The 57,671-nt window shown below is 40.6% G+C and carries 49 protein-coding genes and 2 pseudogenes (2 of these 51 cut by a window edge); 17 read left to right on the top strand and 34 right to left on the bottom strand.

Translation table 11 applies throughout. From position 1 onward, the window contains the following. Both BM375_RS11790 and BM375_RS11785 read left to right on the top strand, forming a co-directional pair. Positions 1-396: the 3' portion of a hypothetical protein gene (locus BM375_RS11790; protein WP_093366318.1), read on the top strand. The gene continues 60 nt to the left of window position 1, outside the view; the window shows 396 of its 456 coding nt (coding positions 61-456); its start codon lies beyond the left edge, outside the window; the stop codon is at positions 394-396. 229 nt (positions 397-625) lie between these two features. Further along, positions 626-784: pseudogene (locus tag BM375_RS11785) on the top strand (helix-turn-helix domain-containing protein); the annotation flags it as partial. A 29-nt stretch (positions 785-813) separates the two neighbouring features. Here BM375_RS11785 and BM375_RS11780 read toward each other — a convergent pair. Then, entirely contained in the window at positions 814-1,239 is a 426-nt protein-coding gene (locus BM375_RS11780; protein WP_093366316.1) for an SRPBCC family protein, read from the bottom strand. A 206-nt stretch (positions 1,240-1,445) separates the two neighbouring features. On the opposite strand from BM375_RS11780, the gene BM375_RS11775 reads away from it, so the two are divergent. From BM375_RS11775 to BM375_RS11735, 9 genes are all read left to right on the top strand, one after another. After that, on the top strand, positions 1,446-1,874 hold the full coding sequence (locus tag BM375_RS11775) for an HYC_CC_PP family protein (RefSeq protein WP_093366315.1): 429 nt from the start codon (positions 1,446-1,448) through the stop codon (positions 1,872-1,874). Positions 1,875-1,961: 87 nt separating this feature from the next. Next, positions 1,962-3,347: a TolC family protein gene (locus tag BM375_RS11770; RefSeq protein ID WP_093366313.1), complete on the top strand. Its 1,386-nt coding sequence runs from the start codon at positions 1,962-1,964 to the stop codon at positions 3,345-3,347. A gap of 15 nt (positions 3,348-3,362) precedes the next feature. Next, entirely contained in the window at positions 3,363-6,530 is a 3,168-nt protein-coding gene (locus tag BM375_RS11765; protein WP_093366312.1) for an efflux RND transporter permease subunit, read from the top strand. Continuing rightward, positions 6,520-7,653 carry an efflux RND transporter periplasmic adaptor subunit gene (locus tag BM375_RS11760; RefSeq protein WP_244525889.1) on the top strand — a complete coding sequence of 378 codons (1,134 nt, stop codon included), beginning with the start codon at positions 6,520-6,522 and terminating at the stop codon, positions 7,651-7,653. The genes BM375_RS11765 and BM375_RS11760 overlap by 11 nt, the downstream gene beginning before the upstream one ends. 7 nt (positions 7,654-7,660) lie before the next feature. After that, entirely contained in the window at positions 7,661-8,083 is a 423-nt protein-coding gene (locus BM375_RS11755; RefSeq protein ID WP_093366310.1) for a hypothetical protein, read from the top strand. Between the two features lie 569 nt (positions 8,084-8,652). Then, positions 8,653-9,501, top strand: coding sequence for a DUF3347 domain-containing protein (locus tag BM375_RS11750; protein ID WP_093366309.1), 849 nt, complete (start codon positions 8,653-8,655; stop codon positions 9,499-9,501). A gap of 7 nt (positions 9,502-9,508) precedes the next feature. Then, positions 9,509-12,010 carry a heavy metal translocating P-type ATPase gene (locus tag BM375_RS11745; RefSeq protein ID WP_093366307.1) on the top strand — a complete coding sequence of 834 codons (2,502 nt, stop codon included), beginning with the start codon at positions 9,509-9,511 and terminating at the stop codon, positions 12,008-12,010. A gap of 61 nt (positions 12,011-12,071) precedes the next feature. Further along, the gene (rclC, locus tag BM375_RS11740) at positions 12,072-12,644 is read left to right on the top strand and encodes a reactive chlorine resistance membrane protein RclC (RefSeq protein WP_093366305.1); all 573 of its coding nucleotides are present in this window, start codon (positions 12,072-12,074) and stop codon (positions 12,642-12,644) included. Positions 12,645-12,662: 18 nt separating this feature from the next. Beyond that, positions 12,663-14,927 (top strand): multicopper oxidase family protein, encoded by a 2,265-nt coding sequence (locus tag BM375_RS11735; protein ID WP_093366304.1) that lies wholly within the window; start codon positions 12,663-12,665, stop codon positions 14,925-14,927. 421 nt (positions 14,928-15,348) lie between these two features. On the opposite strand, the gene BM375_RS17205 is transcribed toward BM375_RS11735, so the two are convergent. The 10 genes and pseudogenes from BM375_RS17205 to BM375_RS17600 all read right to left on the bottom strand — a co-directional run bounded on the left by BM375_RS17205 (position 15,349) and on the right by BM375_RS17600 (position 21,413). Further along, positions 15,349-15,513, bottom strand: coding sequence for a hypothetical protein (locus tag BM375_RS17205; RefSeq protein ID WP_170852654.1), 165 nt, complete (start codon positions 15,511-15,513; stop codon positions 15,349-15,351). After that, complete coding sequence (locus BM375_RS11730; protein WP_093366302.1) at positions 15,497-15,676, bottom strand: hypothetical protein; 180 nt, start codon at positions 15,674-15,676, stop codon at positions 15,497-15,499. The genes BM375_RS17205 and BM375_RS11730 overlap by 17 nt, the downstream gene beginning before the upstream one ends. Positions 15,677-15,758: 82 nt before the next feature. Further along, a pseudogene (locus BM375_RS17200) lies at positions 15,759-15,938 on the bottom strand (DUF5675 family protein); the annotation flags it as partial. A gap of 10 nt (positions 15,939-15,948) precedes the next feature. Further along, the gene (locus BM375_RS11725) at positions 15,949-16,392 is read right to left on the bottom strand and encodes a DUF5675 family protein (RefSeq protein ID WP_093366301.1); all 444 of its coding nucleotides are present in this window, start codon (positions 16,390-16,392) and stop codon (positions 15,949-15,951) included. 10 nt (positions 16,393-16,402) lie between these two features. Continuing rightward, on the bottom strand, positions 16,403-17,035 hold the full coding sequence (locus tag BM375_RS11720; protein ID WP_093366299.1) for a fibronectin type III domain-containing protein: 633 nt from the start codon (positions 17,033-17,035) through the stop codon (positions 16,403-16,405). 919 nt (positions 17,036-17,954) lie between these two features. Then, positions 17,955-18,305, bottom strand: a complete 351-nt coding sequence (locus tag BM375_RS11710) for a helix-turn-helix domain-containing protein (RefSeq protein ID WP_093366296.1) — start codon at positions 18,303-18,305, stop codon at positions 17,955-17,957. A gap of 56 nt (positions 18,306-18,361) precedes the next feature. Next, positions 18,362-19,111, bottom strand: a complete 750-nt coding sequence (locus BM375_RS11705; RefSeq protein ID WP_093366294.1) for a LytR/AlgR family response regulator transcription factor — start codon at positions 19,109-19,111, stop codon at positions 18,362-18,364. Positions 19,112-19,118: 7 nt separating this feature from the next. After that, positions 19,119-20,183: a sensor histidine kinase gene (locus BM375_RS11700; protein ID WP_093366293.1), complete on the bottom strand. Its 1,065-nt coding sequence runs from the start codon at positions 20,181-20,183 to the stop codon at positions 19,119-19,121. 82 nt (positions 20,184-20,265) lie between these two features. Next, positions 20,266-21,219 (bottom strand): hypothetical protein, encoded by a 954-nt coding sequence (locus BM375_RS11695; RefSeq protein ID WP_093366291.1) that lies wholly within the window; start codon positions 21,217-21,219, stop codon positions 20,266-20,268. 68 nt (positions 21,220-21,287) lie between these two features. Continuing rightward, a complete protein-coding gene (locus BM375_RS17600) occupies positions 21,288-21,413 on the bottom strand; it encodes a hypothetical protein (RefSeq protein WP_262987264.1) in 126 nt (41 codons plus the stop codon). A gap of 313 nt (positions 21,414-21,726) precedes the next feature. Here BM375_RS17600 and BM375_RS11690 point away from each other — a divergent pair, with 313 nt between their 5' ends. Together BM375_RS11690 and BM375_RS11685 are read left to right on the top strand one after the other, a co-directional pair. Continuing rightward, complete coding sequence (locus BM375_RS11690; protein ID WP_093366290.1) at positions 21,727-22,320, top strand: cyclic nucleotide-binding domain-containing protein; 594 nt, start codon at positions 21,727-21,729, stop codon at positions 22,318-22,320. A gap of 277 nt (positions 22,321-22,597) precedes the next feature. Next, complete coding sequence (locus tag BM375_RS11685; protein WP_093366288.1) at positions 22,598-23,050, top strand: hypothetical protein; 453 nt, start codon at positions 22,598-22,600, stop codon at positions 23,048-23,050. A gap of 37 nt (positions 23,051-23,087) precedes the next feature. On the opposite strand, the gene BM375_RS11680 is transcribed toward BM375_RS11685, so the two are convergent. The 3 genes from BM375_RS11680 to BM375_RS11670 are packed head-to-tail and all read right to left on the bottom strand — an operon-like array spanning position 23,088 to position 28,427. Then, positions 23,088-24,464, bottom strand: coding sequence for a RagB/SusD family nutrient uptake outer membrane protein (locus BM375_RS11680; RefSeq protein WP_093366287.1), 1,377 nt, complete (start codon positions 24,462-24,464; stop codon positions 23,088-23,090). Positions 24,465-24,474: 10 nt separating this feature from the next. After that, positions 24,475-27,648, bottom strand: coding sequence for a SusC/RagA family TonB-linked outer membrane protein (locus BM375_RS11675; protein ID WP_212611676.1), 3,174 nt, complete (start codon positions 27,646-27,648; stop codon positions 24,475-24,477). Positions 27,649-27,674: 26 nt separating this feature from the next. Continuing rightward, complete coding sequence (locus BM375_RS11670) at positions 27,675-28,427, bottom strand: TlpA family protein disulfide reductase (protein WP_139227585.1); 753 nt, start codon at positions 28,425-28,427, stop codon at positions 27,675-27,677. A gap of 613 nt (positions 28,428-29,040) precedes the next feature. Between BM375_RS11670 and BM375_RS17660 the strand changes: the two genes are divergently transcribed. The 3 genes from BM375_RS17660 to BM375_RS11655 are packed head-to-tail and all read left to right on the top strand — an operon-like array spanning position 29,041 to position 31,037. Then, positions 29,041-29,304, top strand: a complete 264-nt coding sequence (locus BM375_RS17660) for a helix-turn-helix domain-containing protein (RefSeq protein WP_093366281.1) — start codon at positions 29,041-29,043, stop codon at positions 29,302-29,304. A gap of 43 nt (positions 29,305-29,347) precedes the next feature. Then, on the top strand, positions 29,348-30,382 hold the full coding sequence (locus tag BM375_RS11660) for a HipA domain-containing protein (protein ID WP_093366279.1): 1,035 nt from the start codon (positions 29,348-29,350) through the stop codon (positions 30,380-30,382). After that, positions 30,375-31,037 carry an HIRAN domain-containing protein gene (locus BM375_RS11655; RefSeq protein WP_093366277.1) on the top strand — a complete coding sequence of 221 codons (663 nt, stop codon included), beginning with the start codon at positions 30,375-30,377 and terminating at the stop codon, positions 31,035-31,037. Before BM375_RS11660 ends, BM375_RS11655 begins: the two co-directional genes overlap by 8 nt. Positions 31,038-31,737: 700 nt before the next feature. On the opposite strand, the gene BM375_RS17495 is transcribed toward BM375_RS11655, so the two are convergent. The 12 genes from BM375_RS17495 to BM375_RS11595 all read right to left on the bottom strand — a co-directional run bounded on the left by BM375_RS17495 (position 31,738) and on the right by BM375_RS11595 (position 49,159). Next, positions 31,738-32,034, bottom strand: a complete 297-nt coding sequence (locus tag BM375_RS17495) for an RpnC/YadD family protein (RefSeq protein ID WP_244525895.1) — start codon at positions 32,032-32,034, stop codon at positions 31,738-31,740. 17 nt (positions 32,035-32,051) lie between these two features. Then, the gene (locus BM375_RS11645) at positions 32,052-32,747 is read right to left on the bottom strand and encodes an Rpn family recombination-promoting nuclease/putative transposase (RefSeq protein ID WP_244525888.1); all 696 of its coding nucleotides are present in this window, start codon (positions 32,745-32,747) and stop codon (positions 32,052-32,054) included. A gap of 507 nt (positions 32,748-33,254) precedes the next feature. Further along, the gene (locus BM375_RS11640) at positions 33,255-34,466 is read right to left on the bottom strand and encodes a hypothetical protein (protein ID WP_093366274.1); all 1,212 of its coding nucleotides are present in this window, start codon (positions 34,464-34,466) and stop codon (positions 33,255-33,257) included. Positions 34,467-34,620: 154 nt separating this feature from the next. After that, entirely contained in the window at positions 34,621-36,357 is a 1,737-nt protein-coding gene (locus tag BM375_RS11635; RefSeq protein WP_093366272.1) for a thiamine pyrophosphate-dependent enzyme, read from the bottom strand. A gap of 73 nt (positions 36,358-36,430) precedes the next feature. Next, a complete protein-coding gene (locus BM375_RS11630) occupies positions 36,431-36,865 on the bottom strand; it encodes a hypothetical protein (protein WP_093366271.1) in 435 nt (144 codons plus the stop codon). A gap of 133 nt (positions 36,866-36,998) precedes the next feature. Beyond that, positions 36,999-37,877 carry an endonuclease/exonuclease/phosphatase family protein gene (locus BM375_RS11625; RefSeq protein WP_093366269.1) on the bottom strand — a complete coding sequence of 293 codons (879 nt, stop codon included), beginning with the start codon at positions 37,875-37,877 and terminating at the stop codon, positions 36,999-37,001. 277 nt (positions 37,878-38,154) lie between these two features. Next, the gene (locus tag BM375_RS11620) at positions 38,155-39,906 is read right to left on the bottom strand and encodes a RagB/SusD family nutrient uptake outer membrane protein (protein WP_093366268.1); all 1,752 of its coding nucleotides are present in this window, start codon (positions 39,904-39,906) and stop codon (positions 38,155-38,157) included. 12 nt (positions 39,907-39,918) lie between these two features. Continuing rightward, positions 39,919-43,494, bottom strand: coding sequence for a TonB-dependent receptor (locus BM375_RS11615; protein ID WP_093366266.1), 3,576 nt, complete (start codon positions 43,492-43,494; stop codon positions 39,919-39,921). A gap of 112 nt (positions 43,495-43,606) precedes the next feature. Continuing rightward, a complete protein-coding gene (locus BM375_RS11610) occupies positions 43,607-44,806 on the bottom strand; it encodes a FecR family protein (RefSeq protein ID WP_093366265.1) in 1,200 nt (399 codons plus the stop codon). A 108-nt stretch (positions 44,807-44,914) separates the two neighbouring features. Next, positions 44,915-45,508, bottom strand: a complete 594-nt coding sequence (locus BM375_RS11605) for an RNA polymerase sigma factor (protein WP_093366263.1) — start codon at positions 45,506-45,508, stop codon at positions 44,915-44,917. A gap of 605 nt (positions 45,509-46,113) precedes the next feature. Then, positions 46,114-47,667 (bottom strand): hypothetical protein, encoded by a 1,554-nt coding sequence (locus tag BM375_RS11600; RefSeq protein WP_139227583.1) that lies wholly within the window; start codon positions 47,665-47,667, stop codon positions 46,114-46,116. Positions 47,668-47,683: 16 nt separating this feature from the next. Continuing rightward, positions 47,684-49,159, bottom strand: a complete 1,476-nt coding sequence (locus tag BM375_RS11595) for a Fic family protein (RefSeq protein ID WP_093366260.1) — start codon at positions 49,157-49,159, stop codon at positions 47,684-47,686. Positions 49,160-49,449: 290 nt separating this feature from the next. Here BM375_RS11595 and BM375_RS11590 point away from each other — a divergent pair, with 290 nt between their 5' ends. Further along, a complete protein-coding gene (locus tag BM375_RS11590) occupies positions 49,450-49,629 on the top strand; it encodes a hypothetical protein (protein WP_093366259.1) in 180 nt (59 codons plus the stop codon). Positions 49,630-49,894: 265 nt separating this feature from the next. Here BM375_RS11590 and BM375_RS11585 read toward each other — a convergent pair whose 3' ends face one another. From BM375_RS11585 to BM375_RS11550, 8 genes are all read right to left on the bottom strand, one after another. Beyond that, on the bottom strand, positions 49,895-50,797 hold the full coding sequence (locus BM375_RS11585; RefSeq protein ID WP_093366257.1) for an NAD-dependent epimerase/dehydratase family protein: 903 nt from the start codon (positions 50,795-50,797) through the stop codon (positions 49,895-49,897). A 169-nt stretch (positions 50,798-50,966) separates the two neighbouring features. Beyond that, positions 50,967-51,716 carry a DUF3575 domain-containing protein gene (locus BM375_RS11580; RefSeq protein ID WP_139227581.1) on the bottom strand — a complete coding sequence of 250 codons (750 nt, stop codon included), beginning with the start codon at positions 51,714-51,716 and terminating at the stop codon, positions 50,967-50,969. Positions 51,717-51,792: 76 nt separating this feature from the next. Beyond that, entirely contained in the window at positions 51,793-52,950 is a 1,158-nt protein-coding gene (locus tag BM375_RS11575) for a glycosyltransferase (protein ID WP_093366254.1), read from the bottom strand. Positions 52,951-53,079: 129 nt separating this feature from the next. Beyond that, positions 53,080-54,009: a hypothetical protein gene (locus BM375_RS11570; RefSeq protein ID WP_139227579.1), complete on the bottom strand. Its 930-nt coding sequence runs from the start codon at positions 54,007-54,009 to the stop codon at positions 53,080-53,082. 151 nt (positions 54,010-54,160) lie between these two features. Next, positions 54,161-55,249, bottom strand: coding sequence for a glycosyltransferase (locus tag BM375_RS11565; protein ID WP_093366250.1), 1,089 nt, complete (start codon positions 55,247-55,249; stop codon positions 54,161-54,163). A 114-nt stretch (positions 55,250-55,363) separates the two neighbouring features. Continuing rightward, a complete protein-coding gene (locus BM375_RS11560; protein ID WP_093366248.1) occupies positions 55,364-56,380 on the bottom strand; it encodes a glycosyltransferase family 2 protein in 1,017 nt (338 codons plus the stop codon). Positions 56,381-56,387: 7 nt separating this feature from the next. Further along, positions 56,388-57,323 (bottom strand): glycosyltransferase family 2 protein, encoded by a 936-nt coding sequence (locus BM375_RS11555; RefSeq protein WP_093366246.1) that lies wholly within the window; start codon positions 57,321-57,323, stop codon positions 56,388-56,390. Beyond that, on the bottom strand, positions 57,314-57,671 hold the end of the coding sequence (locus BM375_RS11550) for a glycosyltransferase family 2 protein (protein WP_093366244.1). 467 nt of this gene lie beyond the right edge of the window; the window shows 358 of its 825 coding nt (coding positions 468-825); the start codon falls outside the window, past its right edge; it ends in the stop codon at positions 57,314-57,316. The genes BM375_RS11555 and BM375_RS11550 overlap by 10 nt, the downstream gene beginning before the upstream one ends.

Here is a 57,671-nt window from a genome sequence, read left to right as displayed (position 1 = left end):
GCAGACGCTCAAGGCAGAGGACATGGTAAGCATATGCGAAAAGAGCAAGTCAAGCATGACAGAAAGCTGCAGAAGCATGCTTATAAATATGCTGAAAAACGCGACCGGGAGTACCGTAAATACTACGAGAAGCGCGAAAAGGAATACCGTAAATATGTGAAAAACCAGCACAAACGGTATCGTGATCATGACAAGTGGTATTACGGCCCACGATTCTATCACCGTACAGAATATGTGTATTTTCCGGAATACCGCACATATTACGACCCTTACCGGCGTGGCTATGTGTACCAACGTCACAACGCTTGGGTGTTTGCTCCAACGATGCCTTCGGTTATGGCGGGTATCAATATTGGCGGACTACAGGTGCAATTTATGGCTAATTTGCCCTTGTAGCTGTTGGCTTTTGGTCAGCAAACCTCAAAAGGGTGCTGCATTGCGCGGCACCCTTTTTATATATTCGATCAACTTTTGTTAAGGTTGAATATTACTGTGATACCCTACGGGCTACTAAAAAAGCATCAATCACAAACGATTGGTGCTTTTTTTATGCTATGGGGCGAGAAATAGGGCGAATTGATTTGGTTTGATGTGGGTCATTTTGCTTTGTTTTGCACAGTTTACTTCCACACAGCAGCACATTCAAAATAGGGTGATAGAAAAAGCAAAAGAATTGCTTTCCACAACGGAAATGTCCGTATCTGAAATTGCTTATCGTCTAGGATTTGAACATCCGCAATCCTTTCATCGCTTATTCAAAAACCGGACTTCTGTTTCGCCGTAAACGTTTCGGACTTCGTTTAATTGACTAATTTATTCTTCTGCCAGTTCTTTGATTATTTGCAGTGCCTTTTTGCTTGCCGTATCCATTTCATTGAAATATTCCTCGGGCATTTCCGAACTCAGGTATAAAGTCGTTACACCGTCCTGTTCGTCCAACCGATACGTCTCACGCATATTCCCGAGTTTACGTCCTTCTTTTCCGGCTTCAAGCTCATGGAGATGATGAAAAGTTATTTCCCGATTTTTCGTAAGAGACTCTACAGTGCTTTCCATGCCGTTGTTTTCAGGATCTAGAAATTGGATTTTGCCATCCTGCTTGAGATCGCCTTTGTAGTGTGATCCTGGCATAAACGCCGCCGCCCATTTTTTATAAAGGTCTTTATCCCACAATATTTGCCAGACCTTTTCAGCCGTTGCGTTGATCTGGATAGTTTGTTTAATCGCTTGTAGTTTCATTTCTTTATATTTTAAGTGTTAATGACTAATTCGAGTAATCTGCCCAGATGTTTGAAGATTGGAGCCAAAAGAGCAACTATTGCTTAACAAAGTTATTCACATCTCTTATCCATTTGAATATAATAACCGCTAATTTTGAAATATTCGATTCTCAATGTGTCAATGTGAACAAATATTAATTACCTTTGCAATGTTTTAGTGTTTTTATGAAAAAACTGTTTGTCATATTGTTTTCATTCCTTTATTTGGTATTGGCTTCAGGCTTTACCCAATACTCGCATACGTGCAAAGGAATGGCAATGAAGACATTTAGCCTGACGAATACAGCACAGCAAAACTCGGACGAACCTTGTCCGATTTGTGCAGACAATGAAAAGGGGCTCACCCAGAAAAAGAAAGACTGCTGCCAGCACGAAGCAAAAATTGTAAAAGTTGAAGATAGTGTTAAAAAGCAATCGCAATTTGATTTTTCTGTAAAATTTTGGGGCGATGCAATTCCTAATAAAACATTAGGTACTGTATTTGATTTTCCTCTTATTACAGATAATACCAAACAAACTCCTTCTTATTTTTCTTCAAAAGTCGCTGTTCGCGGCACCCCTCTTTATATTTACCATTGCGTTTATAGAATTTGATTTTAGCGTATCGAATTGTCTAAAGTAGTCCAATGAATTTTGGCACTACTCAAATTCTTTATGTCTAATTTCTAAATTTTATATACAATGAAATTAAAGTTCATTGCATCTATAAGTTTAGTATGGGCAATGAGTTATAATAGCTTTGCTCAAACACTAAAATTAGAAGATGCGTTATATCGTTCGGTAGAACAATACGATAAAATAAAGTCGAAACAATCCATTGTTTCGGCAACGGAACAAAATACTATGTTCCAAAAACAACACTATCTCCCGGATGTAACCCTTGCAGCACAGCAAAGTTACGGAACGGTAAATATGCTTCACGGAACAATGTATGCTCACGGAGGTATGGCTTCGGCTTCGACCTCTATGCCGTTAGCAGAGCAAAACTGGAATGCGGCATTTGGTTCGCTCTATTTTGCTAATGTCAATTGGAACCTTTTTACATTCGGAAGAATTAAAAACCAAGTTGCGTTAGGCGGTAGGAAAGAACAGACTGCCAAAGCCGATTTGGAACAGGAAATATTTCAGCACCAAATCAAAGTAAGTGCAGCTTACTTGAATTTGTTGGCAAGCCAACGCATTAAATATGTACAGGAAAAAAACTTTGACCGTGCGGAGGTATTTTTTGAAATGACAGATACACGGGCAAAAAGTGGGTTAATTCCCGAAGTTGACGCCCAATTAGCCAAAGCCGAAGTATCAAACGCCAAATCTTTACAAATCAAATCTTACGACAAAGAACTTGAATTTTCCAAGCATTTGGCAGTTCTTTTAGGCGAGGACTTTCAGACCTATCAATTAGACAGCTTATATAGTACCACTATTCCGTTACAGAGTTTAGCAAGTCTGAACGATGAAGTGGATAAGCACCCTTTGTTGCAGTTACAGCAAAGTAAGATTGAGGAAAGTCTGCAGTCCGAAGAAATCCTAAAGTCTAATAAAAGACCAACTTTATCGGCTTTTGGAGTTTTGCAAGGTCGTGGTTCGGGCTTTGAGGCGAACTATGCACAGGACAACTCCGCTTATTCTTCCAACTATCTGAATGGTGTCGGGATAGACCGCAGCAATTACCTTTTGGGACTTTCCCTTACGTGGAATATTACCAATCTTTTCCGTTCAGAAACAAAGGTCAAAGAGCAACAATTTCTTACCCAATCCTTACAGCAGGATTTCGACTTGTTCAAAAAAGAACTCAACGCACAGACCCAAATGGCTTATTCGCAGTTGAACAATGCCAAAGAAAATTTTGAGGAAACCAAAGTACAGTTGTCTGCGGCTCAAATGGCATATAAACAGCATACGGCTTTGTACGAAAACGGCTTGACTACTTTGGTAGATTATACACAGGCGTTGTACAGTCTGAACAGAGCGGAGATAGATTACGAAATTGCCCAAAACAATGTGTGGCAGGCTTTACTTTTATTGGCTTCGGCAAGAGGCGATTTAGGAGTTTTTACCCAACAATAATAAACAGATTTATATATGAATAATATGATAAAATTTGCACTCCGAAAGCCAATATCCATCATGGTACTTGTACTTGGATTGGTGTTTTTCGGTGTGCGTTCAGTCAAAGATGTACAGGTAGATATTCTGCCTGAAATGAATTTGCCCGTAGTGTATGTAGCCCATACTTTCAATGGATATACACCACAGCAAATGGAGGGGTATTTTACAAAAATGTACGTGAATATGATGCTGTTTACCAACGGTATCAAAAGTATAGAAAGTAAGAATACACAAGGTCTGACCTTGATGAAAGTGAACTTTTACGAGGGTACGGATATGGGCGAAGCTATTGCCCAATTAAATGCGTTGTCCAACCGTTCGCAGGTGTTCCTGCCGCCCGGTGCGCCGCCACCGTTCATTATGCGTTTCGATGCTTCTTCACAACCCGTAGGACAGTTGGTTTTCCGTAGTCCGACCAAAACGAACAACCAATTACAGGACATCGCCAACTTTACGGCTCGTCCGTTTTTGATTGCTATTCCCGGCTTGACGACCGCACCGCCATTTGGGGGAAGTCCGAGAACCATTGAGATAAACATTGACCCGAACAAGTTACGGGCACACCAATTATCGCCCGAGCAGATTGTGGAGGCTATCAGCCGTCAGAACGTAACATCTGCGGCAGGAAATGTGTATATTGACGGGACTAACTATTTAACACCAACCAACAATACTCTTAAAACGGTTGAAGAATTTGGCGACATTCCGATTTTCAAAGGTCAGGTGGACAATGTGTATATCCGTGACGTGGCTACGGTTAAGGACGGTGCGGATATTGCCACAGGTTACGCCTTGATTGACGGTAAGCGTTCGGTATATATGAACGTGGCAAAATCGGGAAAAGCCTCTACGTATAATGTGGTGCAGAACCTAAAAAAGACTATCCCGAACATTCAGCGAAACCTGCCTGATGACGTAACGGTTTCTTATGAATTTGACCAATCTGTTTACGTGATCAATGCCGTAAAAAGCTTAATGGTTGAGGGGATTTTGGGAGCGTTGCTCACAGGGTTAATGGTTGTGCTTTTCTTGCGTGACCGCAGAGCCGCTTTGATTGTTATCTTGACTATCCCCATTTCGATTATTTCGGGGGTATTGTTCCTAAAACTATTTGGGCAGACCATAAACATTATGACCTTATCGGGATTGGCATTGGCAATCGGTATTTTGGTTGATGAAAGTACCGTAACCATTGAGAACATACACCAGCACTTCGCAATGAAGAAGACCAAAGCACAGGCGATTTTAGATGCCTGTAAGGAAATCGCCTTTCCGAAATTGCTGATTTTGCTTTGTGTACTTGCCGTATTTGCACCAGCCTTTATGATGACCGGTATTCCCGGTTCATTGTTTATGCCATTGGCATTGGCAATCGGTTTCTCAATGATTGTTTCGTTCATTTTGTCGCAGACGTTTGTTCCTGTAATGGCAAATTGGATAATGAAAAACGAACATCATCAGAAAGAGCAGAAAGAAACCCGTTTTGACCGTTTTAAAAACCTAGTGGCTACAATGCTCCAAAATGCAATGCCTCGTAAAAAAGTCATTGTTACGGGAAGTTTTGTTGTTGCGCTTTTAGCCGTTGGAGTTCTTTATATGTTTACAGGAAAAGACGTTTTGCCTACGGTAAATTCGAGTCAATTCCAAGTAAGGATTACAGCACCGGAGGGAACACGGATTGAAAAAACAGAAGAAAAAGTAAAAGTCTTTTTGAAAGAATTGGACGAACTTTTAGGCAAAGACAATATTGCCATTTCATCGGTTTATGTAGGACAGCACCCCTCAACTTTCCCTGTTAGTTCAATATTCTTGTACAATGCCGGACCTCACGAGGCATTGATGCAGGTGGCATTGAAAAAGTCAGCAAGTAATTCTGATGAACTGAAAGAAAAAATCAGACAGCATATCAAAGAAAAAATGCCTGAATTGAAGTTGTCTTTTGAGCCGATTGAGCTTACCGAAAAGATTTTAAGTCAAGGAGCGAATACGCCTGTTGAAATCCGTGTTTCGGGAATGATGAAGAAAATGAATGCGATGACGGCAAACAAATTGTTGGCAAAACTCAACGAGTTGGATTATATGCGTGACCAGCAAATACCACAGTCAATGAACTATCCGGCTTTTGAAATCAATATTGACCGTGTGAGAGCCGCTCAATTGGGGATAGATGCACAGGATATTGCAAGGTCGCTAACGCCGAGTTTGGCTTCATCAAGATATACCAACAAAAATATGTGGGTTGGTGGTATGATGGGGATTGCTTATGACGTTCAGGTACAAATGCCACAAAACATACTGAACAGCCAAGACGAATTAGCGAACATTCCGCTTTCCAAAAATTCGGACAGACCCGTTTTGGGCGATGTTGCTACGATTACCCCAACGAAAACTTTGGGAGAAAGTTACAACTTGGGTACAATGGGTTATACAACCGTTACAGCCAATGTACACCAATCGGATTTAGGTAAGGCACAGAAAGACATCGAAGCGGCAATCGCTTCTTTGGGCGAATTGCCCAAAGGTGTAAACGTTCAGGTAGCAGGTATGACCCCTGTATTGGACGACACGATGAATAACCTCGCAAGTGGATTATTGATTGCCGTTGTGGTTATCTTCCTTATGTTGGCGGCTAATTTCCAATCGTTCAGGGTTTCATTTGTGATTTTGACGACTGTTCCATTTGTGGTTTTAGGTTCATTGATATTGCTTAACCTTACAGGCTCGACCTTAAACCTGCAATCCTATATGGGTGTGATTATGGCTGTCGGGGTTTCCATTGCCAATGCGGTACTCTTAATCAGTAATGCGGAAACGCTTCGACTGAAAGACGGCAACGCCGTAAAAGCGGCATTGGGAGCAGCCAATCTGCGTATTCGTCCTATCATTATGACTACGTTGGCGATGACCGCAGGTATGTTGCCCATCGCTATCGGATTTGGCGAGGGAGGCGACCAAGTTTCTCCATTGGGTAGAGCCGTAATCGGAGGGTTGATAGCTTCGACGTTCTCCGTATTGGTATTGCTACCATTGGTATTTGCTTGGGTACAAGGCAAAGCGACAATCGTATCGCCGTCATTAGACCCTGAAGACGAAAACAGTACACATTTCATTAACTCTAACAATCAAAACAATGAACTATAAGTCAATCATCATATTTGCAATGGCGCTGTCTTTAGTAGCCTGCAACAACGAGAAAAAAGAAGAAACCAAAAAAGAGGGCAGTATGCCTGCAATGGGTATGGGAATGGGAATGATGAACCCAATGGAAACCGTTGAGATTTCAAAAACAAACCCTTTGGTCATGTTGAAATTGGCAGGGGAATTAAAACCCGACCAACAGACCGAACTGTTTGCAAAAGTAAACAGCTATGTAAAAAGTATTCGTGTGGATATAGGCGACCGAGTGTCGGCAGGACAAACTTTGGTAGTGCTTGAAGCTCCCGAAATCCAATCGCAGGTAGCGAGTGCTAAAGCAAAGTTGGAAGCTCAACAGGCCATCTATCTTTCCACAAAAGCGACCTACGACAGAACAATGAAAGCGAACGAAACACAGGGAGCTATTGCCAAAGACGCTTTAGACCAAATCAAAGCCCGAATGCTATCAGACGAGGCACAGTTGAACGCCGCTAAATCTGCATACAACGAAATCAGGGACGTTAATAATTACTTGGTTATCAAAGCACCATTTAGCGGAACAATAACAAGCAGAAATGTTGATGTGGGTGCATTTGTTACGCCAATGAACAAAGAGCCTTTATTGGTTGTGGAGAACAACAGCAAATTGAGATTAAACTTATCAGTTCCCGAAGCCAATACGCCTTATATCAAATTAGGCGATACGATACGTTTTCACGTTCGTTCACAACCGCAGGAGAAATACGTTGCAAAGGTCAGCAGAAAATCGGGAAGCCTTGATTTAAAACTTCGTTCGGAGAAAATCGAAGCCGATTTTATCAATCAAAACGGTTCATTAAAACCATATATGATTGCAGAGGCTGTCATTCCGTTGCAAAATTCAGAGCCTACGTTTTTCGTTCCAAAATCTGCCGTAGTGGAAAGCGGAATGGGTGTGTATGTAATCCGTGTAGAGGACGGCAAAACCCAAAATATTCCTGTAAGCAAAGGTCGTGTAATGCCCGAGCAGATCGAAGTATTTGGCGACCTGAATAACGGAGATAAAATTTTAAAAATGGGCTCGGAAGAAGTACAAGAGGGTACGGAAGTTCCTAACAAGCCCCATAATTCTGATAATGATAAAAAATAATTGAGATATGAAAATGAAATTAAAATTAGTAAGTATCGTGGCTATTGCCACGGTACTTTTCATTGGTTGTAATCAAAAAAATAACGAAACAAATTCTGATAACCAAACTTCGTCAGTGGTAAAAAACAACACGCCTACAAAGGGCGACCACGTACCGAGTAATTTGGTTTGTATGGTTAATGATGCTTATATGGGCAAACAGCAGTTGGAAGTACCGTTTGAGGGAAAAATGTATTACGGTTGTTGTAAAATGTGTCAGGAAAGAATACCAAAAGACGGTACAGTAAGATATGCAATAGACCCTCATACATTAGAAAAGGTTGATAAGGCGACCGCTTATATTGTCCTTATCGGAGATAACGGTGAGGTGGCTTACTTTGAGAATGAAACTAATTATCAAAATTTCAAACAGGCTAATCAAAAGAATTGAAATAAGCGAGGCTATTCACGATCACCAAAAAAAGAAATAGTGTAGTGAGTAATTTTCCTAACGCTCGATTGAATAAAATTTGTAACTTTATGTAATTGAATTTATGACAAGACGAATTTTCATATTGCTGATTGTGATGCTTGGTTTCTTTTTGACACCAACGCTGACCTATGCTTGTGGAAAAAAGACTGAAAAAACAGAAAAGTCTTGTTGTGAGAAAAGTCCTTCACAAACAGGCAACACGAAAGAGTGTTGCAAAAAAAGTCATTCGCAAAATGACAAAAACGATGACGGTTGTAACGGACAATGTGGAAATTCATCCTGCTATTGCCCAACTATAAACATCGCTATTGCATTACCTGTTTTTTCCGAACTTAGACATAGCGTTTTCTACACTGAAAAATTGAGTTTCTTCTTTACAGAAACCTACATTTCTTCGGGTTTTCGTTCTATTTGGCAACCTCCAAAAATAAGCTAAATTCTTGCCTTGACAGCCATAGTTCTGTCCAATCGAAAGCAAATAAGTGCTTACAGAATTAGTATTTTTATAAACATTAAAATTTTCAAAAATGAATTCATTAAGATATTTATTGACAGCATTGATAATACTGTCATTCGGAGTTAGTAATGCTCAAATTAAAAACTCAAAAACTGAAACCTTAAAAATTTACGGAAATTGCGAAATGTGTGAAAGCACTATTGAAAAAGCAGGAAATCTGAAAAAGGTAGCCAGTGTAGATTGGAACAAAGACACTAAAATAGCTACCCTAACTTACGATGCAACAAAAACAAATCAGGACGAAATCTTGAAACGTATTGCATTAGCAGGCTACGACAGCGATAAGTTTCTTGCGCCAAATGATGTATATGCAAAACTTCCTGAATGTTGCCAATATGAACGAGTGAATAAACCAGTTTCAAAAGCAGCACCCAAAACAGAAACACACGACCATTCAAACCATACGGCAACAATCAAAAAACAGGAAACAAACCAACTGAACACTGTTTTTGAAAGCTATTTTGCATTAAAAGATGCTTTGGTAAAAACAGACGGAAATACAGCTTCTGCAAAAGCAAAGAATTTGAGCATCGCAATTTCCGCAGTAAAAATGGAAACATTGACAACAGATGAACATAACATTTGGATGAAAGTAATGAAAGACCTATTATTTTATACAGAGCATATTTCAGACACCAAAGATATCGGACATCAAAGAGACCATTTTATGAGTTTGTCAAAAAATATGTACGAACTAATAAAGGTTTCAAAATCTGAAACTCCTGTTTACTATCAGCATTGCCCAATGGCAAACGATGGCAAAGGTGCAAATTGGTTAAGCAAAGAAAATGCAATCAAAAATCCGTATTACGGTTCACAAATGCTGACTTGCGGAAGCACAGTAGAAACAATTAAATAAAAAACCAATGAAACATACCTATCATATACACGGAATGACCTGTAACGGTTGCCGTAGCCACGTAGAAGAAACGCTTTCAAAAATAGAAGGCGTTTCAAAGGTTACTGTTGATTTAGAAAAGGCAGAAGCTACTATTGAAATGGAAAAACATATTCACTTAGAAACATTTCAAGAAGTATTAAAAAATGATGGTGGAAGATATAGCATTCACAATGTAGGGGAACATCATCACCATACAGAACCCAAACAGCACGATAAACCGAAAGGAAAAGGGACAGGAGTATTTTATTGTCCTATGCATTGCGAAGGCGATAAAACATACGACAAAGCTGGTGATTGCCCAGTCTGCGGAATGGATTTGGTGGAGGAACAAAATCTATCTACTTCCAACACAGAACAATGGACCTGTCCCATGCACCCTGAAATTGTACAAGACGAAGCAGGCTCTTGTCCTATCTGCGGAATGGATTTAGTACCGATACAACCCGACCTTTCTTCAGAAGAAAAGACCTATAAAAAATTATCAAAGAAGTTTTGGATTGCAATCGTTTTTACATTGCCAATTTTCATTATTGCAATGAGCGAAATGATTCCAAACAATCCTTTATATGATTTGATGGGACAAAAACAATGGAACTGGGTGCAGTTTTTCTTTTCCATTCCTGTTGTGTTTTATGCCACCTGGATGTTTTTTGAACGAGCTTACCGAAGCATCAAAACCTGGAATCTTAATATGTTTACCCTTATCGGAATTGGTGCAGGTGTAGCTTGGTTATTCAGTGTGTTGGGTATGCTTTTTCCGGAATTTTTTCCCGAACAATTTAAATCACATCACGGAGCAGTCCACGTTTATTTTGAAGCAGCAACCGTTATTTTAACCTTGGTTTTGTTGGGGCAACTTTTAGAAGCTCGTGCACACAGTAGAACCAATACGGCAGTAAAAGAATTGTTGAAATTAGCACCCAATAAAGCCACAAGAATAGTTGATGGCGAAGAAGTGGAAGTTAGCATCGACAAAATAGAATTAAACGATATTCTTAAAGTAAAACCTGGTGAAAAAATTCCTGTTGATGGTGTTATCATCGAAGGCGATACAACCATTGACGAATCTATGATTACGGGAGAGCCAATTCCTGTGAATAAAGCTATGAACGATAAAGTAAGTAGTGGAACGATAAATGGCAATCAAACCTTTTTGATGAAAGCCGAAAAAGTGGGTAGCGATACCTTGCTTTCTCAAATTATTAAAATGGTAAATGATGCCAGTAGAAGCCGTGCCCCTATTCAAAATTTAGCCGATAGAGTGTCGGGATATTTTGTACCGATTGTAATTCTCATTGCGGTAAGCACCTTTATAGTTTGGGCAATTTGGGGACCAGAACCTGCTTATGTTTATGCATTAGTCAATGCAATAGCCGTTTTAATTATTGCTTGTCCGTGTGCTTTGGGCTTGGCAACGCCAATGTCTGTAATGGTAGGTGTAGGCAAAGGTGCCCAAAATGGCGTATTGATTAAAAATGCCGAAGCATTGGAAAAATTTCACAAAATAGATACGTTAATCATTGATAAGACAGGAACGATTACGGAAGGAAAACCAACAGTAGAAAGTATCGGTTCTTTCAATAATGGTTTCAGCGAAAACGAATTGCTTCAATACATTGTTTCATTGAACACAAATAGCGAACATCCATTAGCCGAAGCAACAGTTAAATACGGAAAAGAACAGCATACTGAAATAATCAATTCGGAAAATTTTAATGCTGTTACAGGAAAAGGTGTTGAAGCTACTATCAATAGTCAGAACGTTGCTTTGGGAAATCCAAAAATGATGGAATACGCTAAAGCCAAAATCAGTTCTCAAATGGAGGACGAAGCGAAAGCATTTCAAAAACAAGGAAAGACGGTTTCTTATCTCGCAATAGACAATTCGGTGGTTGGTTATGTTGTTATAGGTGACAAAATAAAAGCAACAAGTGCCAAAGCCATTAAAGAATTACAAGAAAAAGGCATAGCAGTTGTAATGCTGACAGGTGATAATCACGACACAGCACAAGCAGTAGCTTCAGAGCTAAAACTTACAGATTTTAAAGCAAGTATGTTGCCTGAAGATAAACTGAAAGAAGTGGAGAAACTACAAGAAAAAGGGAACGTTGTGGCAATGGCAGGAGACGGAATTAATGATGCACCGGCATTAGCAAAAAGTGATGTTGGTATAGCAATGGGAACAGGCACAGATGTAGCCATTGAAAGTGCTATGATAACTTTGGTAAAAGGCGATTTACACGGAATTGTGAAAGCCAGAAATTTAAGTGATTCTGTAATGAAAAACATTAAGCAGAACCTGTTTTTCGCCCTTGTCTATAACATATTAGGAATCCCAATTGCAGCAGGTGTATTATTTCCGTTTTTCGGAATATTGCTCTCTCCAATGATAGCAGCACTTGCAATGAGTTTTAGTTCAGTTTCCGTAATTGTAAATGCACTTAGACTTAGAAGCATTAAAATATAAAGAAATAATACTAATATCAATTTACAGGTAGGTTTAACAAATCAAAATTCAACGAATAGAAATGGAGAAATTAATTAAAATATTTGCCAGCAGCCAAAAACAGTTCATCAACCTTACACGCATAGCAATTTTTATCGTGATGGCTTGGATTGGTGGACTGAAAGCGTTTCAGTATGAAGCAGACGGGATAGTTCCTTTTGTTGCGAATAGTCCGGTAATGAGTTTCTTTTACGACAAAGAAGCTCCCGAATACAATGAATATAAAAACCCTGAGGGCAAAACAGTTCAAAAGAACATTGACTGGCATAAAGAAAACAATACATACATTTTTTCTTATGGTTTAGGAACAGTCATTGTGATGATCGGCATTCTTACTTTATTGGGAATTTGGTATGCCAAAATTGGTTTTATTGGAGGTGTGTTAACTTTTGGAATGTCTTTGGTAACCTTATCATTTTTGCTAACCACCCCCGAAGTATATGTTCCAAATTTGGGTGGCGATTTTCCCACGCCTCAATTTGGATTTCCTTATTTGTCGGGAGCAGGGCGACTTGTAATCAAAGATATAATTATGTTAGGAGCAGGATTAATCTGTGCTTCTGATAGTGCAAAACAATTATTGAACAAAAGATAAAAATATGAAAATCTTAAAATGGATATACAAAACCTTTTTCAGAAAAAACTGTTGCCGATAGCTTTATTGCTATTGGCAACAACTTCTCTTTTCGCCCAAAAAGTAGTTCGTTATGATTTATATGTAACAGACACATTGGTAAACTACGCAGGAAAAGAGAAAAGAGCCATTGCCGTGAACGGTCAAATTCCAATGCCTACACTTACTTTCACAGAAGGTGATACTGCTGAAATTGTAGTCCACAATCAGTTAAAAGAAAGTACTTCGCTGCATTGGCACGGAGTATTTTTGCCGAACAAAGAAGACGGTGTGCCGTGGTTAACACAGAAACCCATTGAGGCAGGTACAAGTTTTACTTATCGTTTCCCCATTATCCAACACGGTACACACTGGTATCATTCACACTCTGGTTTGCAGGAACAGATTGGAATGTATGGAAGTTTTATAATGAAAAAACGAGATGATGATAAAACATTCAGGAAAGGAATAGATGATTTGGCAACCGTTCCGATTATCATAAGCGAATGGACAAATCTTAATCCAGATAATATCAACCGTATGTTGCACAATGCCAACGATTGGGCAGCCATTAAAAAAAATGCAACCCAGTCTTACGCAGAAGCGATCAGAGAAGGTCATTTCAAAACAAAGCTAACCAACGAATGGAAACGAATGTTGGCAATGGACGTGAGCGATGTGTATTATGATAAAATTTTAATCAACGGAAATCATACATCCGATTTAAAAACAATTGACGGCAAAATACTAAAAGCAGGTGACAAAGTACGCTTACGGATTTCAAATGGTGGAGCTTCGTCCTATTTTTGGTTGCGATATGCTGGCGGAAAAATTACCGTAGTAGCCAATGATGGCAATGATGTAGAGCCTGTTGAAGTAGATAGATTAATCATTGCCGTTTCCGAAACCTACGACATCGTAGTAACCATTCCCGATGAGGGCGTTTCTTATGAATTTTTAGCCACAACTGAAGACCGCACACAATCAGCAAGCTATTTTATAGGCAATGGTATCAAACAGTTAATATCACCACTTCCAAAATTGAAATATTTTGAAGGAATGAAAATGATGAACGATATGATGAAAATGAATGGCGATTTGGACGATATGGGAATGAAAATGAGCCTGAACCAAATGGATATGAATGTGGTAATGTATCCCGAAATTACAGGTGATGCAAAACAAAAGCAAGACCATAGCCAACATAATATGGATGATGCCCCCCACCGTTACGATGCAAATGCGTTAGGCGAAATTACAACCCTGAACTACGCAATGTTGCAATCGCCCCACAATACCACACTTCCAAAAGATGCACCAGTAAAGGAATTAAAGTTTACCCTTACCGGAAATATGAACCGTTATGTGTGGAGTATGGACAATAGAGTTTTTTCAGAAACGGATAAAATCCCTGTAAAAAAAGGAGAAGTATTACGCATCACCATTTACAACAACTCAATGATGCGTCACCCGATGCACTTGCACGGTTTTGATTTTAGGGTAATCAATGGTAAAGGCGAATATTCACCACTCAAAAATGTGTTGGATATAATGCCTATGGAAACTAATACCATAGAATTTTTAGCAAACGAAGAAGGAGATTGGTTTTTTCATTGTCATATTTTATATCATATGATGGGCGGAATGAACAGAGTTTTTGCCGTAGACGATTACCAAAACCCTTATTTACCTAACAAAAAACAAGCCTACAATAAATTGCAAAGAGAAAGCAATATGCCACACATTATGGTTCAAAATGATTTTGCAACCAATGGTAATGATGGCGAAGCAATGGTTCAAAATGCAAGGTGGTCTTTGGGTACAGAATGGAGATTAGGGTATAACGATATGCACGGCTATGAAGTAGAAACACATTTTGGAAGATACATCGGAAAAATGCAATGGTTTATGCCTTTTGTTGGTTTCGATTACCGCTACAGAAAAATGGGAATGGATGAACACGAAACGAACTTATTCGGGCAGAAAAATAAAAAAGATACACGCAGTGCCTTTAGTTTAGGTTTTATGTACACCTTACCAATGTTGGTGAACTTTCAGGCAGAAGTTTATCACGATGGAATTGTACGATTGTCTTTGATGCGTGAAGATATTCCAATATCCAAAAGAATAAGAGCAGGTTTTATGGTAAACACAGACAAAGAATATATGGCAGAATTGAGTTATGTATTGAACAAGAATATGGGAATTAGAACGCATTACGACAGCGATATGGGTTTTGGAGTTGGACTTTCATTGTCCTATTAAAAGTTGGGAGATGGATCAAAAGATTTCATCTCCCTTAATTTTAAGAGTAAGATATTCAGAATATCCGTATAAATACTTTATAAGATTTTGTATATTTGCTATGAGCGAACGGAAACACATTGAAAAGCAAAGCAATAAGCACCGTTACCAAATCGTTACCTTGTAATCTTTGATTACCCATATAAAAGCTTAGTATTCAACCGATACAGCTTTTTCCTGAAAACTTTAAAATAAAAAGTAGTCTGAGACTACTTAAATTCATCTAATAGCTCCATACGGGATCCCTAGACTCCTCTTCATAAAAAAATCCGTAGAGCCCTTTCAGAACGCTACGGATAGTACAGGAAGTTTAATAGAAAAAACCTATAAGATTTTCGGAAACCTTATAGGTTTGACCACGAATGGTATTACTTAATTGACACTATCTTCTTAGTCTCTGCAACAGCGTACTTACCACATAACTGACTATAGCTCCTACCGCAGCCAGCACGGCCGTCTTGATCATATCGTCCATCGTGATACTGCCAAAGATTGAACAGAGGGTACCGCCAAGGGTACCCACCTGTATGCTATTCAGCGGCTTCATCACCGTCCCCCTCTTCCTGTTCCTTGTCCGACAGCACCGCCTCCAATACACCGAGACTCACTGCCACGTATTTTAGGATATTTAATGCCTTACCCGGCAACTTTATCGGAGCCAGCAGTACGACCTGTATCGCTTGGCTGATTCTTTTGATTGTTTTTTTCATTTTTTTAAATATTAGAGGGTTAGGGAGTTAAGAGGTTAGAGAGATCTAACTTCCTAACTCACTCTAACTTCCTAACTCAATCTCACTTTGTTAATAAAAACACCTCTCCGCCCATATCCCACAGGCTGTAGACCAAGGCTTTCAACTTCTCCAATGCTTTCCGGCTTTCGATTCCTGTGCCTTGTGCAGTAAGCGCGGTGACAGGAGCGATACAGCCCATCAGCTCATTCATCCCATTATTGGCGGTATGGATCAAGATAGCTTCACGTCCATCACCTGATTACCAAATACACCTCCCCCTGTTCCATGCTATCTGCCAGTCGGGCGTACAGTTCTTTATATGCCTTTTGGGATTTATAAATCTCATAATCGCCATCGTCCAGCTTTTTCATCCTTTTTCCGACCAAGAGACAACCCTCAGTATCGGCAAACGTATTACCGATATGGATATAGATATAGGAGAAATTAGGTACATTCTGCAGCTCGATCATGCCACGATGCAAGTCAGGAAACCGGCGTTTATAACGCGCATTCATACCCCCATATCGGTTAAAGGCTAATCTATAGCGCCCCGCCGGAATAGCGGTACTACCCTTTATCTTCACATCGCGAACCGAATCTTCCAGCACATAACATGTAAACTCACCGTTTATGTACAGGTGCGACAGGGTACTATTCTTCCCCTGCGCCTGTCGAATGACTTCGATGTTATACATACCTATTTTGCTAACGCACAATAAGTGATACACTATTACTCCAGTCGCCGATACCTTTCTTGTTACGTGCCCGTACGCGCACATAACAAGTGCTCCCCGGCGGAAGCCCCGAGATATAGTTCATCCTGGAAGTTGAAGTACGGTGCACCTCTCCCCATACGGGGTCGCCATCAGCCCCTAACACCGTAGAATAGTTATATTCATACTCGTACGCTTCTTTTAATGCACTGAACATCAACTTGATTTCCCCACTGAAACGGCCATCCGCCAATCGAATATTGGTCACCACCTTTGGATATTGTTTTGACTGCGGCGGCGCCAGCAATTCAAAACCCGAGCTTGCCAAGATTTCAGCATCCCCCCGCGCTACTGTGTTCACATAGAACGCTAGTTCATGCATCGCCATCAACAAGGCCGCACGCGCATTGTCTTTTGCTTTTTTTTCGAACTGACTACCCTTTTTGCTGGCCACTTCATGTTTCTCACGATAATCATTCACCAAGGCACGGTATACAGTCAACTCGGGTCTTGGTTCAGGAAAATTTGCATTGTCCGTCATCGAACTCAATGTACGCCCTGATAGGGTCGCTAAGGAATAATCATCCCAATCTTCATAATTGATATGTACTCTTGCTTTTCTCATGTTTGTTTCATTTTAATTTACATTGTTGCTTATGCTACTGAGGGATCTTTACTCTTTGGTATCTCTCCCACTGAAATACCTGCGCTGAATAACTAGGGATCCGAACGGATAAAAGGTAGCCTAATCTGTTTTTCCATACTGTCTTCCGTATTATTGTTTCCCCAAAAGTGGAGGAAAGTGGAAGAGGAATCGAGGAAACGTACAACAACGTACAAAGCCGTACAAAAAAGCTTATTATCCGTACAAAACCTTACAAAAGAAAGGAGCAAAAAGAGCCCTAAACAGGTCTAAAATGTATTGAAATATTGCTGAAGGATATTGGTACGGCGCTGAACGATATCCCGCCGACTATAATGTGTCCCCTTTTTGTAATCAGCTATATGCTTTAAACCTGAACGGATACACCTCTGGGGGGCAAGGATACCCCTTAGGGCTTGAAGGATATCCGTTAACTCATGAAGGATGTCCTTTAACACACGAAGTATCTTCTTAACGCTGTGAAGGATATCCTTTAGCCCAGAAAGAGAGGTTAAAATGTCCAAAAAGGGGTTATAATAAGTTTTAAAGCAGACACGTCATCCGGTGAAGTATATCCTTCATCTGACGAAGTATCTGCTTTAGCGCATGAAGGATATACGTATGAGGGTGATGTATATGCTTCACAATTTGAAGGATATGCATGATCCGCTGAAGGATATCCTTAAATGCATCACACAGATTCATTATCCGCTGAGGGATATCCCTTAAGGCAGGAAGTATATCCTTCATGACCTGAAGGATATACTTCCTGCCTTAAGGGGGGATAAAGTAGTTTGAAGGGGATTCCTCTACGAAAAAACGAGGTCATTTCAGCAAAAGTACGGGGTCATAAAAAAAATGAAGTATACCCTTTAAGTCTATACTTTTGCTCTTTGGCAGTTCATATTTTGCCTTTTCGCAAGCTGTACCATATACGGGCAGCTTCGACTTCTTCCCGGATAAGACGGACCCTGCCATCACGGCTAATGCTACTTAACTCAGCCTTTTTCCTCATTTGCGTCAATTTCCACCGACTTACCTTCAGCAAAGCCATCGCCTCTTTTACAGTCATCAGCTCCTCTTCCCGATACATCACTTTTTCTCCATCGGTTTCCTTCGCCTCTGATTGCAGGCCGGCATCTTCCATGATTAATGCTACCGAGCGATCCTCACTTTGTTCGTCGACAACGGTAGAGATCATCTTTTCAATACGTAATACGGATGATACCAGTTGATAAAATCTGTCTTCCATAATTCAGTTTTTTTGATGTGAATGCATGACACTATAAGCAAATTCGGATAATCGGTTTAAATAACATTGCTATCCAAAAATTTGTAAAAATCCGGGTAAAGCTCTTTCGCCCCTGTCGGTAAAAGAATCTCAGGAGTGCCCAACCCTTTTATTATTTTGACCTGTCCGTTGCCGTACCCATCGTAAAAGTTGATATTAAAAGCGATATTTTGATAGCATTGTTTGAACCACCTGCGGGGTAAGCGCTCCATAATACTCTTGAACGCGCTGTTGCTTTCCAATACCGTTCCGTCCACAAGTGTCATCACCACTTTTCCATTTACCGTTTCGATATAAACAATATTTTTTAGCCAGACCATCTTGCGCCCAAAGCGGACAGGTCCCTTTACCTGAAAAAAATCGTAATGTCCGTCAAGGTTGTCCTCCAGATCGGGCAAGGTCCGAGCCAATTCGGTATTCAAACGCCTCAATGCGCCCCAAAGCCTACTCTGGCTAACAGGTTTTAATAAAACATCCACCACATCGATATCATAACCCCGATCCTCATATTGTTCATACCCCGTATATAAAATCGTTGGCATACGCGGATTAGACAAGGTCCGCAAGAAGTCGAAGCCTGTGGTATCGCCCAATTCTACATCCAGCACGAGAAAGTCTACCGGGTTAACATGCAGAAAGCGTTTCGCTTCTGCTCCTTCCCGAAAGGTGGCTATAATTTCTACATACGCAACATCTTGCAACATATCCATCAGGTAATCAATAGCTGATTGCTGGTCGTCAATAATAACTCCATACCATGTTCTCATAATCAAATTACTGTTTAATGTTATAATCTATAGTTATCTGTATTTCAAAATATTTTTTCGTTTCTACTTTCCGCAACGTCATTGCTTCTCCATAGATGATCTCCAGCCGCTTCCGCAGATTTTCCAACCCCAATCCATGGCTTTCCACCCCGCTCTCCTCCCCTCGCTTTAGGTTGGCTACTTTTATAGACAAACCACCGGTTTCTTTCCTCAGCTCTATCCTTAGCGGTGCTTCACGGCAGCTCAGGTTACCATGTTTCATAGCGTTTTCTACTAAAGTCAATAAACTTGTGGGTGGTATGGTGTACCGCATCAGATTTACAGTGCAGGAAAACGCCACAAATAGCTCCGGGCCTACCATCTTTTTCTGTATTTCCAGAAAATTACACACTGCCGAAACCTCGTCGTGCAGTAGAATAATTTTCGGACCTTCAGGTTCCTGTGCTTTCATATAGAATTTCATCAGGTCATACATGCGAGCAAGCTGTTGCGCGAGGTCGGGCCATTGCTTATGGAATTGTTGCCGCCAATCTTGAAAAATATTAGCAAGCATATGTGGCGAAACCTGCGAAGCCAACAGGGTATACTCATATTCCTTTTTTTCGTCTTCCGCACGTAGCCGCATTTCAGCTTCATGCAACCTATCTTTTGTTGTCGTAAGCGTTGCCTGATAGTGATAATACAACAGCGCCAGTATACTAAAGTGTCCATGCATAATCAGCAGGGTCTGAATAAACTCTTTCCAGTTGAAATCGTAACCATCAACGATATAGGCCCCATACAACAGGGAAATACCTTCGGGGCCTTGGGTCAGCAGGTATACAAGCCCGGCGGAAGCTACATAAAACAAAAGTAAGAGGGCCGCCCCTTTCAGATAGTGACCCCGACCGAAACACCGCTTTAGAATAGCCAATACCGTGTAGAATATGAAAGCAAAATAGGGCAAGGACAAAACGACAGTAAACAAGGTCAGTTCCTCGTTTCCAAGAACATTGGTTCCGTAAAACCATAATCCGTACAAAAACCAATATAAGATATGTAGCTTGCGCTTACTCAAATAATTTAGCTTCATAAGCAGTCTTTTAGGTAACTCCTTTACTTTTTGGAAGAATTAGGTTTAAAAAAGTACAGAAAAATAATATTTCCCGACCAATTTAACAAGGTGAAGCAATTATTTGTTCAAATTGTTGCACTTTCAGCGGATAGCTGTTATAATGGGCTCTATCGAGTATAAAAGTCTTCTCTTGATAGCAAAACGGGATGAACCGCTGTTCGACCGGCCATGTAGAGAAACTACTTTTTGGGGGCATGCATCGATGCAGGTAATGCCAGCTTTCCCACGCTTCGGGTCTGGCTTTTAGCTTCATATCAAGTTGGGTATATATGCCTTGCAACACCTGGCTTACGAAGTTTTTACGCGATGCGTACGTTTTAGGGCAATAGCGCTCCGCAATCTTCAAGCACCATGGCTCCTCCAGTGCTGTAGGAGCCAGCAGCAGGAGCATATCGCGCTGCAAAAGGTAGGCAATGTCGGCAAAACCTGCTCGGCTCTGCAGCATCGCTGTTCCCAATTGTACCTCCTGCATTTTTAGGTTGTGAGGGTCTGGATGGTTTTTAACCCCTGCCCCGCCATCGGCATAACAGAGCACTGCGTAGCCTATATCCATATACCGGCGTATCTTGAAGAACAATTTCGGGTCTTCGGCCACCAGAAACTGGAGATGCTGTAGCCATTCCGCTTTCAGACTCTTTTCGTAGTAGCTCCTTTGCATATCCAAGGTGTCCCGTGAAACCAATACACATAACTTATAGCCCAATTGCAACAACGACACGGGCAGCATACGATAATAGCCATAATGGAAAGTGACGATAAGCGTAGGCGACTGCAATGCATCGCGCAAAGCTGGTTCTACACCGCTTGCCAGCCCGCGGGTAAAATCTATTGTCGACTGTTTCTCCACAAAACAGTTTGCTTTGTGGTAAAGATCAAGTTGTCGAAACAAGTCCAGGTTCGGGAAAACATGCTGTACATTAGCTGAAAAAAAGGCAAATTCCATCCAATCCATGGCATCATAATGTGCCATGATATTTTTCCATATCAATTTCATAGCATAAATTTTAAAGGTGAAACTATGCGCGGCAAAGCTTTGCCGCGCACGTATTACTTATTCCCAAGTTAAAAAGGGAAAGCAATTTTGCATTTCCGCGGCGCTTTTTCAGCTACCACCTCTGCCAATTCTTCGACAGATAGCGGATTTGCGTCCAGCAGATCATAGAGGTCCATAAACATTTGAATATCCATGTTTTACATTCCTTAAAAAGTTTAACCATAGGTCGGTCTCGTACCGACATTACGGCTTCAGGCGCTGAAGTCTATTGATCGATCGGCTGTAAAGTTTGGAGAAACCATCTTTTTTTCCAAGAAAGACCCCCTTATCTGCTGTTTGGTAGGAAACATTTGTTGCTTAGCCTCTCATATGGCAGGCAAAGTGGGGTTAGGCGGTAGGCAAACGGCAAATTTGGGGTGCTTTACAAATACTTCAGCAGGTTTTTGTAATTTTCCAAATTGAGCGAAAGTAAAGTTTCTCCTTTAGTAAACCTTTATCCGGAAGTGTATGAAGCGCTTTTTTCAATATTGGCAAAATTATGGGATTGCTTTCGATGCAGACTTAACGCAGCAGCTTGCCCTACATACCCGTTTGTATACCGCCAAGCGGGAGGAGATGGTGGAAGGCCCACTTCAGGCTCGTCGCCGTTATTATTTTGTGCTGTCGGGTTGTTTAGTCTGCGAGAAGTATACCCTTACAGGTGGCATGCTCACGCAGCGCTTTGTGCTTCCGCAGGAAAGCTTTACTTCTACCGTGCATCTTTATACCCCAAGGCCAGCCCATCTGAGTTTTACCGCGTTGAAAGCTACGGACCTCTTGGTTATAGACAACAGTGAACTTCAGCAATTGGAACAGAAATATCAAGCGGTAAGCGATATACTGCATATCCTGAAACAGCGGTATATTACCCAGCTGGATCTGCATGTGCAGCTGCTGCAGCAACCCGATGGCTATGCGCGCTTCTGTTTTTTGCAGGATAATATGCCAGAGCTGTGTGCGCAGGTTTCCAATGCATATCTTCAGCGGTTTCTAGGTATCTCCAACGGTACATTCTATACCTATCAACGTCGTTACCTCCTTGAAAAACTCCGAAAAAAATAAGAGATCACGATTTTTCTCCAGCCTATGGGTTGGAGGATTTAGCCCGCGGATATTTCGGTACTTTGTAAAGACGGTAAGAGAACGGGGAACAAAGACTAAGGACTAAGGACCAAAGATAAAAGATATGAAACGGTACAGACGGAAATTTGCGGTGTTCACGGTTAAGGCCATGCCCTCCCGACAAGTTGGGACTGGCAGGCCCCCATGCAGCACATGCTCGGAAGCTTAGCCGAGGATAAAGAAGCTATGTAACAATAAAATTTAAATTTTTAAGCTTATGCTAAAAAAACAAATCGTGAAGAAAACATCACTCTTCACTTTAATCTTAGCTTTCATGGTAACCACAGTGGCTGCCAATGCAAGCGTGATGAACGGCGACAATGAAAAAGGTAAGGACGGGGGAAAAGGGAAAACGGAACAAGTGGAAGAAGCTGAAAAAACACTTATTTTCATTACATGGTATTTTACGGGCGGAGAAGGTGATGACCCAACCGATCCCAATAATTATTCCACTTCTCTTCCTCCAGGACAATCATGTGATACCGAAATTGAATTAATCTGTCAGATTAATGCCCCTAACCAAGGTGGCAAACCTCAGATGGATGCCCCTGTACCAGGTACAACGGGTGAAACTGTAGAGACTCAAATTCGGGATGTACAAGATGAATTGGATAGCCCCAATGGCACTCCCCATAAGAACGCAACAGTTCTGGAATTCCGGTCCAAGTAAAAAAACGGAGCGCACGCCTAGAGTGCGCTCCATTTTTTTATATAGGATTTTGCTTATAGGAGTTAAACTCCATTATTGAATTTGGGATGGGGTATATATATTGTACTCCATCAGGGGGCAATTCATATTTTTTACTCCCATCCTCCGTATCCAATACCCTGATCAAAGTCTTTGCAAAACGAGGGTCTTTGTTTAATCTGCGTAAATCGCTCCACCTCAATCCTCTTTTGACAAGTTGCTTTCTCCGTTCTTTCAATATAGTGATGAGCGCCTCTTCTTCTGTTATGTTGTTAAATGGTTTATAGGTATCTTTTTTCCATCGCATGCTCATCAGCGTATTAAAAAAAGACAACCCTTTTAATACGTTCCCTTTTCTGATCTCACACTCCGCGCGTATTAAATAGAGCTCATCTGTAGCTATTCCTGCGAAATAAGATGATGATCTACCTGCATAGTACCCTTTAAATATGATGTTATCCAAGTTTGTATAATTAAAGAAAATATGCTTCCGCAAGTCATCATTATCATAACTCTCGAAAAAATCCAAAGGTATACGAGCTCTTGATTGCGACAGAAGAAGTCCATTTGTGGTAGCACCATGGTAAATCACTTCTTTGTTAAAGACCTCGAATGGAATATTTGCAGAAGCGTCCAACTCATTGTAATCTATTAATTCATCGTATAATTGTAAGGCAGCCTCGGCCATTTGGTTTGCCTCCTCATACTCCTGCATACAAAGATAAACCCTTGCCAACGCTCCGTAGGCTGCTGCTTTGGTCGGTCTGGTTTTATACGAAGAGGTTTCAGGCAATAGACGTGATGCTTCCTGTAACCCCTCAATGATCAACGTGTATGTCTCCGCTACGCTTGCCCTTTGGTAAATATCATTCATATCTGAAGAAGTCCTTAAGGGAAGCCCCAAATCATTTTGACTGTGGGCGCTATCATAGGGTTTGCAGTATACCTGTGCAAGGAAATAATAAGCGAACGCTCTAATAAAAAGTGCCTCACCTGCTATAATGGTTTTCTCCGCAGCGTTTCCCTCTACTCCTCTTTCTAAGGCTTCCAGCACAACATTGCAGATCATGATTGCATGATAAGGCTGTGTCCAGCTCGCCACATCTATGCGCATTTCATCACGTTGCCAAGTATAGATCAGCTGCTCAGATTCAGACCGAGTACTTAATACAGCATACGGCACATAATAATCATCACTCCCCATTTCTGCCAAAGCTGGATAGAATGTATTTATAGCTGACTCATAGTCTAACATGGCCCGCAAGTCCTTTACCGTCTCGGGTATGGCTACTGCATTGCTCGTTTTCTTATCCAAAAAATCTGAACATGCGGTCAATAGCACGGTTAAAAAAAGAGGCAAAAATCGAGTCAGACCTTTTATACATTTATTTTTCATTATTCACATTTTAAAATTTACAATTGACACCAATACTATATCGCCGGGATGGCGGAACATTATAGTAATCCGGGTCTAACCCAGCACCGTTGGCACGCCAGATCAACGCCACGTTATTAACTGCCGCAAAAGCAGAGAATATCACTTTCTTTCTACCTATCATCGGCGTGAAATTATAGCTAACATTTACGTCTTGCAATCTGATCATATCTCCTTTTTCGATATTCACTTCGGAATAAGCATAGAAGTTATCACGCGAGGAATTTGCCGGATAGATCATCGAGGGTACGGTAGTATGTCTCTCATCTCCGGGTTTTTGCCATCGATTAGCGAAATCACGATGTCCCGACCACGCGTTAAATAAATCATTATAGCGGATGGTTGAGCGTTGAAAGTAATGTCCCAACTTGTAAGAAATCAGAAAAGAAAGATTCAGATTTTTCCATGCAAAGGACTGGCTAAAAGATCCGTGATAAGGAGGAAGAGCTGTTCCAAAATAAACTATGTTCTGCAGCGAATCGCGGGTCATTTGTAGATAGCTCGTAGAAATCTCACCGTTCAATCTGCCAAGAGGATTTCCATTTTCTGGATCAAGTCCTTCAAATGGTAAGGCGAAGACGGGGTAAAGCTGTTTGTCGGGCACAAATTGAAAATTTCTGCCGGCATTACTGATATATGTGCTTGCAACGCTAACATTACCTTTGTATTCGCGCACAATATCTTTTTTCATGGAGAGGAACAGCCTGGAAGAGAAACTGAACTGTCCAAAAGTCTTTCTACCGGTCACAGAAAAATCCCATCCATGACCTTCCAATACCCCGATGTTTCTACGCACAGAAGAAAAGCCCAACGTAGGGTCAATATTATCAGATGAGAGTAAATCCGTTGATTTTTTATCAAAGTATTCGACAGAAACACTAAGTGAATTTTTAAAAATTGAAAAGTCCAGTCCTACATTAATCATTCGGACATCTTCCCATTTCAGCAGCGTATTAGGCAGGTCGGTTACCATCGCCCGTGGCAATGGTGTCAAACTCGCGCTTGAAGGCGGAACATAGCTTATGCGTGGCAAACTTGATGCTACTCCGCCAGAATTACCGCTGTGGCCATAAGTAGTCCGTAAGCGTAGCGAAGAAATCCAGTCCTGCCCCTGCATAAAGCGCTCTTTATGTATTGACCAAGCAAAACCTGTTGACCATAATGGATTCCATTTTTCATTTGTGGCGACACCAAAGTTATTAGAAGCATCGCGCCTTGCAGATAGGGACAACGTATACTTGCCATCATATAGATAGGCCGCGTTGCCATAGAATGAAACATAACGCTGTACATCTTCTGAAAAACTCTGCCAGCCGGGTATTCTCATATTCCCGGAAATTCCGGCATAGGTTGGATAGAAGTTTACCAGATCAACCGCTTGACTGGTCATCAGTAATGGGTCATAACCAAAGGCTTTATTGCCGTCCGCATTTCTCATTACCGACGAAAGCTCTGCGCCAAGTATAGCGGAAATACTATGCTTTCCCTCTCCCATCTCTTTATCCACAGCTATATTGCCCCGCAACTTATGACTGGACATTTTATGATGCTCCAACGTGTTAATTGCTCCTATAGGCACTATATGAGTAACTTCATCACCGTCTACCTGAGTGAATTGATTGATCAGATCCCGTGTATAATAAGAAGACTCTTTATTAAGCACCTGCTGCTCTCCTTTATAAGTTTGATAATTATACAGTCCACTCAACTTTAACCACTGCAAAGGCTGGTAATTGAATGTAAGTTGTGCATCGAGCTGTTGTCTATTATTCTTGCCGGGATTCTGCCCCACTTCATCCAGAGGTATGAACCGCCAATCTAATAGTCCCGATTGCTGTGCACTATTTACAAAATTTGAATTATACTGGTACGGTACAACCGCATTATTCCCTTCACTGTCTTTTAGCGATACATAAGGGTAGGCCCGGGTTCTTCCTGCTCCGAGCGAAAAATTATAGTCCAATACATTTCCATCCCATGTCGCAGTTGTATTTGTAAAGGCCATCCTTGTTGAAAAATCAATCTTCTCATTCAGCTTTAAATTGTGCTGAAAATTCAATGTGATATTTTCAGACGAACTCCCTATTTTTTGACCTAAAGAATTATTGAAAGATGCAGACATTCTATATCCTGATCGGTCGTTGCCATTAGAGATACCTAATGCATATTGCTGCAGATTCTCATTTCTGTATACATATTTCAACAGGTCATCCCTAAAATCCAGAGATCTGAAACTGTTTATCCGGTTTGTCATTTCTTCTGTAGAAACAGTCCCCTCTTTGTGTTGATAAAGCAGCTCAATTACAGGAGAAAAAACAGTAAACATGGCATATGGGCTATTATAGTCTGCATCGTAAAAGCCCTTCTCGTACAGCATCTGTTCAACGTCAATAAAATCTGACGTTTGCATATAAGGCAGTTCTTTGAGCCTTACTTTTCCAACCGAGGTATAATTGCTTGAAAAATCTATTTGCAGCCTTTCATGAATAGGCTTCTTTAAATTGATGACGATGACACCGTTTCCCGCACGGGCTCCCCATATGGAACTGGCTGCAGCGTCTTTAAGAAGCGTCACCGATTCCACATCGTTCGGGTTGATATCCTCAATACGACCTTCATAGGGAAAGTTATCCACAATGATCAATGGGCCTCTTAAACCATCGGACATAGTATTTATTCCCCGAATATTAATATCCGCACTGCCACGCCTGTTATCATATTGCAATCCCGGCATACGGCCTTCCAACTTGTCAAGTATATTGGCAGAAATACGCTGTTGCAATACCTCCGTGTTTATATGCTCAAAACTACCCGTAGACCTTTCTTTTGGTATAGTCTGGTAACCCGTACTCACCACTTCGACCTCTTCAATCTCGTTGGTTAGCGGTACGAGCTGTATATGCACATAACTGACCTCATTAGGAATTGCAGCTTCCTGTACAGCATATCCTACATGGCTAAATATTAGCTTATAATCGGTCAAGTCCGTAGATATTGTAAAACTGCCGGATTGGTCTGTTTGTACAATATTACCTGTTTTGTTTTTGGCAAAAACTTTTACGCCAGCAATTGGGCGCTCCAAGCTATCAGTTACCTTACCTGATACACGTTTCTGTCCGAAGAGCATACCGTATACAGATAGCATATAAAACAATATTAAAATAGTATGTCTCATCGCTTATCAATAAAGGGTGCTACATAATTACGGTCCAACAAATTGCGGAATGTCCGCAGCTGTAATCGACCTAGGCCATTGATCCATACATAATGCGGAAAGGATGTATAAGGAAATAGTGAAATGAGGTAGTCATCCGCAACAATAGATTCAAAATGTTGAAGCCCGAACTTCTCAAAATGCCCCTTATGATAAAGTCCGTCAAGTTTTTCATAGGTGTCCCTCGTATTCAGGCTATTTACCATGACAACAACTAAGTCATCCTTATACCGCTCCGCAAACCAGCGGATCTCTTTCTGGTGTATAAAACACGGCGCGCATCCTGATGACCAGAAGTCCAATACCAACATCTTACCTTTATGCTCTTCAAGGCTTTTACGAACAGTATCTCCGTTGATATAAAAAAGATATTCTTTTGTCCAGAAATCTTTGGGTACGGAGTGCCCAATTGATACTTCTTTTTGTTGTTGCCTTTCGGCAGTCCGCGATTCCGCGGACTGCGCCCAGGCGTCAGATAAACTAAACATTGAAACAAATAGCAGCAGTAAGCCGTAAACGATGGACTTTAGGCTTTTAATTTTAAATTGTAAGCTATAGGTCAAATGCCATAAGCCATTAGCTTTTGGCGATAAGCTATTTAATATTTTTTGCTTTGGTGGCGTTTGGTAGGACTGGTTACTTCGTAACTCAGTCACTTTGTCACTATGGCCACAGGCCATACCTCTCCCACCCTTGTAAAAATTATTCATTTTTCGAGGTTTTAAGGTGTGACCTAAGCCTACTTTCTCTCTTATGCTACCAACACGCCTGCTCCTAAGCTTTGCTTAGGTCACACAGTAATAAAAATTGATTATTGAAATTGGAAGACGGACCACACGGTTATCATTCATGGTCTATAATTCGGTTTTCGTTAGCCGTCTTCAATAGGAAAGCCATATTTCAGGCTCTGAGCCAGCCGAGCTACTCGGGGGCACTGATAAGATTTTTGTAAAGTTGTTTTTTCATACTCACAACGTTTATAAATTGTGAGTCTCTTTTGGCCGGATAACAAAAGAACGTGGAATGCTATCTAGCTTTATTCCCTGGGTCTCACGCCATCGAAGTCAGCATCAAACGATAGCATCCACGCCTTTATATTGCAAATATAGCAAACAAAGGCTGATGGATGTAATCTACCGCTCTCGTCTTCGAATTTATTGTGAGACTTGGGAAACGAGACTCGTAAACTACCTATTAAAAATTAATAACAAACATAGTTTTGTATATTTTAATAACACAAATATAGATAATTATGCGCCATATACAAATTTTTTATCGATTATTTTATCGTATAGCTAAATTTAGGAATTAAGCATTAAAAAATTGAGAAAGGATACATTAACAAGGTTAGGTCTTTACTTATCCAAGAAGCCACTTAGCCAAGCCAAATTGGCGAGGATGACTGGTATTTCTAAGGATAGGATCAGTAGGCTACATGTTGATTTATCTACGAAACCAACTGTTGAAGAGGCCTATTTAATCTCACTAGCTCTAAATGTTACCGTTCAGGAAATAGCAGAATTTATCTGTGTAAATCTAAGTTTACGTCCCGAATCTGAATGGGATATCCCGAAGAGGAAGAAGTAAATATTTCGGATTTGGCGAAGGTTGTGTAACCAAATATTGTAATATGGACATACAGTTTATCGACACCACTCAATGGCAAGAAACATTTTGGCTCCACAGTGGTGGAACGCGAGAAAAACGTATTCTATTAGATAGTGAAGATAATTTGTGGTATTTCAAACGTTCAGAAAACAAACCCGGCAGAAATGGAAATCCAGACAAATACTATAAAGACGAGTTTTGGTCGGAGATTATCGCTTATCAGATAGGGTACACACTCGGCTTGAACATCTTACGTTATGACGTAGCGCTGAGCAATGGACAAATAGGGTGCATAAGTCCTTCTATGATCGACATCAATAAGGAGCAGTTAGTGGAAGTTGGCCGGTATATGATTACCTATAATCCTGATTTCTCTCCTGAAAACAATGTTACTCGCAACGAATACACTTATGACCTACTATCGCGCACGCTAGACCATTTTCAACTTGCACACTATAAAAAAGCTTTTCTGCAAACATTGATATTTGATGCATTAATTGGCAATTCAGATCGCCATCAGGAGAACTGGGCATTCATATCTGACTCGTTTAATCCAGATGAGGATATTGACATTCAGCCAATGCTTACAAGAATAAAAAAGGAAAAAAAATTCAGATATAACGATACCTTAATAAATAAAGAGTTCGAACTTCGGAGACAAAAAATTCGTGATATTGCTCCCATCTACGATAGCGGAAGTTCACTGGGCAGAGAATTAACAGAAGAACGGGTCAAAAAAATGCTTTTGGACAAGCAAATGCTCGCTGCTTACATCACTAGGGGTACTTCTGAACTGCATTGGAACACGAAACAGAAAGTTTCTCATATAACACTTGTCCGCTTACTAAAAGAGACAGAGCCAAAAGATTTATTTGAGATCGCATCACATTTTCTAAAGAAGTGGGATGAAAATAAAATTTACAATCTCATAACCACCTTGGATCAAGTCTTGCCTGATGAGCATAGCTTTTACAAAATATCTCCAGAACGAAAAGAATTGATATTTAAATTACTAACTTTGCGATTTGAACGTATTACAAACATTCTCAATGACTGATTTCTCAAAAATATATCTTGCATGGCGTAAGGGAAAAGGTTCCCGAAGGCATATTGTTGGGCTTTTGGAAAGAGGTGCAGATAACAATGTAACGTTTCAATATCTTCCAGAAACAAGAAATTTAGTAAAAACAGAAGGTTTTATCCCTTATTTTGAATTTCAAGATCTAGATAAAGTCTACGACAGCAATGTTCTCCAGATTTTTTCGCATCGTCTAATCAAATCTGAACGGCCTGATATCGGCAGCTTTTATGATTTTTGGGAGATTGACTTGTCTCAAGCGCAGGATAAATTTTATGTATTAGGAAAAACTCAAGGCTTGACAGCTAGTGATAACTTTGAGTTTCTTGCAGAATACATATATCATCCAGATATACATTTTCTAACAGACCTTTCTGGGCTTTCTTATGCTAATTTACCTAAAGGAACGGTTAAACCCGGAGACTTTCTTCAATATGAATTTGAAGGAGACAATGAATTTGACAAAGAGGCTATCAAAGTGATGTTTCGTGGAAGAGATATTGGGTATATCAAGAAAATACATTGCCGCATCTTTCACCGAGCTACGGAAACACCGCTGAATTTACAGGTTAAAGCCGTAGAACAAAACGGTATTATAAGAAAAATATTTGTAAAAATATCCGTGCAGGGATAACCTATCTCGCAAGATTTACTTGGTAGAACTCTCTGCCAACTGGCGGATCAGTGAACGAAAACAGCCATAACTTAAAGAATGGCAAAGGATCCCAATTGTACAATCGGTAAAAACCTCGATATTACGGCAATTCCTTTAAACAAGTTAAGAAATACAGACTAACAGATAAAGGAAGGCAATTAAAAACCTAAAGATGATGTAAATGTATCTCGAAAATTCAGTTTATACGTTCCTTATTGGGCATAATAAACCTCTAAAAAAATCTATTTTTATTTAATTCGAATTCGGAAACAAAATACAAAACGCTGATTATAAGATGCTTATTATTTTTAATAAATATACTTTGCTTGATAGAAATCGTCTTCTTTTGACAAATTAGAACACAATAGATTTTTCTTATTTAACTCGAATTCGGAAAACAAACGTAAATGCCTGAATAAAAACTGTTTATTATTATAAAAAAATAACTTTGATATTATAGAATCAACTTCTTTTAACAAGTCAGAACTAAACAAATTTTTCTTATTTAACTCGAATTCGGAAAACAAACATAAACAACTGAATAACAATTGTTTACTGTTGTAAAAATCAAGTACCATCTCGAAGCTACGACAAAAAGGATTTGAAATCCTGTCATTAAAACCAAAACCGGCGCTTCCCTTATCAGAAAGCGCCGGTTTATATGATCTGTAACAAAAATCTATTTCAGCTTTTCTATTTCTTCGATAGGTAAACCTATTATATCGGAAATCAGCTGGATATCAAATCCATTTTTCAACATCTTTAGGGCTGATTCTCTCTTTTCGGCCTCAGCTTTTGTACGCTCCTCTAACCGGCCTTCTTGACGACCTTTTTGAAGACCTTCTTGACGACCTTCTTGACGACCTTTTTGAAGACCTTCTTGACGACCTTCTTCCAGTGCTCTTTCCTTTTCTATAAGAGCAGTTTCACGGATAGAATATTCATCCCATTTACGTTTTAAACTAACATCGTACATTTCGCGTTCCTCCTTATTTAATTTGGTGCGTCCCGCCAGCCCCATACTCTTGCCCGCACCGAGAACAGTTTGCTGTATTCAGCCACTTGAAAAAGTTTTTCAAATATCGGCCTCCTTAAATATACCGGCAGCTTATCCATTGTGGACATATTTTTAAGTACATATAACCATCTGTCCAAGTCACTCTCTAAGTCCGCTTCACCTTTAACAAAATTAATCAATTCTAAATATATAAACCCAAGATCCTCATAAAAAATTTTTCCTGTCTCTCTGTTACACAGACAAATATCGTGCAAAAATTCTTCGATGTCTGTCCTCTCAGGCATCGGGAAGCCATCCATCAAGACAATAACATAGACGCCGCTGATACTATAGTTCCATCCCTTGCGGTTCCCTTTCGGGGCTTGATCGGCAATGAGTTTACTGCCATAGTACAACATTCGGCGCTTAAGGTTTATCTGCAAACTCCGTTGGACCTCGATAATGAATTTCTCTCCATTATCCGTTGTGCAGGTAAGGTCAAAAATGACTGTCCCTCTATCCTCCCCATCACCGACATGCTCGTTTTTGTTGTAGACCAAATCATCTATAGTTTTCCTGCCCCTAAATAGATCATTGAGTAAGGCAATAAGAAATTTCTTGTTCACTTCTGTCCCGAAAAGACGCTTGAAACCGTAGTCAGTGGTCGGGTCTATGTATTTTGGCTGTTGCATAACACTATTGTATAAATGGTTACTAATTCAAAGGTACTAAATCAAAAATATAAAAACTAATATTTTTAGTAAAATATAACAAGGCCGCTCTTCGGGATGTTAAACGCAGTGGGATCCCGAAGCTACGATAAAAGAGGATTTTATAATCCGCTCAACGATAAAGATGGATTACAAACCCACACTATCCTTTTGTTAGGGATTCTCGTCTTCGAATTTATTGTGAGACTTGGGAAACGAGACTCGTAAACTACCTATTAAAAGTTAATAACAAACACTTGTCCGCTTACTTAAAGAGACAGAGCCAAAAGATTTATTTGAGATTGCATCACATTTTCTAAAGAAGTGGGATGAAAATAAAATTTACAATCTCTGCTCTTCGGGATGTTAACGAAGTGCCATCCCGAAGCTACGATAAAAGAGGATTTTATAATCCTGACATTGACGCAAAAACAAAAACGGGCGCTTCCTTTTATTGGAAAGCGTCCATTTATATGATCTGATGAGGAACTAGTTTATCAGAAAATATTGAGCGATATGTTCCGCATTTCCAATCTCTCCTTCTTTGCGTGCAAAAAGCTTTGCATAGCCAAAGAGCGATTGGCATCCAGCTGCCATAAATATATCCTTCAGCCTTTGATCATTTTCGATATCGTATTTTAGAAACGCATCCATACGATCGATTTCGAGGTATTTCTTATCCTCCCTGTCAAGGGCGGTAAGCTCCTTTAGTTTATCGCCTTCGGGGGTTCCTTCATTGGTTAGGAATAGAAACGTCCGTAACAACCACTTGTCGCCCAAAAAAGAGATTACAAAATACCCTATTTTATGAGATACAAACTTGCATTCCAGCAATATATGCTCTTTGCCTACTATAAAATGAGGGGTACCGGCAGAAAAAATATGAGCGATAATAATTTGCAGATGCCCTGACCCACATAGAGCTCGCTCTTCGAGACGACGCAGTGCATGCTGCTGTACAAATATAGGCTTAGGACTGTTATCCTTAACATCTGTCAGCCCCAATTGATCCGGTCGGATCATCACCCAGCTGATCGGCTTACCTTTGATAAAAGGTACCTGCCCCAACTGGGCAATCGGACGCTTTATCCCATTCAGCTCTATCGTATCTAGATTATTCTTAATACGGACCAAGGTGATCTCATTTATACCGCGCCCTTCGTACATCAAAAGATTGGACAGATCAAATTGTACGGTACCTTTGTACATATCGTAATGCCCACAATTTTCGAAACTCAGGAAGCCTGTAGCTCTGTACAATGCCGTAGCAAACCATTCGCCCTCAACAAAATAAGGCTTGAATACAGATTGAAGTATGTCGTATTCTTTGATATACTGGGGGGAAATGTATTCAATAAACGTAACGAGTAATAACACTTCCGAAAAGAAAAACATATATTCTATTTTCTCTCCTCGCAACGTATCGACACCGGGATATTTAAGCCTAGATGCAAACATCTTTTTATAAGCTAACTGCTCTTCTTTTCCAACAATAACCCCATTGTCAAGGTTGACAGTAAGACGGGGATACCTCTTCATGAACATAAGTTTGAGCGAGAATAATGGGATTAGTTCGAAGTAGCCCGGTCCAACCATCTTTTCAGAGATGGTCTGCAAACGCAAACAAAAGGCTTTGAATTGTGCCGCATCCTGCTTTTGGGGAGACAGGTATACACTTTTTTTCTTCCGGTTCTTTGTCATGTGCAAAAAATTAATAGATTACAATATGATCATTCCGATGCATCCGTCACATCAGCCTAATAGCAAGCTATCAATTGCTATTAAAATAGTAAAAATTAATTTTTATAACAAATAAACAATATTTAGATTGAAACTGCGCGTAAGAATAGAAAAATTACCACAGGCTTTTTAAGTGTTTATAGTTTGATTTAATAGTGTCAAATACTTCATCCATTTTACCGCCAAGAATCATCTTCGCCATAGTCTGTGTCATCCCCATGACCTGCTCTTTAGTGATATGTGAAGGCATTGCCAATGCATTGGGACTGGTGAAGATATTAAGGAGATAAGGCCCCTGATGAAGAAACGCACGTTTGATCGCCTCTTCCACCTCATCAGGCTGGTGTACATTCTCCGCAGCGATTCCCATGGCCTCGGCCACTTTAGCAAAATCAGGATTGACCATATCCGTCTGGTTGTCCGGCAGGCCGGCAACCTCCATTTCCAGCTTGACCATTCCCAGCGTTCTGTTATTAAACACGATAAGCTTCACCGGGATTTTATATTGGTAGATCGTCGCCAGATCGCCCAGCAGCATACTTAATCCCCCATCGCCACAGAAGGCTATTACCTGTCGAGCAGGATGACTGAGCGATGCGCCAATAGCCATTGGCATGGCATTGGCCATACTCCCGTGATTGAACGAACCAAGTAGATAGCGGTCTCCCTTCTGATTGATATAGCGTGCGCCCCATACACAGGACATACCCGTATCTACGGTAATAACAGCGTCCTGGGCAGCCAGTTCATCAATTTTTGAGGCTACAAACTCAGGCTGTATCGCATCTTTCTCTCCAGAGTCCTTGACATAGTCGTGCAGACGCTCGCTGACTTTCTCGTAAAATTTGATAAAGGAATCTGCAAAAGAACGATCATCTTTAATATCCAATAGGGGAAGTAATGCCTGAATGGTCTCCTTGATATCGCCTTTGAGTCCCATCGTGAGCTTGCATCTTCTGCCGAGTCGTTCCTCTGCAGTATCGATCTGTACGATGGTATTATCGGTAGGCATAAAGGCGTCATAGGGCATATCGGTACCCAAAAGCAGGAGGAGGTCAGCCTCATGCATGGCCTGATAACAGGAGGGCACCCCCAAGAGGCCCGTCATCCCTACATCGTAAGGATTGTCGCGCTGTACATGCATCTTACCCCGGAAGCTATAGCCCACCGGCGCTTTGAGTTTTTCAGCTAGGGCAAGCACCTCAGCATGGGCACCTTGACAGCCGATACCACAATAGAGTGTTATCTTCTTGCTCTTGTTGATCAGCTGTGCCAGTTGCGCAAGCTCTGCATCTGCAGGGCGAATAATAGAGTGGCATCGAAAAAGTTGCGTAGAGGTATGCGTGTCAACGGCTTTTAATTCGGCCACATCGCCCGGAAACCCGATGACACTGACACTTTTTTTTGAAATGGCGTGCTGAATTGCCGACTGTATAACGCGAGGAGCCTGCTCCGCAGTAGTGATCAGCTGATTATATGAGCTGCAGTCGTCAAACAGCTTGTACGTATTGGTTTCCTGAAAATAATCCATCCCCATTTGGTTTGTTGGGATGGTAGAAGCAATAACCAGCAAAGGAACACGCGAACGGTGCGCATCGTACATACCGTTGATAAGGTGTACGTGGCCCGGGCCACAGCTGCCAGCACAACAGGCCAGGCCGTCAAGCTCGGCTTCGGCCGCCGCCGCATAGGCTCCCACTTCTTCGTGCCGTACATGTATCCACTGAATACGCCCATCCCGACGGATGGCATCATTAAAATAATTCAGGCTATCGCCCGTCACTGCATAAATCCGTTTGATGCCTGCTTCTGCCAACATATCCACAAGCTGCTCTGCCACTATTTTCGCCATAATATTGCTTTTGTTGAAGTACGTTACCTACACAACAAATGGAAAAATAAATGGTTTTGCGAATCCTCAAATGCTACAACCCATCCTCCGTCTCAATCTTCACAATATAAGTTCCGGCATAAGGGTTTTCCTGCATCAAGCTTTCGGCAATGATGATTTTATAGGTCCCTACCCTGTGCAGACTATCTTCAAAAACCTTACCGAATGGGCCATCCATCTCGCCGTTGGGCATCAGCAATTGATTGATACGGATATTACCGGAATCCTTCGGCACCATCAAACTTATCTTGACGCAGCCGGGTTTTGCCAGGTCAAAAGACACTGTATCCTTCTTACCAACGATTTTCATGCCTTGATGCTGAACGGTATTCACCTTCCCCATCTGGCTATATCCTTTTTCAGGCACCGCTATGCTATCTCTTTGATCGTCATGCTTTGTAGAAGGCGATTGGCAGCCCCATAAGGCGAAAAGAATTCCTAATCCAATTATTGACTTAGCATGCTTCATATCTAAATTTTTATATAAAGAACAACCATACCGCCAAAATGTTAGCTACAAAACACAATGAGGCGCTGCGTCCAGCCTACGAATAGACTGGAGACAGCACCTCATAAAAATGACACAAATAGCCTAAGGAACTTTACTTCCTGGCGGGAATTGTCAGCTCTATGTATACTGGATAATGGTCCGAGATGATGTTTGACAGCTCGTTTTTTATTATCTCACTTTTTGTTACATAAGGCGCTGCAGCAGGATTGCACCAGATAAAATCAATTCGTTTGCCTTTGCCTGTGTTCTTTTCTTTAATATTTCCTTGACCATCTTTAAAAGTCGGCACACTACTCACAAAATCCTTATGCAAAAGATAGTGCGTATCTTTAAATCCAGCTTTTTCCAGTTTATTTAATACAGAATAGTCAATTTGCCCCTTATTAAGGTTTCGGATATGTGCATTTTTCTCCTCCGATTTTTTCATGCTCGTTAGTAAATCTTCATCGTACTGGCCCTGATCTCCTTGGTAAAGCGAGTTAAAATCCCCCATAACAAGTATTGGTTCATTACTGGGCAGCTCATTGATTTGCGCAATGATATTGTCTACTTCTTCTAAACGTTTTTCATAGCTAAATGGTGAAAAGTGAATAACAAAGATATGCAGGCCTTTTACTTTCGCATAGATATAGGCATGCCACATATTTTCGGTAACCTTCTTGAAGTTAGTAAGTGGCATTTTCGCCGATAGTGCAACTGGAAAGCCTTCTTCCTTAGACTGCAGCGCATAAGGATGCGAGTAACTACGTGCCAGCCCTTCAAGTGTTTTTTGTGTCCAACCATTCATTTCTTGGGTGGCGACAATATCCGGGTCTAGCTCTTTCACAAACTGTTTATAACGCTCGATATTCGTTGAATCTTTTAAACCATACAGTACGTTATACGAGAGTATCTTAATCTTTTGCTGCGCGTGACTGGCACTACCTATACATAGGAGCGCCGTTATTAATAAAATAATGTTTTTTTTCATCTTCCAAATTTGCTTTTAACATGTGACGAACTATCCGATTATCATCTTGATGATTTTTTTTTAATGTGTTCAAGAACTCGCAAACTCGGTCTATTCTTCCCTCCTTGCGGTTTGAATAAATCATGATAGTTTCATCCGCATAAAATTTGATTTTTAGGAGCTATATGAAACATCCACATACTTCATGCACATTCAATTTCTTCTCTTGTGCCTGCTGCTTTTCGGCCATTCTTTCCTATGCCGTCAATGCTACATGGATATTTCATATGCTAATCCTTTAAATTCCAGTATCCTCCCAGTGTGGATTTTGTTTCAGCTGAGGGTTCAACTGTAATTCCTGTGTAGGGATAGGATAGTAATAATCCTTATTTTCATCCCACTTTTTAATTATATCCGGTAAGTTGATTATTCTTCCACCTTTTGTACCATTTTCTAGCACCAGTTCACCAAGCTTTTGATATTGTACACCCTGCAAACGTGTAGGAGATGTCCCTTCATAGATGACCAAATCTATTTTACTGTCGTTATCCAAGTCATATTCACCTACTCCAGGGAAGTACATACCATAGAATGGTTTGGCCAGCCGCCCACCTTCTTTCCAACGCAGTAGATCGCGGTAACGTAATCCTTCTTTAACGAGTTCAATTCGGCGTTCACGACGTATCTCTAAAATGACACCTTGCTGAGCTCCTGCTGTTGCATTGGGATATTCGGTTTTTAGATAAACATCTGGATTCGCATTTGCCGCCAAGAGGTTCATGTCTGGCATCTCCACGCGACGACGTAAAAGGTTAACACTCCTATCCAGATCGGCTTGATTGATCGTACCCAGCTCTGCCTTTGCCTCTGCATAGTTCAGCAAGGTTTCAGCATAGCGGAATATCGGCATATCGTTGGTAGACTGTCCTGCATCGTAACTCGGTGCCAGCACATATTTAATAAACTGGTAGCCCGTCACGGAAGTAGCAAAATCGGGAACGGAAGTTGTCGACTGTCCAATTCGTTTATACCCTGGGGTGCGGATCGTTTGTGCCAAACGGGGGTCGCGGTTCTGGGTCTCTTCATAGAAAGACATCGTCTGGTAATTGGGTTTGTCGGTGAAACGTGAGCCATCCGCCATCAGGTAGCTGTCAACAAGCGACTTCTGCATACCCGGACGGCCATAGGAAGCAGATAGAATGTAAAAGTTTGCGGAATGCACTAAGGGTACAGATGCATCATACTGGCGGGATAAAATAATCTCGTCAAGGATGGCATCTTCGGCGATGAACAACTCCTGATAGGCTTTTGTAGGATCGCTTGTATAGATTTTGTATATCCCGGAGTTCATCAGCTCTTCGGAAGCTGCCGCAGCTTGTTGTAGAATGGGTTCCCAGTCGCCCAACCCATGGTATTTGCGAAAGGTTCCCTCGAATAGGCACATTCTGGATTTGAAAGCCAGTGCTGTCCATTTGGTGACGCGTTGCCCGCTTTTAGTCTGCGGTGCGTTGGCAATGGCAAAATCGATATCCTCCAACATTTTTTCAAATACGAATTTACGGGAGTCCCGTGCCTTGGTTAAGCCCTCATCATCAAGTTCCAGAACGGTATCGTACCATGGCACATCCCCAAAACGAACCACTTTTTCGAAATAGAAGTAAGCCCTGAAGAATCGCGCTATGCCATCATACCGCAAGCGTGCGGCCTCGTCGGTGCACTTATGGGAGTTCTGTAAAAAGAAATTTATCTGACGCAGCTCTTCCCAGGCCCATCCACCACCGCTGGACGGGGTAGTACGGGTACCTTGAATTTCGCTTGCAATGGTACTTCTAGCCTCATCATCTGCCTGGTTCGGGGTATTGTAATGAATCGCGAGGGCATCCGGCAGTTCGGCGTAAAAAGCGTTGGTATAATTCTCGAGTTCTGCAGCCGTTAAAAAATAATTTTCCGGTGCCAGCTCGGATAAAGGATAGCGTTCCAGATAACTATCGTTACAGGCCGACAATCCAAGTGCTAAGATAGCATATATTATGATTTTATGTTTTTTCATGTTTTTAGCCTTTTAAAATGAAATTTGTGCACCAAAAGAGATCACTCTACCCACAGGGTAGCTTCTACCGGTCTTATCACTCATGACCATTTCGGGATCAAGGTAATCGGTATCCAATTTTGTCCAGGTGTGCAGGTTTTCGCCACTCATAAACAAGCGAAGCTTACTGATCTTGGCACGTTCCATCCAGGTGCTTGGAAAGGTATAACCTACGGTTAGGTTTCTTATTTTTAAATAAGAGATATCCTGCAAATACATATCATTGGCCACGGACAGCTCGGAGTTCTGAGCCGTATAACCGCGTAAAAATGGAAAATATGCGTTTGGATTTTCCGGCGACCAGATTTTGTCTGGGAAGTCGCTCGGTATAAAAGAATCGTATGGACGGGCATATACAGACCAGAATGCCTGTGCTTCCAGATCAGGATACCAGTTTTGCTTTCCGATACCTTGCAAAAATAGAGAGGCATCGATGCCGTTCCAATTGGCCCCTAATGTTAATCCATAGGAATAGCGTGGCTGGCTGTTCCCGATAACACGACGGTCTCCCGGGTCGTCCAAGGTATTCAACCCTGTATTGATGATACCATCTCCGTTCAGGTCTTTGATCTTGATATCCCCGGCCTGCAGCATACGAAGTTCGGCGGTAGGTGCCTGCACCCGACGGCGGTTGATCTGATCTTGATTTACAATCTTAGCGTATGCCTGTGCTTCTTCGGTTGTTTTAAAGAAGCCATCGTATTGGTAGCCCCAGATTTCGCCGAGCTGCTGCCCTTTGTAATACTGGTTCAACAGGCCTGCAGGATTACTGAATTTGGTTATTTCAGAGGTGTAGTCTGATAAGACACCACGTACAGAATAGTTAAAAGGCTTTCCTGCTACTTCGAAATGATCCCGCCAAGTTACGGCTAGGTCAAAACCTTTTGTCTGGAGATCTGCCGCATTCTCTTTGGGTTCGGTAGCGCCAAACACATCGGGTAAAGTCTGTGCAATACTCAACATGCCGATGGTATTGCGGGTGTAATAATCGGCTTCTACACCAAGGCGGTTATTGAAGAGGTTGAAGTCCAAACCGATATTGCTTGTCGTGATCTTCTCCCAGGTAAGGGAATTGGCTACCGGCGCCGGGTTATAGGTTACGTTCAATTTCTGTCCGTCAACCAGGTAGTTGATCTGCCCGGTAGACATGGACGATATATAAGCATAGGTAGAAACCTCTTGATTACCCAATGAACCATATGAATAACGTATTTTTAGGTTGTTGACAATTGGTTTGATTGGTTCAAAGAAAGCCTCTTCACTAATACGCCAACCTGCTGAAAATGATGGAAAGAAACCAAAGCGGCTAGCTTTTGGGAAGCGAGATGTACCATCAGAACGTCCACTCGCTTCGAAGAGGTATTTGCCCGCATAATCATAGTTAAGTCGGAAGAATCCACCGCGTACTGCCCATTCATCAGCACCACCTAAAAATTGCTTTTCGCCGACAACCAAATTCAAGTCGTTCAGTGTTTCAGACAAGAGCTCTTGGCCAATTCCTCCCACGCGTTTATATATCCTATTTTCTTGGTTAAATCCGGCCATAGCTGTAAGATTATGGTTTCCAAAGCTTTTCTGATAGTTAGCAAAGACGTTGATAAAGTGCCATTGGTACTTGCTCATGGACTCGTTCAGCTTATCTTGATTTAGTGCTCCTAGAGAGGATAACTCCATTATACCAGGGTATTTAGAATAATATTGTCTGGTTTGACGATAAGAGTAGTCGGAACGATATTCTCTGTAGGAATAGTTCCCGGTAAGCGTTAGCCCTTTACCAAAATTGATTATAGCTTCAGATTTATTAGTAAATTCTGTTCCTCTTGAATACCCTTTCATGGTGCCGCTCTCAAGTGCATTATGCAACCCATAACCTATAGGATAGCTGTTAATTCCAGAATAACCAGTTAATGTACCATCGGGATTGTATGGCACATACATCGCGTGATAGTGATAGGTCGGACTGTTACTTACATTATTGGATACCGTGCTAAAATTGTTCTCCAATCCACTCCAATCATAAGATGATTTAAAAAAATGCGTGTTATTACTTACGGTAAGCCATGGCCGTAATTCAGAATTTAAATTTGCACGAAGGTTGTATCGTGAAAACTCATCGGGATTAATATTAAATATCCCCTGTTCATTTGATTTCCCTCCCGACAAGGCATAGGATGTATTACCGGACTTACCAGAAATAGAAAGGTTGTGATCTGTTTTTGGGCGTACGTCATCATAAAGATAATTAAACCAATCAAAGTTGGCATAATATCGGTATATATCTCGCCCGCTCGCATCTTGTTTGGTAACAACCCACGGTCTGGAAGGATCTTCTGTCTTATCATTTACACGCGACCATAGTTCTTCGTAATCTTCGTCTGTATATCGAGTAGCCCTATAACCAAGTGCATTATACATGGCGTCATCATTGATCTTTGCATTCCAATAACCCGAAGTGATATAATCAGTATTGGTCGCATGGGTTGTATAGCCGACATTGGTATTAAAATCAATAGCGGTGTGCCCATCTTTTTTACCGGTCTTTGTCGTCACCAAAATTACTCCGAAAGCTCCCCGTGCACCATACACCGCAGCTGCCGAAGCATCTTTTAATACTGTTACCGACTCTACATCATTGACGTTGATGCGGTCCAACGTTCCTAAAATTCCATCTATCAGGATCAGCGGACCTCCCCCATTGATGGAAGTATTCCCCCTAACATTGACCGCCCCACTAGTGCCAGGTTTACCCGACCCAAACACGACATTCAGGTTGGGTATAGCCCCCTGTAAAGCCTGTGTCAGTTGGCTTACCGGTCTATCTTCAAATTCTTCACCTGCTATCTGACTAACAGCACCTGTTAGATTTACTTTTTTCTGTTCTCCATAACCTACGACTACGACTTCATCTAAATCACTTAACATAGGTTGCATTGTGACTTGAAGCGTAGACTCATTTCCTAGTATTATTTCTTGTTTTTGGTACCCCACAAAGGTAAAAACTAGTGTAGGAGCTGTACCTTTAAGTGTCAAGGTAAAATTACCAAAGTCGTCTGTCATCGTTCCATTGTCTGCCCCCAACTCACTGACAGATACATTAGATAGGATTTCTGATTTCTCATTGACAATTTTACCTGTTACTACACGTTTTTGCTGCTCTTCAATAACTGCCTTTTCAAGTACTGCTCGACGGGATTTACGACTGAGGATAATATTTTTATCCACAATTTTATATTCCAGCTCATAAGTACGAAGTATGGTGGATAATGTTTTATCTACACCCTCATTATGTAAATTAACATCTAAAGTGAGGTTTGATGGAACAAGTGCACTATCATATAAAATGTTATACCCACTTTGTTTTTGTATTTCTTTTAAAACATTGGTTAGTTTTACATTTTTTTTATGTATAGTTACCTTTTGTCCGTAAGTATAGGCGCTTACTTGCATTATCCCAGAAAACATAAGAATCACTGATAGCTTCATAGACAATGTGTTAGGTATGATATCCGCATAATCTGCGAAAACCGATAATTTCTTTTTTTTATACATTTGTAAAAGATTGGTATTTCCACTATTTAATTATCAATCCAAGTCGTTAGGCTTATCTTGTTCAGGAGCGGTTCCAGCGCTCCTGATCGGATAAGCAATACAAGTTTAACCTCTATTGCATAACCACTATCCTCCTTTCTACTGTTTTGAAACGTACCGAGCCGGTCATCTCAATTAGCTGTAAAACATTCTGAATATCTTCATATCTAGAAACTGTCCCAGTGAAAAAAACCTTTGATACATCGTCTTGATAATCGATTTCTACATCATACCATGCTGATAAAATGTTCATGACCTCCTTGATAGATATATTATCAAAAGCAAAGACACCATTTTTCCACGCTGTGGTATAAAACGGGTCCACCATATTGATATTTAACTGTCGCTCACGGACACTGAATACGGCTTGTTGATTTGGTTTTAGTACATGTTTTTCTCCTTGCTTAAAGGTTAGTTGCACAGCTCCTTCAACAAGTGTAGTTTCAATTTTTCCTTGCTTACTTTTGATATTAAAGGAAGTTCCTAATACTTTGAGCTTCTGCTCTCCAGTATGAACAATAAATGGAATAATTCGCTGCTTACTTTTTAACGTTGCCACCTCAAAATACGCTTCTCCTTGAAGATGGACGGTACGGCTGTTGTCTCCAAAATTAAGAGGATATCGCAGTTCGGAACCTGAGTTTACCCATATTTTGGTACCATCGGCTAAAATCAGGCTATACTCTCCACTCTGGGGTGTAATAATGGTATTATAAAGGATTTTGTCGGCAGGTGCTGTGTCCAACAATTCATAAGACAACATGCCATTGGCATCCTTGTGTATGGAATAACCATTCAGCATAATGGTGGTATCATTACTTAGCTGCTCCAGATTGATCATACTTCCATCCTCCAATAATACCTTTGCCTTGCTGCCACCTGGAACAATAGGTTTTGACGCTATTTTTGGAGGTGCACCTTCAATTTGGGCACGGCTAAAACGGCTGTTGTAATAGACAACCGAAAGTACGCAAAGCAACAGCGCTGCTCCAACTAAAGCCCACTTTCCTAAATTCGTGCGGGAAAGTAGGCGGACCGGGCGATATCCAGAATCTGACGCAACATCAGAAACGATCCGTTGGAACATAGTTTCGGAATGCGATGGATTGATTTCCAGCAATTGAATTTCAATCTGCAAACTTTCCAGTACTTCCATCAAAATTTTATCTGAATTTTCCTGTTGTAAGAATGTTTTCAGTTCTCTTAAATCTTCATCAGAAATGTTGTCCTCTTGAAATTGCTGAATAAGTTTATATAGTTTTTCTCTTTTCACCTTTTTTAAGCCAATTATCTATATAAACGCGCAAGTTAGGCTACTGGACTATTGCTTGTTAAAATTTGATAGAAATAAGGTTTGGTTAGGTGTTGCGCTCATCTTTAACTAGAGGATAGTGAGTGCCATAAGTAAGTTTAAGAAATAAATTTTATCCAATTTCCAGCGCAATTTTTTTGATGCGGCAATAATCTGGTTTTTAACAGTATTTTTTGATTGCCCGCACTTCTCTGCAATCTCTTGATACGACATCCCTTCAAGCTTATTCAGCTTATAGACCTGTTGTTCTTTTTTTGGAAGTTTAGCAATAAGGTTATCCAACGTGCTGCTCAGTTCTCTTTCAGCCAATTGATCTTGTGTGTTAGTGGTTGACTCGCTCCAATGAAACGCTATATAATGTTGGTATTTAGACCGAACAACTTTTTTTCGAAATTCCGAAATCAACAATCTCTTGGCTACCACAAATAAATAAGGATATATACCTGTAGCGTCCCTAAGATTCTCTCTGTTCGTATAGAGGGTGACAAATGTATCTTGTATAATCTCTTCGGTATCATGATGTGATTTAGTGAAGCTAAACACAAAGCTGTATAGCCTACGGTGGTAACTATCAAAGATTTTTCTAAAAACCTCTTGATTACCCGCTATAAATTGTATAAACTCCCTATCAGAAAGTACTTCAAAGTCTTGTTCGTATTCCATCACAAATTCTCCGATTTAACTCGTCTTTCGCAAATCTCCATAGCAGAGTTGACATTATTATTATTTTTAAATTACCTTTTTATTAAGTTTATATTGTTTCTGAGTAAAGACGCATTGGTTTTCCGAAATTAATGATAACCTCTAATAATGCAACAGCTATCTTTTGAGAAATATAAATGATATTCTTCCCATTTTTTGCTTTTGGGAACAGCGTCTGATAATCTGAACCACTTTAATGCGTATAGAATTGACAAGGAAAGAAAGGACTATTTTGAGAATAAGATGCTTTTTGAAAATAGTTTCTTATTTAACATGTTTATAAACAATGTCATAGTAACTTTAATAAATATCATCCTCATAAAAAGAAACCGAATATCTTATGCGTGCCTTTAATAGAAATAAAATTATAAAAATATTTAATTGGAAAGAGCCACCACAAAATTGTATGCTAATTTCCTTTTATAGGAATATAGTCTAATCGATTTAAAAGTAAACTTGAGGTTATAGAATTTCTTCCTCCCCTATCTAGTCGCCAATTGTAGAGGTATGGACCTATCTACATTTTTTGATCTTCTTGAATGTTGTTATCTAGATAGACAAAATTGTTAATATTCCCGCTGCCATGTCCTAAACGATGAGCGCAGACCAAAGGTAAATATCGTTGTATTGGTTCGTTCTGCTATCGCTACATTTTTATTCACACGATTGATTAGGCCCAGCTCCCAGCGCAAATTATACTTTGGATTCATGACATAGGATAGCCGAAGTTCATTATAGAACAACTTATTCAACTGCCCCTGTCCTATCCGGAAGCTACTATTTGTCATACCCTCTTTAAATAGGTCGACACCGACATTGCTATCTTCATCAGGATCAAGACCATAACGGGCGAACATCGTTTGTCCATAGGCTTCCCATCGGTTCCAACGGTAGGTCAAAATAGCAAGTCCTTCGCGAAAATTTGCTCCACGAGGATGTGCCAGTGGCTCCCCATTACTTGTATAATTAATCCGATTGTTCGGATGTTGATAGGTGTATGGAGCTGCTTGATTATATTCTGCTGTCAGGCTCAGGTTAGGCACATCGAACAGATCGTAGGTCTTACCTCCCAATTGAAAAGCTGTACGGTGATTGGTCTTACTGCCAAAGCCAAACTTCCCAAGATCATCTGCATATAACTGGCCATAAAAGATATATCTTGTCCAAGGACGATATTTGACATTCAGCCCTAAACCGCCATTCGCTTTTTGCGATTCAGCATTCCGTTCAGCCCATATCAGGGAATGGAATAATCCTACAGAAAGCTTATTACTGGCTAGATACTCGACATAATGGAAAGCCCCATACTTGACCCCATTTCCCATTCTATGCGTGAATGGATCATTGACATCTGCCAACCGAGGATTCCGTAAATCGTTCATATAGGCCCAGATGGAATGGTATTGCCACCGCCCCACAGTTCCTGAAAACCGGGCATGTGTAAAGTTATAGGGGTTGTCCGAGATCAATACCGACCGGTATCCTTCTCCGACGTGTATTTTATCATAAGCCACACTTGCTTGGAATGCATCCGAGAAATGGTAACTGATATTCGCCGTTGCGTTCATCCAATCATACTGACCTGTATTGATATTCTTGGAAAAGCCTTGTCCCGGCAGATTTCCTATTTGACGAGCTGTACTATCTATAAAACTCGCGTAGCGAGCTTGGTTCTCATAGAAACTGACATACAGCGAGAACTTGTCCTTCACAGATAAGCCAGCTTGTGCACCCCGGGTATTTGTCCACAAATTTTTGCTATGTGTACCTGTTTCCTTTCCGAGAACAAAGTCGGGCATAAAATCGATGTAGAATTTATGATCTTCTTTATTCACCTCAATAAGATGTTCTTGAAAGAGCTTACGGTAAAACAAATTTTTGCTGCTATCCCGTTCTTGTATATCATATCGGGAGTCCAAATTTTGGCTAATAAACGGTTTTACAGTGGCATGTCCCAAGCTATCAGCATATACAGTTCTCATCTGCCGTTGGTAATGTTCATAGGAATAAGGTTGATAGTGGATTTGTGCCATACCCAACTGCCCGAACAACATGCTTATTAAAGTCAGTAGTGGACATGTCCATGTTATGGATATTGATGTCTCAGATTGTTTCTTCATGTTATACTTTTCGTTCCTATTTCATATTCTTCAACACCTTCTTTCCCTTATCCGTCAACCGATAACGCTGCAGGCGGCTATTCGGTTTATCTGGTATCGTCATTTCCACAAAACCTTGCTCTAAAGCAGGCTTGAGGTAGTTCGCCCTGAAGTTTTCTCTATGCGTAAGACCTAATTTATGCTGTAATTCCTGCCTATCCATTTCTTTATCCAGTAGATTAATCAATGAGGTGACTTGCTCGGTGACTTGCTCGGTGACTTGCTCGGTGACTTGCTCGGTGACCGGGGCATTAATTTTTAGATATTCTTTTGAAGACTTAACCGTTACTTCAAAAACCGTCATCAAATCAAAATTAAAAACGGCTTTCCCATTACCATTACCTTGCAACTCTTCATTTACCCTTGAAACACCACGACTGAATCGATTGACGTAACCCAACACTTTCATGGTTTCGGCAACTATGGGGTTACGATAATCATTGACATTGGGAAAATTTTCCGGGCGAGCATTGCCATACAAACCTCCTGCATTCATTATCTCGATACGGTCATCAAACTGATACAGACGAATAGGCATATTGGATTGATAATCTCTGTGCATCACTGCATTCATAACGAGTTCCCGCAATGCCCAATACGGATAATTCAACACCTGCTCTTCCCTAAGAACTGATACCGGAATAGGTTTCCTCTCAACCAATGAAGTATCTACAAAACCATCTAACTTATTCAACATCGTGATTAGATTTGCTGAAAACTTAACCTCTCGCAGAATATCAGCTTCCCGTCCGATTCCGGCAAAACGTACATACTGTACATAAGCTCCCGGCAGAAAGTATTCAGGATTCTTACCCAATAACAACACACCCGCCACCGTAGGACAGTTGAGGGCAGTATCATAAAGGCGAAGCGAAGCCATTTTATCACTTAACGCTCTCTTATCGCCGTTCAATGTATCCTCATCCACTGCTTTTGGCAAATATTGATGCTTAAAAAGCTCCATGTCCAAGTCATTCAACGAAGCAGCAGACATTGGACAACTATCAAAAGTTGTGACACCAGCCTGTCGTCTTTCAATCAGAATGCGCTCTTCGGCTTCATTGGCAATGGCTTTTCTTGGCCCAATACGTACCCAAACTTTGCCCTTGTAACGCACCGGAGGGAAAAACGAGGGTTGCACTTCCACAACAGCTACCTCTCCATCAGGGAACGAAAACTTTTCGATATGAATAACAGGAGGAGGCAAAATATTTCCTTCGGAACGCAGTGCACCAAGGTTTTTAAGCAATGTATCCGTTACGTTCAAACCCGAAAGTGTGCCATCGTCTTTGACACCAATCAATAGATAGCCTGGTTTCTTGTGATGAGCCAAATCATTCGCAAAAGCACACACAGCCTCTGAGAATTTGTCCGTATTACTAACCGAAACTGTACGTTCCACACGGTCACTTTCTCCCGAAGTAATAAGTTGTATGATTTGCTCTTGAGTCATTTATTCTATCTAACTAAGGCAAAAGTATAAAGAAAATAGGTGAAAATACGAATACATCAAGGCAAATTGATGGGTTAAGGTCTATAAATGTTTTGGGGGGTTGTTTAGTTAAAAAATAATCTATCGTAAAATAACGGAGGATTTTTTTAATCAGTAATTTGTCGCTCAAGCCCCCGAAAGCATTCGGGACACGGCGCGACTGGCTCATACTTTTGTCTTGCCAAAAGTATGCAAAAGCGTGTCGCTGAAAAGCTTTGACCAAATGGATAGTGCGAAAACGGTCTTTCTACATGGTCAAAACTTTTGAGGCGACATTTTATGTTAAGGAATGGTCAGTGCGAGTAGACTTTAGTACAGGTCGTGAAAGCGCAGTAGCGCATTCCTGCTCCATTCAAGTGGAAAGACAAAGGAAATCCCTTGGGCTTGTGGGAAGGGAAAAGGCATGGAAACTATTGTCCGAAGCTATCTAAAGAGCTTCGGACAGTTGTTTCAGCTTTCAGAGGGATTTGCTTTGTGAGCTGAGAATTGTGGGAAAAGCCACCTTGGATGGGACAAAGGGTTTATCTTCGATGAGCTCCCTTCGGTCGGTTTGGTTACTTTTGCCCCACAAAAGTAACTGGCTTGTCCGGACAGAGGACAAAAATATTGTAGAAAAAAATCCTCCCAATATTTTAACAAATTAAATGCTTTGATCCTAACCCAAAGTGGAACGTCTGGTTGTTAAAGGTTAAAGAACTATCCTCCGAAACTCCTAATCGTCTTTACCAAACCTTCTTGCGCTGTTAGTGGTAGCTTCTCTAGGCCTAGAGCCTGTTTAATTTTGGCGTTTGAGACCACATACGATTCCGTTAATTTCTTTAGCCGTTCCGAATTTAAGGGAAGCGGTAATACATCTCCAGCCTTTACAATTCCCTTTATTAAACCTGCCGATATCCTCCAAAGTTTCGGCTTTTTACCTAATGTATTGGAAATCAAAGTCACTAATTCATTCGTTGAGAGAACCTCATCATCCGCGAAATTATAGATACCGGAAGGAAGTTCCTCCTTCGCAACCATCTGATGAATGAGAAAACTCAGGTTATCTATACTCAAAAAAGATCGTTGGTTATGAAAGGCTGCCAAAGGCCATGGAATACCTTTATCAACGACTTTATACAATAAATTAAGGTTTCCTTTATTCCCTGGTCCGTGTATCATGCATGGACGTATAATAAACAAACGTTTACCTTGCGGCAGCTTTTGTGCTAAAAGATATTCTTCGGCTTCTAACTTGGATTTACCGTAAGGAGTGTATGGATTACCGTCTACATCTTCTGTCAGCATTCCTTCGACAGTATCTGCTACTGCTTTCACCGAAGAGAAGTAAAAGAAATCACGAATATTTGAGTTTAGAAATTCTTGAAATAACTGTATCGTCAGGTCACGGTTGACTTTAAAATATTCATCTTCTTTGGATGTATTGGAAGTATCGTGGGCTTTGCCAGCTAAATGGATTAGCGCTGTAGCCTCATTACTCAACTGGTTTTGCCAATTCGATTTTCGCAACGAAAAACCAGTTACTGCAACTCCATATTGAGAGAAGTATTCTGTTAAATTCTGGCCGACAAAACCGGATGCTCCTGTGATTTGGGTGGTCATTATAAAGCTTTATTGTTGATGAAAATAGGGATACACTACAAAGTTAGGGAAAATAGAGACACGTGAGAGGTGTTAAAGAATGTAAATATTGATTTTTCCCATGAATCAGTTTTATTAAAACACAGGCAACATCAGTTAAAACTTGTAATCTATAAATATCTCACCTTAATCAAAACCTATATCCCACTGACAGGCCCAACCGCATACTGGCCCAATAGCCACTAGTGCGTACGTCAATCTGGCTACTGTTGGCGTCGACATCGACCTTGACCAAAGGAATGTAAAATTCATCCGGTTTGTTGATCAGTTTCTCTTGCTGGACTTCGTTCAGGGGCTTATTGTTGCGGTTTGATCCGCCAAAATTCCCTTTGTTCACGCCAAAGTGGGGGCCGATCATCTGCCAATCCAAATAAAACTTATTGGATAGCCGCCATTGGTAGCCAAGAGCTACCCCAAAGGAGTACGTGTCCATCTTACCCCTAAAATCAAACTCCGAAGGAGAAGCAGCATATTCGCCTCCGATATAATCCACCTGTGCCTGCAGGCGATAGTTGGCATACTGGAGGAAACTGCTTATATAAAAGCCTCTTAGGCTTGAAGAAGACAAAAGATAGAATCGCACCTCGGGCGTGATAGCGAGCTGCCCCACCTGTGTATTGCTCACCCGGATGTCGGTGTCTGTATAATAATTCTCTACTTTCGCTCGGAGAGGGAAACCACCCGAGGGCTTATAATTGACACTCGTCCCTATGGAAACCCGGTTTGATATAAATGTCTCATAGGATAGGCTGTAGCTCTGGGCTACAAGGGGCAGGACATTCACTTTGACAAGATGGATATCAAAAGCTCTCTCCTGTGCACTCAGTGCCCCTACTGATAAAGAACATACTACAAAAACACCCCAAAGATACCTGATCATATTTTTCTCTTCTTTAAGCAATAAACTTATCTAAATATACCACATTATACCAAAAGCACGAAAATATTTTGTCCTTTCACGCCCTGCTAAATAAGTCTACCTGCTGCTCAACAAAATTTTCCCGATCCAAAGACCAACGCTCCGTCGCGATCTGCATCTTCAACCGATGGTATAGTTCCCCATCTTCTTTTAATAACATAATGGCTTCGGCCAGTTGTCGGGTAGATGGTTTTTTGTTTACTAAAATACCATTGGAAAGGTGTGTGACCAAGTCATTGCACCCGCGTGCATCCGTCGTAACGACAGGCACCTCCATGGCCAATGCCTCGATGATACAGACGGGTACCCCCTCTTTCTCGCTCGGAAAGACGAAAACATCTGTTATGCTCAGGTATTTTGCGACCTCGTGCGTAAAGCCGACCGGAATAATATGCCGGCTCTGCATAGCCCACCTCTCCTCATCATCGGTAAGCCCCGTAGGGTGTGCCTTGTCTTTCCCTCCGATAAGCAACAACTTGATATTGGTCATCCCGCGATCCTCCAACAGGAACCTCAAAGCGCGGATGACCTTGTCATACCCTTTGAAGAAAACAAATCTTCCGGTAAAGCACAACACGAAATCTCCCTGCTCAATTCCCAAGCTATTTCTTAGGCTCTCCTTAGCCTCTGCGGAAAACAGGTTCTTGTCAAATCTGTCCAATACGCACCCTAGGCCTTTGGTCGGTTGCAAGAAAACCTTTGTCCGCGAACCGGCAAAATCTTTTTGCAGTTGTTGGTAGTCAAAACTGTTCAGTACCCAGGCTTCATCTATCCGTCTCATGCACAGCGCTTCTATACCATAGTATAACCAGCGTTTCAACGTGCCCTCCACCACGGGATACCCTAAACCATGGAAGGTACCAAGGGTCTTGTACCCCAAGGGCCCTGCAAAGGTTGTGGTAAAGATCCCGGTGGTAAAATGTATGCTCACAATATCGGGAGAAAAAGCGCTGACGGCCTGATGGATCTGTCTCGACGCTTTCCAATGCTTGAACACATTGAATCCTCTCGGAAAGGGAATGTATGCGAACGTCACGCCTTCTCCTTCGTAATCAAACCTATCCGTAACCTGTATGACCTTATCCTTCGAGCATATCACATGCACACGATAGCCCTGCCTTACCAAGGCGACAGCCACATCTCCAAGAAAATTATTGAAGCTACCGTAATCCGTAATTATGAACTGTATTTTCATCGAATAGAAATAATATGAGGACACTGCCCATCTAAATAATATATCAAAAATTCTTTACTAAGCTTTTGTTCCTCCTGATTTATTGCAGGTGCGAGTCTTGAAATTACAGTTAATATTATTGGTTTATACCTAATCCGTTATATACCAATTATCAATCTTAATATATTTATTCTTTTTGAGCAAGTAAAATAATAGTATAATAAATAAAAGATAAAAATTCTCCCTATAACGAATCGCGGAACCTGGATTTAAGTATCCGAATGGGTAGTGGACAAAAAGTATTCCGAACATCACAACAAAGTACGAAAAAAAGACTTTAGGTATAAAGATCAAACGCAAAATAAAGTTAACAGCCCCCTTTATCCATACCAAAAAAAACAGCAAAACAATCATTAGACTTTCAAGCCCAGAGATCAACTGTGCTGGTTTGCGCAACATCTCTGGTAGTGTTGGCCCCCAAAAAGCAATAAACATACCATACGGCATTTCCTTAAAAAAGCCATAAGGTTGAAACCATGGATCTGCCGATCGGGTGCTTTGCGCTGCATCGGGTGAGTTGGATATAAAATGAACATACATTCCTTGCGCTAGTATATCTATCATATCTCTGAATATATAGATCACCACAACGTTACAAGACAACATAAAAACGCCCAGCAAAAGAGCTCCATATGCTCTTAAATAAAACTTTTTGACCAACCAAAGATAAAGAAGAGCTTGGAATACGAACAGAAAGTATTGAGGTTTAAAAATGAGACATAGATAAAAAGCGACTATGTCTAATAGCTTTATGCGAAGATTTCCATTAATAAAATTAACAATCAATACAGCGATAATACCTAAAAAAAAACATGCCACAGCCTCTTTCGAATGAATACTTGTCCACACCCCAAAGTTCGGCATCACTAATAGGAGAGCGAGGAGCTTAGGATACTCTAATAACTTCAATCGATCGATTGCATAATATATACCATACATTGATAATAGACAGAGTGGAATACTTGCAAGTATATCCACAAAAAAAACACGCTTAAAAAGTGCTCCGGTAAAATTCATCATGTCTGTAGAATTATACAGAATCGATGGAGAAAAAAACAAAGAAGAGTTCAAATAATCCACTGTGTCCCCTAAAGTCGTAATTCGGCCGTATACAATAAAGCCAAAAAACAAATAAAATATTTTGCTTATGAACAAGAATACATACAGCTTTTTAAACTTCATTACTTTGATTTAATAACTTTTGATAATGATGGTAATGATTAACAATCATCTTATCTAAACTATATCTTTCAACCTGTTGCATTTGAAGCTCTGGGTAATATGTACTTTCTACTATTTGGGCTATAATTTCGTCTATGTTGGAATTATCTACTAAAAACTGGCTCTCATCTCCTAATAACTCTACAATACCGGCCACTTTGGAAGCAACTAACGGTTTCCCACAAGCAAGAGCCTCCAAGGCGACAGTAGAAAACCCCTCATAATCTGTCAGAAGTATATTAACATCAGCTGCTTTCATAAACTGGATGGGATCTTTTTGATTTCCTAAAAACCATATCCTTTCGTCCAACCCCATATTTACCGCTTTTTTCTCACACGTTTCTCTATTACTGCCATCTCCCAAAAAGAACAACATATAGTTCTTAGGCAATTTGCTAAATATATCCAATACTAACTCCTGCCGCTTAGGATATTCAAAACGCCCTGTCATCAATAGTATGGTGTCACTCTCCGATAGAGAATATGACTTCCGCATATCAATAGGCTCAATCTTCCTGATCTCCTTCACGTCAACCCCATTATAAACTAAGTGGATCTTCTTCGGATAGCCTATCCATCTTATCAATATTTCTTGAATAGCTGGTGTTATAGCAATAATACTATTATATTGACCATACACTACCCGCTCCAAAGGTCTTAAAAAGGCTTTTCTCATACGCCTATTGCTAGAACTATGTTCCGTAAAAATCAATCTATTCTTCAAAAAAGGTTTTAATAGTGCAAGATAATAAAGAGCCGGGAATAGATGGACGTGTATAATATCAAAACTGTTACTTCTAAGAAACTGCAGGAGCTTTAACAACAATATCGGATTTAGCAGGCTTCCTGAGGTTAGTGTCGTGTGTTTAATGTTCAGCTGCTCTATTCTTTCTTTGTTAATTGAAGAACTTGCTCTATCTGACAATGTCAAAATCTCTGCTTCGACACCTTTTATTGTATGTATAGCATTTGCTAAACTAACAACTAAGTTTTCGGCACCTCCTACCTTAAGATCGTTTATTATGTACAATATCCTCATCTTTGAGTTAATTTTTCAAACCAACAACAGATACTTTCCAATATTTTTTCTAAAAGGACATACCTTAATCATTGCAGGCCGTATGCCAAAAACAACTAGGTTTCTTTCACAAATCTACTGAAATTTTCTAAGTAGGTTTAATAAATGAACGGTTAATTTAGTCGAGTATAACCCTAATCTATAGGCGCACAACACCAAACCATAAAAAATATATAGTTTTTTGGAGATAGCCCATACACCATACTTAGGTTCAAGAATACCATGCAGCTTATTGAATTCCTTTCGCTCATCCTCTACAGACAGCTGTCTCCTCTTATCAAAAACAGCATTTGCTAGTAAGACACCATACTTGTTCTTTTCCTGTCTAGATTGAACGATATATCTATTATCGGCCTTATAAGCATACAACAATGCCTCCCTAAGGCGATTGCTTTCGACAATATATTGCCGAAAACTATCTAGGTCGACAACTTTAGTTGTCAAGGAACTTAAATCCGTAGACATTCGGTAGCAATAACCTCGGGCTGTAGACACCGAAAAAGAACGAATACGTTGCAAATAATTTAGTGTAAAAATATGATCCTCTCCAAGGTCATAAGCGATATCAAAGAGTATATTAAATCGTTGAATAATATCATTCCTGAATAATTTTAGCCAAGGAGAGTTTATTAATAGGTTTCTTTCTGAATACAGCAAAAAATCTGGAAAATTATTAAAGCAAGGAATATCATATCCGTTCTCACCGATCAATGCTCCCTCTCTAATACGCTTATAACCTTGTATGATGAAGTCTGTTTTCAGGTTGTCATGGCTCAAGAAACTGTTCAGGTAATCTGGTTCAATCCAATCATCAGCATCCAAAAATGCAACCCAATCTCCCGAAGCGTACCGTAACCCCAAATTCCGAGCCGAACTCACCCCCCCATTTTCCTTTTCCAATAGGATTATCCTACCGTCTTTGTCCACATATTGTCGACATATCACAACAGACGAATCAGAACTTCCATCATCTACGAGAATAAGCTCAAAGTTTGTGTAAGACTGTGCAAGTACCGAATCAACACATTCGGCAAGGTATCTCGCTGCATTATATATGGGAACTACAATCGAAATCTTCATCTCTCTGTTCATTTCAGCACTACTTTGCAAAGTTCCTTCTTAAGAAATTATAAAAAGCAGGAAATATTTTCTTGCATACCAAACCCAGCTTTACTCTATAATATAAATCTTCTTTCAAAATATCGGATATGCTCAATGATACTAACAAGGGATCCTGATTAGAGATTTCAAGCCTGAGAAGTGTTGCCATTTGGGCGTTATACGATTTTCCCATTAGTTCAGCATCTCCTTTTTCAGCAAAGAATGCAGCCCTTCCCTTAAAAGCCTCATAGCTATCCAGCACACTCTTTAGTGCTTTGGAGTTTGTTATACTCCCTTCTCTGTCCCTATAAAAAAACAGTTTCAATGCAACGATGTGTACATTATTAGCTTGAGCATATATCTTATGGATGACTGCCTCATCTTCATGCAACCTTCCAACTGGATAACGTACAGTTTCCCAAAGCTGTCTTCGATATAGTTTCGCCCAGACCACAATAGCCAATAAATTAACCTTGTTATCAAAAAGACTCAAGTTCATTTCTCTACCTGAGCACTTCTTTATCTCGACAGTATCTACATTCATAGGAGCCGTAACTGTTATAGGTATTTTATCTTCAAACCTGAGGTAATCACATACAGCAATATCAGCGTGTTCAATCTTGTTATATAAAACCGTAAAAAGATCTGAGTGTACTGCGTCATCACTATCTATAAAGGCAATATATGCCCCCGTAGACTTTTCCAACCCACTATTCCTTGCTGCTGAAGGTCCTGCATTCTCTTGATTAATGATAACAATACGATGATCGACCTTTGCGTATTCTTCACATATAAGAGAAGAACTATCCGTAGAACCATCGTTTATTAATATAATTTCAAGATTGGTATAACTTTGGTTAATTACAGCATCTAAACATTCCCTGAGATACGCCTCTACATTGTAAATTGGAATAATAACTGATATCAAATCCATTTGTCCACCTTTTTTCTACACCACAAATAAACTGTATACACATTAGACAGGAGTCTCCCCGCCCTCCCCGGGGCATCTATCCGATTACTCATCAGTTTAGCATAATCCTCCTCCAAATTAACTCCTCGTAGCGAGGCATGCCTGTATTTTACAATCCAATCCCAAAATTCAGCTTTATAACGATTCTTTTTCAGTGAGATTCCACCCTCATGCTGTCTATAGTAATACAAGGGTTCGTCTACAAAAACAATAGGACCTACCCCCTCCAATGCACAGTACAGATCGTGGTCTACTGCACGCTTAAATGTGGGTTCCATCTGTATTGACTGACTGTACAGTTCTCTCTTG

Origin of the sequence: Sphingobacterium wenxiniae, assembly GCF_900116225.1 — a bacterium.
In the GTDB taxonomy this organism is placed as follows: domain Bacteria; phylum Bacteroidota; class Bacteroidia; order Sphingobacteriales; family Sphingobacteriaceae; genus Sphingobacterium; species Sphingobacterium wenxiniae.
This window is presented reverse-complemented; position numbering and strand designations above follow the sequence as displayed.

Excerpts from the sequence above, each read along its gene's own strand:
- BM375_RS11780 (WP_093366316.1), bottom strand. The coding sequence starts at position 1,239 with ATGAAACTACAAGCGATTAAACAAACTATCCAGATCAACGCAACGGCT.
- BM375_RS11775 (WP_093366315.1), top strand. The coding sequence starts at position 1,446 with ATGAAAAAACTGTTTGTCATATTGTTTTCATTCCTTTATTTGGTATTG.
- BM375_RS11770 (WP_093366313.1), top strand. The coding sequence starts at position 1,962 with ATGAAATTAAAGTTCATTGCATCTATAAGTTTAGTATGGGCAATGAGT.
- BM375_RS11765 (WP_093366312.1), top strand. The coding sequence starts at position 3,363 with ATGAATAATATGATAAAATTTGCACTCCGAAAGCCAATATCCATCATG.
- BM375_RS11760 (WP_244525889.1), top strand. The coding sequence starts at position 6,520 with ATGAACTATAAGTCAATCATCATATTTGCAATGGCGCTGTCTTTAGTA.
- BM375_RS11755 (WP_093366310.1), top strand. The coding sequence starts at position 7,661 with ATGAAAATGAAATTAAAATTAGTAAGTATCGTGGCTATTGCCACGGTA.
- BM375_RS11750 (WP_093366309.1), top strand. The coding sequence starts at position 8,653 with ATGAATTCATTAAGATATTTATTGACAGCATTGATAATACTGTCATTC.
- BM375_RS11745 (WP_093366307.1), top strand. The coding sequence starts at position 9,509 with ATGAAACATACCTATCATATACACGGAATGACCTGTAACGGTTGCCGT.
- rclC (WP_093366305.1), top strand. The coding sequence starts at position 12,072 with ATGGAGAAATTAATTAAAATATTTGCCAGCAGCCAAAAACAGTTCATC.
- BM375_RS11735 (WP_093366304.1), top strand. The coding sequence starts at position 12,663 with ATGGATATACAAAACCTTTTTCAGAAAAAACTGTTGCCGATAGCTTTA.
- BM375_RS17205 (WP_170852654.1), bottom strand. The coding sequence starts at position 15,513 with ATGAAGCCGCTGAATAGCATACAGGTGGGTACCCTTGGCGGTACCCTC.
- BM375_RS11730 (WP_093366302.1), bottom strand. The coding sequence starts at position 15,676 with ATGAAAAAAACAATCAAAAGAATCAGCCAAGCGATACAGGTCGTACTG.
- BM375_RS11725 (WP_093366301.1), bottom strand. The coding sequence starts at position 16,392 with ATGTATAACATCGAAGTCATTCGACAGGCGCAGGGGAAGAATAGTACC.
- BM375_RS11720 (WP_093366299.1), bottom strand. The coding sequence starts at position 17,035 with ATGAGAAAAGCAAGAGTACATATCAATTATGAAGATTGGGATGATTAT.
- BM375_RS11710 (WP_093366296.1), bottom strand. The coding sequence starts at position 18,305 with ATGGAAGACAGATTTTATCAACTGGTATCATCCGTATTACGTATTGAA.
- BM375_RS11705 (WP_093366294.1), bottom strand. The coding sequence starts at position 19,111 with ATGAGAACATGGTATGGAGTTATTATTGACGACCAGCAATCAGCTATT.
- BM375_RS11700 (WP_093366293.1), bottom strand. The coding sequence starts at position 20,183 with ATGAAGCTAAATTATTTGAGTAAGCGCAAGCTACATATCTTATATTGG.
- BM375_RS11695 (WP_093366291.1), bottom strand. The coding sequence starts at position 21,219 with ATGAAATTGATATGGAAAAATATCATGGCACATTATGATGCCATGGAT.
- BM375_RS17600 (WP_262987264.1), bottom strand. The coding sequence starts at position 21,413 with ATGGATATTCAAATGTTTATGGACCTCTATGATCTGCTGGACGCAAAT.
- BM375_RS11690 (WP_093366290.1), top strand. The coding sequence starts at position 21,727 with ATGAAGCGCTTTTTTCAATATTGGCAAAATTATGGGATTGCTTTCGAT.
- BM375_RS11685 (WP_093366288.1), top strand. The coding sequence starts at position 22,598 with ATGCTAAAAAAACAAATCGTGAAGAAAACATCACTCTTCACTTTAATC.
- BM375_RS11680 (WP_093366287.1), bottom strand. The coding sequence starts at position 24,464 with ATGAAAAATAAATGTATAAAAGGTCTGACTCGATTTTTGCCTCTTTTT.
- BM375_RS11675 (WP_212611676.1), bottom strand. The coding sequence starts at position 27,648 with ATGCTATCTGTATACGGTATGCTCTTCGGACAGAAACGTGTATCAGGT.
- BM375_RS11670 (WP_139227585.1), bottom strand. The coding sequence starts at position 28,427 with ATGAATAATTTTTACAAGGGTGGGAGAGGTATGGCCTGTGGCCATAGT.
- BM375_RS11660 (WP_093366279.1), top strand. The coding sequence starts at position 29,348 with ATGGACATACAGTTTATCGACACCACTCAATGGCAAGAAACATTTTGG.
- BM375_RS11655 (WP_093366277.1), top strand. The coding sequence starts at position 30,375 with ATGACTGATTTCTCAAAAATATATCTTGCATGGCGTAAGGGAAAAGGT.
- BM375_RS17495 (WP_244525895.1), bottom strand. The coding sequence starts at position 32,034 with ATGTACGATGTTAGTTTAAAACGTAAATGGGATGAATATTCTATCCGT.
- BM375_RS11645 (WP_244525888.1), bottom strand. The coding sequence starts at position 32,747 with ATGCAACAGCCAAAATACATAGACCCGACCACTGACTACGGTTTCAAG.
- BM375_RS11640 (WP_093366274.1), bottom strand. The coding sequence starts at position 34,466 with ATGACAAAGAACCGGAAGAAAAAAAGTGTATACCTGTCTCCCCAAAAG.
- BM375_RS11635 (WP_093366272.1), bottom strand. The coding sequence starts at position 36,357 with ATGGCGAAAATAGTGGCAGAGCAGCTTGTGGATATGTTGGCAGAAGCA.
- BM375_RS11630 (WP_093366271.1), bottom strand. The coding sequence starts at position 36,865 with ATGAAGCATGCTAAGTCAATAATTGGATTAGGAATTCTTTTCGCCTTA.
- BM375_RS11625 (WP_093366269.1), bottom strand. The coding sequence starts at position 37,877 with ATGAAAAAAAACATTATTTTATTAATAACGGCGCTCCTATGTATAGGT.
- BM375_RS11620 (WP_093366268.1), bottom strand. The coding sequence starts at position 39,906 with ATGAAAAAACATAAAATCATAATATATGCTATCTTAGCACTTGGATTG.
- BM375_RS11615 (WP_093366266.1), bottom strand. The coding sequence starts at position 43,494 with ATGTATAAAAAAAAGAAATTATCGGTTTTCGCAGATTATGCGGATATC.
- BM375_RS11605 (WP_093366263.1), bottom strand. The coding sequence starts at position 45,508 with ATGGAATACGAACAAGACTTTGAAGTACTTTCTGATAGGGAGTTTATA.
- BM375_RS11600 (WP_139227583.1), bottom strand. The coding sequence starts at position 47,667 with ATGAAGAAACAATCTGAGACATCAATATCCATAACATGGACATGTCCA.
- BM375_RS11595 (WP_093366260.1), bottom strand. The coding sequence starts at position 49,159 with ATGACTCAAGAGCAAATCATACAACTTATTACTTCGGGAGAAAGTGAC.
- BM375_RS11590 (WP_093366259.1), top strand. The coding sequence starts at position 49,450 with ATGGTCAAAACTTTTGAGGCGACATTTTATGTTAAGGAATGGTCAGTG.
- BM375_RS11585 (WP_093366257.1), bottom strand. The coding sequence starts at position 50,797 with ATGACCACCCAAATCACAGGAGCATCCGGTTTTGTCGGCCAGAATTTA.
- BM375_RS11580 (WP_139227581.1), bottom strand. The coding sequence starts at position 51,716 with ATGATCAGGTATCTTTGGGGTGTTTTTGTAGTATGTTCTTTATCAGTA.
- BM375_RS11575 (WP_093366254.1), bottom strand. The coding sequence starts at position 52,950 with ATGAAAATACAGTTCATAATTACGGATTACGGTAGCTTCAATAATTTT.
- BM375_RS11570 (WP_139227579.1), bottom strand. The coding sequence starts at position 54,009 with ATGATGAATTTTACCGGAGCACTTTTTAAGCGTGTTTTTTTTGTGGAT.
- BM375_RS11565 (WP_093366250.1), bottom strand. The coding sequence starts at position 55,249 with ATGAGGATATTGTACATAATAAACGATCTTAAGGTAGGAGGTGCCGAA.
- BM375_RS11560 (WP_093366248.1), bottom strand. The coding sequence starts at position 56,380 with ATGAACAGAGAGATGAAGATTTCGATTGTAGTTCCCATATATAATGCA.
- BM375_RS11555 (WP_093366246.1), bottom strand. The coding sequence starts at position 57,323 with ATGGATTTGATATCAGTTATTATTCCAATTTACAATGTAGAGGCGTAT.